At 72.6% G+C, this 57,671-nt stretch carries 47 protein-coding genes and 1 pseudogene (2 of these 48 cut by a window edge); 19 read left to right on the top strand and 29 right to left on the bottom strand.

What is annotated here, in order from left to right; translation table 11 throughout:
- Positions 1-131, bottom strand: the 5' portion of a protein-coding gene (locus AB1460_RS04530) for a helix-turn-helix transcriptional regulator (RefSeq protein WP_368959308.1). The gene continues 643 nt to the left of window position 1, outside the view; the window shows 131 of its 774 coding nt (coding positions 1-131); the start codon lies at positions 129-131; the stop codon falls past the left edge of the window.
- 276 nt (positions 132-407) lie between these two features.
- Here AB1460_RS04530 and AB1460_RS04535 point away from each other — a divergent pair, with 276 nt between their 5' ends.
- The 7 genes from AB1460_RS04535 (at position 408) to AB1460_RS04565 (ending at position 7,858) form a co-directional block, all read left to right on the top strand.
- On the top strand, positions 408-1,220 hold the full coding sequence (locus AB1460_RS04535) for a hypothetical protein (RefSeq protein WP_368959309.1): 813 nt from the start codon (positions 408-410) through the stop codon (positions 1,218-1,220).
- Between the two features lie 145 nt (positions 1,221-1,365).
- Entirely contained in the window at positions 1,366-2,859 is a 1,494-nt protein-coding gene (gene glpK, locus AB1460_RS04540; RefSeq protein ID WP_368959310.1) for a glycerol kinase GlpK, read from the top strand.
- 216 nt (positions 2,860-3,075) lie between these two features.
- Positions 3,076-3,621 (top strand): helix-turn-helix domain-containing protein, encoded by a 546-nt coding sequence (locus tag AB1460_RS04545; RefSeq protein ID WP_368959312.1) that lies wholly within the window; start codon positions 3,076-3,078, stop codon positions 3,619-3,621.
- A gap of 68 nt (positions 3,622-3,689) precedes the next feature.
- Positions 3,690-4,883 (top strand): ABC transporter ATP-binding protein, encoded by a 1,194-nt coding sequence (locus AB1460_RS04550; RefSeq protein WP_368959313.1) that lies wholly within the window; start codon positions 3,690-3,692, stop codon positions 4,881-4,883.
- Entirely contained in the window at positions 4,883-5,710 is an 828-nt protein-coding gene (locus tag AB1460_RS04555) for an ABC transporter permease (protein WP_368959314.1), read from the top strand. The genes AB1460_RS04550 and AB1460_RS04555 overlap by 1 nt, the downstream gene beginning before the upstream one ends.
- 209 nt (positions 5,711-5,919) lie before the next feature.
- Positions 5,920-6,885 (top strand): COX15/CtaA family protein, encoded by a 966-nt coding sequence (locus AB1460_RS04560; RefSeq protein ID WP_368959362.1) that lies wholly within the window; start codon positions 5,920-5,922, stop codon positions 6,883-6,885.
- A gap of 196 nt (positions 6,886-7,081) precedes the next feature.
- The gene (locus AB1460_RS04565; RefSeq protein WP_368959316.1) at positions 7,082-7,858 is read left to right on the top strand and encodes a Fic family protein; all 777 of its coding nucleotides are present in this window, start codon (positions 7,082-7,084) and stop codon (positions 7,856-7,858) included.
- A gap of 97 nt (positions 7,859-7,955) precedes the next feature.
- On the opposite strand, the gene AB1460_RS04570 is transcribed toward AB1460_RS04565, so the two are convergent.
- The 6 genes and pseudogenes from AB1460_RS04570 to AB1460_RS04595 form a co-directional block, all read right to left on the bottom strand.
- Positions 7,956-8,126: a hypothetical protein gene (locus AB1460_RS04570; protein WP_368959317.1), complete on the bottom strand. Its 171-nt coding sequence runs from the start codon at positions 8,124-8,126 to the stop codon at positions 7,956-7,958.
- 158 nt (positions 8,127-8,284) lie between these two features.
- A pseudogene (locus tag AB1460_RS04575) lies at positions 8,285-8,644 on the bottom strand (DUF4037 domain-containing protein); the annotation flags it as partial.
- Positions 8,590-8,886, bottom strand: coding sequence for a hypothetical protein (locus AB1460_RS04580; protein ID WP_368959318.1), 297 nt, complete (start codon positions 8,884-8,886; stop codon positions 8,590-8,592). The gene AB1460_RS04580 and the pseudogene AB1460_RS04575, both read right to left, overlap by 55 nt.
- 17 nt (positions 8,887-8,903) lie before the next feature.
- On the bottom strand, positions 8,904-9,236 hold the full coding sequence (locus tag AB1460_RS04585) for a helix-turn-helix domain-containing protein (RefSeq protein WP_368959319.1): 333 nt from the start codon (positions 9,234-9,236) through the stop codon (positions 8,904-8,906).
- Positions 9,233-9,604: a type II toxin-antitoxin system RelE/ParE family toxin gene (locus AB1460_RS04590; RefSeq protein ID WP_368959320.1), complete on the bottom strand. Its 372-nt coding sequence runs from the start codon at positions 9,602-9,604 to the stop codon at positions 9,233-9,235. Before AB1460_RS04590 ends, AB1460_RS04585 begins: the two co-directional genes overlap by 4 nt.
- Before the next feature lie 163 nt (positions 9,605-9,767).
- Positions 9,768-10,811 (bottom strand): heme o synthase, encoded by a 1,044-nt coding sequence (locus AB1460_RS04595; RefSeq protein ID WP_420497191.1) that lies wholly within the window; start codon positions 10,809-10,811, stop codon positions 9,768-9,770.
- A gap of 733 nt (positions 10,812-11,544) precedes the next feature.
- On the opposite strand from AB1460_RS04595, the gene tal reads away from it, so the two are divergent.
- The 4 genes from tal (at position 11,545) to pgl (ending at position 16,394) form a co-directional block, all read left to right on the top strand.
- The gene (gene tal / locus AB1460_RS04600; RefSeq protein ID WP_368959322.1) at positions 11,545-12,654 is read left to right on the top strand and encodes a transaldolase; all 1,110 of its coding nucleotides are present in this window, start codon (positions 11,545-11,547) and stop codon (positions 12,652-12,654) included.
- A gap of 128 nt (positions 12,655-12,782) precedes the next feature.
- Positions 12,783-14,315, top strand: coding sequence for a glucose-6-phosphate dehydrogenase (zwf, locus tag AB1460_RS04605; protein WP_368959324.1), 1,533 nt, complete (start codon positions 12,783-12,785; stop codon positions 14,313-14,315).
- A 31-nt stretch (positions 14,316-14,346) separates the two neighbouring features.
- A complete protein-coding gene (locus AB1460_RS04610) occupies positions 14,347-15,501 on the top strand; it encodes a glucose-6-phosphate dehydrogenase assembly protein OpcA (RefSeq protein ID WP_368959326.1) in 1,155 nt (384 codons plus the stop codon).
- A complete protein-coding gene (gene pgl / locus AB1460_RS04615; protein ID WP_368959327.1) occupies positions 15,498-16,394 on the top strand; it encodes a 6-phosphogluconolactonase in 897 nt (298 codons plus the stop codon). The genes AB1460_RS04610 and pgl overlap by 4 nt, the downstream gene beginning before the upstream one ends.
- Before the next feature lie 169 nt (positions 16,395-16,563).
- On the opposite strand, the gene AB1460_RS04620 is transcribed toward pgl, so the two are convergent.
- From AB1460_RS04620 to uvrC, 12 genes are all read right to left on the bottom strand, one after another.
- Positions 16,564-16,953: an SHOCT domain-containing protein gene (locus tag AB1460_RS04620; protein ID WP_368959329.1), complete on the bottom strand. Its 390-nt coding sequence runs from the start codon at positions 16,951-16,953 to the stop codon at positions 16,564-16,566.
- Between the two features lie 121 nt (positions 16,954-17,074).
- The gene (locus AB1460_RS04625) at positions 17,075-18,694 is read right to left on the bottom strand and encodes a serine/threonine-protein kinase (RefSeq protein ID WP_368959330.1); all 1,620 of its coding nucleotides are present in this window, start codon (positions 18,692-18,694) and stop codon (positions 17,075-17,077) included.
- Between the two features lie 24 nt (positions 18,695-18,718).
- Positions 18,719-19,060 carry an RNA polymerase-binding protein RbpA gene (locus tag AB1460_RS04630; RefSeq protein ID WP_006538993.1) on the bottom strand — a complete coding sequence of 114 codons (342 nt, stop codon included), beginning with the start codon at positions 19,058-19,060 and terminating at the stop codon, positions 18,719-18,721.
- Positions 19,061-19,353: 293 nt separating this feature from the next.
- Positions 19,354-21,099, bottom strand: a complete 1,746-nt coding sequence (locus AB1460_RS04635) for an ABC transporter substrate-binding protein (protein WP_368959331.1) — start codon at positions 21,097-21,099, stop codon at positions 19,354-19,356.
- A 38-nt stretch (positions 21,100-21,137) separates the two neighbouring features.
- A complete protein-coding gene (secG, locus tag AB1460_RS04640; protein WP_018640359.1) occupies positions 21,138-21,368 on the bottom strand; it encodes a preprotein translocase subunit SecG in 231 nt (76 codons plus the stop codon).
- A gap of 112 nt (positions 21,369-21,480) precedes the next feature.
- Positions 21,481-22,287, bottom strand: a complete 807-nt coding sequence (tpiA, locus tag AB1460_RS04645) for a triose-phosphate isomerase (protein WP_368959332.1) — start codon at positions 22,285-22,287, stop codon at positions 21,481-21,483.
- Between the two features lie 60 nt (positions 22,288-22,347).
- A complete protein-coding gene (locus AB1460_RS04650) occupies positions 22,348-23,550 on the bottom strand; it encodes a phosphoglycerate kinase (RefSeq protein WP_368959333.1) in 1,203 nt (400 codons plus the stop codon).
- A 64-nt stretch (positions 23,551-23,614) separates the two neighbouring features.
- Positions 23,615-24,622, bottom strand: a complete 1,008-nt coding sequence (gene gap / locus AB1460_RS04655; protein WP_071081864.1) for a type I glyceraldehyde-3-phosphate dehydrogenase — start codon at positions 24,620-24,622, stop codon at positions 23,615-23,617.
- Positions 24,623-24,857: 235 nt separating this feature from the next.
- A complete protein-coding gene (whiA, locus tag AB1460_RS04660) occupies positions 24,858-25,835 on the bottom strand; it encodes a DNA-binding protein WhiA (protein ID WP_195905378.1) in 978 nt (325 codons plus the stop codon).
- A 14-nt stretch (positions 25,836-25,849) separates the two neighbouring features.
- On the bottom strand, positions 25,850-26,956 hold the full coding sequence (locus AB1460_RS04665; RefSeq protein ID WP_368959334.1) for a gluconeogenesis factor YvcK family protein: 1,107 nt from the start codon (positions 26,954-26,956) through the stop codon (positions 25,850-25,852).
- Positions 26,953-27,822, bottom strand: coding sequence for an RNase adapter RapZ (gene rapZ, locus AB1460_RS04670; protein WP_368959335.1), 870 nt, complete (start codon positions 27,820-27,822; stop codon positions 26,953-26,955). The genes AB1460_RS04665 and rapZ overlap by 4 nt, the downstream gene beginning before the upstream one ends.
- Positions 27,819-30,119 (bottom strand): excinuclease ABC subunit UvrC, encoded by a 2,301-nt coding sequence (uvrC, locus tag AB1460_RS04675; protein ID WP_368959337.1) that lies wholly within the window; start codon positions 30,117-30,119, stop codon positions 27,819-27,821. The genes rapZ and uvrC overlap by 4 nt, the downstream gene beginning before the upstream one ends.
- 646 nt (positions 30,120-30,765) lie before the next feature.
- On the opposite strand from uvrC, the gene AB1460_RS04680 reads away from it, so the two are divergent.
- On the top strand, positions 30,766-31,185 hold the full coding sequence (locus tag AB1460_RS04680; protein WP_071081868.1) for an SsgA family sporulation/cell division regulator: 420 nt from the start codon (positions 30,766-30,768) through the stop codon (positions 31,183-31,185).
- Between the two features lie 19 nt (positions 31,186-31,204).
- Here AB1460_RS04680 and uvrA read toward each other — a convergent pair whose 3' ends face one another.
- On the bottom strand, positions 31,205-34,156 hold the full coding sequence (uvrA, locus tag AB1460_RS04685; RefSeq protein ID WP_368959338.1) for an excinuclease ABC subunit UvrA: 2,952 nt from the start codon (positions 34,154-34,156) through the stop codon (positions 31,205-31,207).
- A gap of 454 nt (positions 34,157-34,610) precedes the next feature.
- Here uvrA and AB1460_RS04690 point away from each other — a divergent pair, with 454 nt between their 5' ends.
- A complete protein-coding gene (locus tag AB1460_RS04690) occupies positions 34,611-35,279 on the top strand; it encodes an MBL fold metallo-hydrolase (RefSeq protein ID WP_368959339.1) in 669 nt (222 codons plus the stop codon).
- 105 nt (positions 35,280-35,384) lie between these two features.
- Here AB1460_RS04690 and AB1460_RS04695 read toward each other — a convergent pair whose 3' ends face one another.
- From AB1460_RS04695 to AB1460_RS04705, 3 genes are all read right to left on the bottom strand, one after another.
- The gene (locus AB1460_RS04695) at positions 35,385-36,467 is read right to left on the bottom strand and encodes a glycosyltransferase family 2 protein (RefSeq protein WP_368959340.1); all 1,083 of its coding nucleotides are present in this window, start codon (positions 36,465-36,467) and stop codon (positions 35,385-35,387) included.
- Between the two features lie 260 nt (positions 36,468-36,727).
- Positions 36,728-37,834 carry a TerC family protein gene (locus AB1460_RS04700; protein WP_368959341.1) on the bottom strand — a complete coding sequence of 369 codons (1,107 nt, stop codon included), beginning with the start codon at positions 37,832-37,834 and terminating at the stop codon, positions 36,728-36,730.
- 230 nt (positions 37,835-38,064) lie between these two features.
- Positions 38,065-39,321, bottom strand: coding sequence for a peptidase M50 (locus AB1460_RS04705; RefSeq protein ID WP_368959342.1), 1,257 nt, complete (start codon positions 39,319-39,321; stop codon positions 38,065-38,067).
- A 316-nt stretch (positions 39,322-39,637) separates the two neighbouring features.
- Here AB1460_RS04705 and AB1460_RS04710 point away from each other — a divergent pair, with 316 nt between their 5' ends.
- On the top strand, positions 39,638-41,389 hold the full coding sequence (locus AB1460_RS04710; RefSeq protein ID WP_368959343.1) for a PucR family transcriptional regulator: 1,752 nt from the start codon (positions 39,638-39,640) through the stop codon (positions 41,387-41,389).
- 46 nt (positions 41,390-41,435) lie between these two features.
- Positions 41,436-43,562 carry an excinuclease ABC subunit UvrB gene (gene uvrB / locus AB1460_RS04715; protein WP_368959344.1) on the top strand — a complete coding sequence of 709 codons (2,127 nt, stop codon included), beginning with the start codon at positions 41,436-41,438 and terminating at the stop codon, positions 43,560-43,562.
- A 52-nt stretch (positions 43,563-43,614) separates the two neighbouring features.
- Here uvrB and AB1460_RS04720 read toward each other — a convergent pair whose 3' ends face one another.
- Together AB1460_RS04720 and coaE are read right to left on the bottom strand one after the other, a co-directional pair.
- Positions 43,615-44,358: a class I SAM-dependent methyltransferase gene (locus tag AB1460_RS04720; protein ID WP_368959345.1), complete on the bottom strand. Its 744-nt coding sequence runs from the start codon at positions 44,356-44,358 to the stop codon at positions 43,615-43,617.
- A 41-nt stretch (positions 44,359-44,399) separates the two neighbouring features.
- On the bottom strand, positions 44,400-45,026 hold the full coding sequence (coaE, locus tag AB1460_RS04725) for a dephospho-CoA kinase (RefSeq protein ID WP_368959364.1): 627 nt from the start codon (positions 45,024-45,026) through the stop codon (positions 44,400-44,402).
- Between the two features lie 108 nt (positions 45,027-45,134).
- On the opposite strand from coaE, the gene AB1460_RS04730 reads away from it, so the two are divergent.
- From AB1460_RS04730 to AB1460_RS04740, 3 genes are all read left to right on the top strand, one after another.
- Entirely contained in the window at positions 45,135-45,869 is a 735-nt protein-coding gene (locus AB1460_RS04730) for a hypothetical protein (protein WP_368959346.1), read from the top strand.
- Between the two features lie 128 nt (positions 45,870-45,997).
- Positions 45,998-47,236: an ABC transporter substrate-binding protein gene (locus AB1460_RS04735; protein ID WP_368959347.1), complete on the top strand. Its 1,239-nt coding sequence runs from the start codon at positions 45,998-46,000 to the stop codon at positions 47,234-47,236.
- 124 nt (positions 47,237-47,360) lie between these two features.
- Positions 47,361-48,422 carry a M4 family metallopeptidase gene (locus AB1460_RS04740; RefSeq protein WP_368959349.1) on the top strand — a complete coding sequence of 354 codons (1,062 nt, stop codon included), beginning with the start codon at positions 47,361-47,363 and terminating at the stop codon, positions 48,420-48,422.
- A 6-nt stretch (positions 48,423-48,428) separates the two neighbouring features.
- Here AB1460_RS04740 and AB1460_RS04745 read toward each other — a convergent pair whose 3' ends face one another.
- On the bottom strand, positions 48,429-52,097 hold the full coding sequence (locus tag AB1460_RS04745) for an EAL domain-containing protein (protein WP_368959350.1): 3,669 nt from the start codon (positions 52,095-52,097) through the stop codon (positions 48,429-48,431).
- A gap of 308 nt (positions 52,098-52,405) precedes the next feature.
- Complete coding sequence (polA, locus tag AB1460_RS04750; protein WP_368959352.1) at positions 52,406-55,126, bottom strand: DNA polymerase I; 2,721 nt, start codon at positions 55,124-55,126, stop codon at positions 52,406-52,408.
- 219 nt (positions 55,127-55,345) lie between these two features.
- Here polA and AB1460_RS04755 point away from each other — a divergent pair, with 219 nt between their 5' ends.
- Positions 55,346-55,834 (top strand): PaaI family thioesterase, encoded by a 489-nt coding sequence (locus AB1460_RS04755; RefSeq protein WP_420497192.1) that lies wholly within the window; start codon positions 55,346-55,348, stop codon positions 55,832-55,834.
- A 236-nt stretch (positions 55,835-56,070) separates the two neighbouring features.
- Here AB1460_RS04755 and AB1460_RS04760 read toward each other — a convergent pair whose 3' ends face one another.
- Positions 56,071-57,102, bottom strand: coding sequence for an ABC transporter ATP-binding protein (locus AB1460_RS04760; RefSeq protein WP_368959355.1), 1,032 nt, complete (start codon positions 57,100-57,102; stop codon positions 56,071-56,073).
- On the bottom strand, positions 57,099-57,671 hold the 3' portion of the coding sequence (locus AB1460_RS04765) for an ABC transporter ATP-binding protein (RefSeq protein WP_368959356.1). Its footprint extends 264 nt past the window's final position; the window shows 573 of its 837 coding nt (coding positions 265-837); its start codon lies beyond the right edge, outside the window; it ends in the stop codon at positions 57,099-57,101. Before AB1460_RS04765 ends, AB1460_RS04760 begins: the two co-directional genes overlap by 4 nt.

Consider the following 57,671-nt stretch of genomic DNA (forward strand, 5'->3'; position numbering starts at 1 on the left):
GTCATCGCGTCGAGATGACGGCGGACGGCTGCGGGCGACAGCCCGAGCTCGTGGGAGAGATCGGCTGCCGTGGAGGGGCCGCGCTCGAGCAGGAGGCGGACGACGCGGTCCCGGGTGCGGCCGTCGGCCACGCCCGATGGAACCTCCTGCCCGCTTTTCACAACACCAGTGTGCCCTATTTCCGTGACGCGGTCGAACCGAGGAGCCGCAGATCACCCGACCGTCCGGAGATCTCTTTCACAGCGTCGGATCCGCGACACAGCACCGTGATCGACCCCGCTCGTGACCCGCGGTTTCGGTGCCGCAGCCTGCCTCGGAGCCGGCTGTGACCCACCCGCCACGCAGCACGCGCCGCCCGGGATGGGACACTTTCGGGCGGCATGCGACGTACGGGAAGGTGCTGCGAGATGCGGACGGTTCGCACGATCGGCCCCGGCGGCGCGGTCATGGCCGCCACCAGCCTGGCAGGCACGGAACAGGCCGGCACCCCGGCAGCCCGGCCGGGGGCAGCCCGGCCGGGGGCACGCCGTCGGCTGGCCTTCCCCTGGCGCGGCGCCGTCGCCGCGGTCGCCCTGGCCGTCGCGGCTGCGGGCGTCACCGCCTGCGGCGGCGGCACGGAGACCAACGGCCTGGAGAAGGCCTCCCCCGCCGAGGTCGGGACGCGGTCGGTGGAAGCGCTGCGCGACGCCGGCAGCGTGCGCGTCCTCGGCACCGTCCAGGACCCGTCCAGTGACGGCACGACCACCTACGACCTGGTGATGGCCGGCTCGTCGGCCCGCGGCACCGTGACCTCCGGGCAGATCGTCGCCGAGCTGGTGAAGGTGGACGACGACACCTTCACCAAGGGCAGTCGCGAGTACTACGAGTCGATCGGCGAGGGTGACGCCGCGGAGCTGCTGGCCGACCAGTGGGTGCGGCTGTCCACGGAGGCGGCGGCCCAGTACCGCTTCTTCAGCATCGAGGGGTTCGTCCAGGCGCTCGGCGAGTACGTGGCGGCGCTCGACGGTGAGGTGACCACCGAGGAGGTCGGCGGGCGCCGTGCCGTGGCCGCGGGCAGTCCGGGAGGAACCCGCCTCTGGGCGGCGAACACCGGCGAGCCCGTCCCGCTGCGGGTGGACATGCTGGACGGCGAGGAGGGCCGGATGGAGTTCTCCGACTACGACGCCGCGGTCTCGATCACCGCCCCGACGAGCTCCGTGGACCTCTCCTCCCTGTCCTGACCGGCGGGCCCCACTACCGTGGTCGGACCGTCCGGGACGCGCCGGGCCGGCGCGGCGCGGTGCGGGCCGGCGCGGCGCGGCGCGGTGACCAGGCGGCACGCAGGGCGACGATGACCGGACGGCCCGTGGGCGGAGGGACTCGGACATGCTTGTCGCGGCAGTGGACCAGGGCACCAGCGGCACCACGGTCTGTCTGCTCGACGCCGAGGCCACGGTCGTCGGTCGCGGATACCGCGCGGTCGAGACGTCCTTCCCCCGGCCCGGATGGGTCGAGCAGGACCCGGAGGACCTGCTGGCCAGCGTCGTCGGCGCCGTCGCCGACGCCCTCACGGACGCCGGCCGCCGCCCCGCCGACCTGGCGGCGCTGGGCATCACCAACCAGCGCGAGACCACGGTGCTGTGGGAGCGCCGGACCGGGCGCCCGCTGTACCCGGCCATCGTCTGGCAGGACCGGCGCACCGCCGCCGCGTGCGAGCGCCTCGCCGCGGCCGGCCATGCCGCCCTGGTCCAGGAACGCACCGGTCTGGTCCTCGACCCCTACTTCGCCGGCACGAAGGCGGCCTGGGTCCTCGAGAACGTGCCGGGTGCGCGGCAGGCGGCCGAGACCGGCCGGATCGCCTTCGGCACCGTCGACTCCTGGCTGGTGTGGCGGCTGACCGGTGGCCGGGTCCACCTGACCGATGTCACCAACGCCTCCCGCACGATGCTCTTCGACCTGGCGAGCGGCACCTGGTCGGAGGAGATGCTGGAGCTGCTGGGCCTGCCCGCGGAGCCGTTGCCGGAGATCGTGCCGAGCTCCCGGGTCTACGCCCACACCGATCCCGAGTCCTTCCTCGGTGTCGAGGTGCCGATCGCCGCGGTCGTCGGCGACCAGCAGGCCGCGCTGTTCGCCCAGGCCTGCTTCGCGCCCGGCCAGGCCAAGAACACCTACGGCACCGGCTCGTTCGTCCTGGTCAACACGGGCACGGCGCCGCCCGCGCCGCAGACGTCGCTGCTGCGGACGGTCGCGTTCGGGCTCGACGGCGAGCCCCTCACCTACGCGCTGGAGGGCGCGATCCTGTCCACCGGCTCCGCCGTCCAGTGGTTGCGGGACGGGCTCGGTGTCATCTCCGACAGCGCGCAGACCGCGGAGCTGGCCGGATCGCTCGCGGGCAACGACGGCGTCTACTTCGTCCCCGCGCTCGCCGGGCTCGGCGCACCGCACTGGGACCCCCGCGCCCGCGGGATGATCATCGGCCTGACCCACGCCACCAGCCCCGCGCACCTGGCTCGGGCGGTGCTGGAGGCCATCGCGTACCGGACCCGGGACGTCGTCGAGGAGATGGCGGCCGGCGCCGGCGTGACCGTCACCGAGCTGCGCGCGGACGGCGGCGCGGCCCGCAACCCGTGGCTGATGCAGTTCCAGGCCGACATCCTCGGAGTCGAGGTGGACGTCCCGGAGAACACCGAGACGACCGCGCTCGGCTCCGGCTACCTCGCCGGGCTCGCCACCGGCCTGTACGCGGGCCGCGCGGAGCTGGACGCCCTCCGGCGCACCGCGCGCCGGTACCGGCCGTCGCTGGGCGCGGACCAGCGCGAGGACCTGTACGGCCGGTGGCTGCGCGCCGTCGAGCGGTCCCGCGACTGGGACCGCGACTGAGCGGTTCGCCACTCCGGCTGGCCTGGTCGTTTGGCCGGGATCCATCCCGGCTGCGCGCGAGGCCTCACACCAGGGCAACGATCGAAGCCCACTGAAAGACAACACCAGCTGGCCGCCGATTGGGAAAAGTGGCTGTCCCGCGCCATGATTCCTGTCAACCTGTACCCCGGGGGCGGTTGGCGTCTCCCGCCGCGCACATCACCCCGGACGGAGACCGTGACCGACGCGGACTACGCCCTGGAACTGGGCCGCCGCCTCCGAGCTGCCCGCAACCGACGCGGACTGTCCCTCCTCGACGTCCAGGAACGCACCGAGGGGCGGTGGACTGCCGGCACGCTCGGCGCCTACGAGCGAGGCAGCCGGACCCTGCGGGTGCACCGCCTGGTCGAGCTCGCCGAACTGTACGACGTCCCGGCGACCCTGCTCGTCCCGCCGCCGGTCGAGCGCCGTGAGACCGACGACCTGCCGCCGCTGGTCATCGACCTGCGCCGGCTGCGGAAGCTGCCGCCGACACGGACCGGCCCGCTGCGCCGGTGGATCGCCATCGTGCAGGTGCTGCGCTCGGACAGCTCACGGGACGTGCTGCGGCTCCGGCGCTCCGACCTGCAGTCACTGTCGCGGCTGTACAGCACCACTCCCGCGGTCCTCTACGAGCGGCTCGTGGCCTGGGGCACGCTGGTCGATCCCGGTGAGGCGGCGCCCGCCGGCGGGCGCCGCCGGCCGCCGGCGCTCCGGCCCCCGCAGTCCCCCTCCCGCCGGTAGTCCACCCGCGCGCGGTCAGTGTGATCGGCCCGGTCGGGCACCGCTGCGCAGTCCGTAGGATCAGCGGCGTGACCGAGGTCCTGGCAGTCGAGGTGACCGATCTGGTCAAGACCTACCGGCGCGCGCCGGCCGGGGGGCAGACACGGCCGCGCTACCTGCGCGCGGGAGCGCCGGAGCCGCCCGCCGGCCCGCCGGCCCAGCGGCGCCGCGGTCGCCAGCGCACCCGGGGCCACGCCTCGAGCCCGACCGACCGGGCCGATCCGCCCGGCAGCACCCGCCGGCCGGGCTCCGCCGCCACCCTCGCCGACGCCAGCACCCTCGCCGACGCCAGCACCCTCGCCGACGTCGGCACCGAGGCCAAGCCGGACGAAGCCCCGGCACCCACCACCCACGTGCGTGCGGTGGACGGGCTCTCGCTGCAGGTCGCCGCCGGGTCCGTGACAGCGGTGCTCGGCCCGAACGGCGCCGGCAAGACCACCACCATCGAGATCTGCGAGGGCTTCCGGGCCGCCGACAGCGGCGAGGTCCGTGTGCTCGGGCTGCACCCGCTGCGCGACGCGGCGGCACTGCGCCCACGGGTCGGCGTGATGCTGCAGGCGGGCGGCATGTACCCCGGTGCCCGCGCCGGCGAGATGCTCCGGCTCATCGCCTCGCACCACGCCCACCCGCTGGACGCCGGCGTCCTGCTCGAACGGCTGGGGCTGGCAGAGGTCGCCGGCGTCCCCTTCCGCCGGCTGTCCGGCGGCCAGCAGCAGCGGCTCTCCCTGGCGATGGCCGTCATCGGCCGTCCCGAACTGGTCTTCCTCGACGAGCCCACCGCCGGGCTGGACGTCCAGGGCCGGCGTGACACCTGGGAGCTCATCGAGGAGCTGCGCCTGTCCGGCGTCACCGTGGTGCTCACCACGCACGCGATGGACGAGGCCGAGCGGCTCGCCGACCAGGTCGCCATCGTGAACCGGGGCCGGGTCGTCGCCGCCGGGACACCGGCCGAGCTGACCCGCGGCGGCGCCGAGGGCCAGCTCCGCTTCCGCGCCCCGGCCGGCCTCGACGTCAGCCGCCTGCTGCTCGCGCTGCCCGACGGCACCACCGGGTGGGAGGACCCGCCCGGGCACTATCTCGTGCAGGGCACCGTCGACCCGCAACTGCTCGCCGCTGTCACCGCGTGGTGCGCGGGCAACGGCGTGCTCGCCGAGGACCTCCGCGTCGAGCAGCGCACCCTCGAGGACGTGTTCCTCGATCTGACCGGGACGGAGCTGGAGTGATGAGCCCCCTGGCCGAGACCCGACCGGCGGAAGGCCGCCCGGCCGGCGCCGTCCTGGACCTGCGCCCTGCCCCCGGGGCAGCGTCCCGCGGGCAGATGCTGGCCGCGCAGACCCGCCTCGAGCTCACCCTGACCCTGCGGCGCGGCGAGTCCGTGCTGCTGACCCTGATCATCCCGATCGGGCTGCTGGTCTTCTTCGCCGCGGTGGATGTCCTGCCGACGTCGGCCACCGCACAGCGCTCGGTGGACTTCCTCGTCCCCGGCGTGCTGGCGCTGGCCATCATGTCGACAGCGTTCACCGGCCAGGCGATCGCCACCGCGTTCGAGCGCTCGTACGGCGTCCTCAAGCGGCTCGGTGCCTCTCCCCTGCCCCGGTCGATCCTGCTCGCGGGCAAGTCGCTGGCCGTCCTCGCGGTCGAGATCGTCCAGCTCGTGCTGCTCGTCGCGGTCGGCTTCGCGCTCGGCTGGGAACCGCACGGATCGGTCGCCTCGGTCGGCTGGGTGGTCCTACTCGTCCTGCTCGGCACCGCCGCGTTCTCCGGCCTGGGGCTGCTGATGGCCGGCACCCTGCGCGCCGAGGCCACGCTCGCCGCCGCGAACGGGGTCTACCTGCTGCTGCTCCTGATCGGCGGGGTCGTCTTCCCCCTCGAGGAGCTGCCCGGGTGGATGCGGGTGGTCGCCGAGGCGCTGCCTACCGCCGCGCTGTCCGACGGCCTGCGCGCCGTGCTCGCCGAGGGCGCCGCACCCGGCGCCGGGAACCTGATCGTGCTGGCCCTCTGGTCCGTCGGCGCGCTCGGCCTGGCGTCCCGGCTGTTCCGCTGGGAGTGATCCAGCTCGGAATGACCGAGCGGGGAATGGCCGAGCTGGGAATGGCCTACCGGCCGGCGGGCCGCACCCGGCGGCCGGGGCTCCGGCAGGTGGCACCCCGGTAGTGGCGGTGCACACCCGGACCGGTCGGGGCGGGCGGATTACCATGGGCCGCGATGCCATCTTCTACCACTCGTCGGAGCAAGGTCAGCGCTGACGGCGACGCCACCATGGCCGGCTCGGGCCGGCTTCCCGTCATCGGGCTGCGCGCGTTCCGGCGGCTCTCGCTTGCCAGCGTCGTCCTGCTCGCGGCGATCGTCGTGACCGGCGGTGCCGTGCGGCTGACCGGTTCCGGTCTCGGCTGTCCCACCTGGCCGCAGTGCGGTGACGGGTCCTTCACCCCGCACGCGGCCTACTCGCTCAACGGAGCGATCGAGTTCGGGAACCGGCTGATCAGCATCGTGGTCGGCCTGGTGGTACTGGCCCTGCCGATCGCGGCGCGCCTGCTCCGGGAGAAGCGCCGGGACCTGCTCCTGCTCTCCCTCGGGCTGTGGCTCGGCTTCCTCGGCCAGGCCGTGCTCGGCGGGATCACCGTGCTGGTGAAGCTGCACCCGGCGACGGTGGCCGCGCACTTCCTGCTGTCGATGGTCCTGCTGTTCAACGCCGTCGCCCTGCACCGGCGGGCCCGACAGGCGGCCGGGCCGACCCCGCTGGCGGTCCGCGCGGAGCTCGCCTGGCTCGCCCGGGTGCTCGTGGTGGTCGCCGCCGGCGTCCTCGCTCTGGGCACCGTGGTGACCGGTACCGGCCCGCACAGCGGAGACAGCGAGGAGACGAAGCGCTTCGGCTTCGACATCGTCAACGTTGCCCAGCTGCACGCCGACGGCGCGATGGTGCTCACCGGGCTGACCCTCGCGATGGTCTTCGCCGTCCGCCTCACCCCCGCCCCGGCCGAGGCCCGCCGCAGCGCGAACGTCCTCCTGCTCACGGTCCTGGCTCAGGCGGCGATCGGGTTCACCCAGTACTTCACCGGCGTCCCGGCGCTGCTGGTCGGTCTGCACATGGCCGGCGCGACCATCATGTGGATCGTCACGATCCAGCTCTGGCTGGCCATGGGCGAACGTGCCCCCGCCACCGAGGCCGCCTGGGCGGGGTCGCCGTCGCGCATCCAGGCACCCGCCACTCCGGTCACCGTCTGACCGGACCGGACCGGACCGGACCCGGTCAGCGGCCGGCGGTCAGCGGTCGTGACGGTGGCCAGGGGGCTGCGCGTACCTCAGCCGCAGCGGCGGCGGCGCGACGTCAGCGCCGCGGCGGCAGGCCGGCGGCCGAGTGCCGTGACGAAAATGTTCGGCTCGGAGCGATCCGTCGACGGATCTGCCGCGAACTCTGTGCGTGGCAGGGACTGAACGGCGCGTCAGCCGGGTGTGGAACGACGGTGCCGCGTACGACATGGTCGTGCCGGAGCCCGTCGCCGGGCTGGCGGGCGTGCCGGCGATGACCGCGGTCGCGGAGCGCATGCGGGCGCTGGACGCTCTTGCCGCCCGGCCGGGGACTGGCACGCAGGTACGGGCCCTGCTCGCCGTGGAGTGTCTGTCGTCGCGTCAGGTGACCAGGATGTCAGCCGCCGGGTCGGCAGGCTCCAGGCCGGTCGGCGACGGGCAGCTGCGGCGCTTCACCCGGGCCTGCGCGGCTGGGGTCGCGGCCGAGCAGCTGGGCCCGGCGGAGCTGCGCCGTGCTCACCGCGCCGTCGTGCCGGGCGGGGGGACCGTACGAAGCGGCACGGTGTGGGTCGGCGGAGTTCCGACTCCGCCGCGGGCAGAGTTCGTCCCGCCCCCGCCTGAGGATCTCGGTCGGCTCCTCGCCGACCTCGGCGCCTTCCTGATGCGGGATGACCTGTGCCCGGTGGCGCAGGTGGCCATCGGCTACGCACAGCTGGTGGTGATCCATCCCTTTCGCGACGGCAACGGCCGGGTCGGCCGCTGGCTGTTGCAGGTGATGCCCCGTCGGCGTGGCCTCGTCCACGAGCTGGTCGCTCCGATGGGTCTCTACTTCCTTGCCAACGCGCCGGCCTACATGGCCGCGCACGCAGCCTTCCGAGCGGGGGACCTCGAACGGTGGTGCTCCTTCTTCGGGGACGCGGTGATCCGCTGCTCCGCCGCGACGGAGTAGTTCGTGGGGAGATCCCCCGGCGGACAGTTCGGGAGGGAGACCGGGGCCGCCGCCCGAGGCGCCGCCCCAGAACCGACCAGGCGGCGTGGCGCCGGCGTCATTCGGCACCCGGTGGCCGCAGGCCGAGGAGGGGCGCGTAGTCGCGGCGGCGACCGGGCACGGTGAGGATCTCCACGCTGTCGGTTGCCTGGTCGATCGCTCCGGGCAGGTAGCCGACGGCGCGGCCGGGGCGCCGTCCGAGCCGGGTAGGGTGGCGGCCGCCGCGCACAGCTCGGCCTCGCGATCCTGCCATCGGGTGGCGCCGAGCGCCCGGTTCAGGTGGGGGCCGACCTTGTCGGCGACGCCGAGCCCGATGAAGACTGTGGTGAGCCACTTGTTGTACGGGGCCCAGCGGCGTTCCACGAGGAAGGCGATCCGGACGAGGTCACGGGCCACCCCGGCTGCGACGGTCCGCGATCCCAGGTCGTCGCCGCGGGCTCCGGCCCGGCCGGCGAACGCCTCCTGTTGGCTCACCCGGAGCCAGCTCGCAGCGAGCACGTAGCGCCAGACGTCGTCCGGATACCAGGCCAGAGCCTGACGACGGCCGGTGAGCAGGTCCAGCGGATCGTGGAAGACCGGGCCGCCGGTCAGGCTGGCCAGGATCTGGGTGGGAGCCAGCAGCCAGTCGGCCAGCTCGAGCCCGTCGGCGGGGTCGACGCCCAGGTGGGCAGTGAAGAAGGCCCGCGCGGTGGTCACCTCGACCTGGTGATGGGGCCGTCCGCCATGGCGGTCACCGACCGGATACACGACGGGATGGCCGTCGAAGTCGGCTGGCAGATGTTCCAGGGCGGCTTCGATCGCGCCGTCTCGCTACCTCGCTCGACGAACAACTGCACGCGTGGGCCGAAGTCATGGTCGGTGGAGATCTCGTCGTCGAGCCCGAGGACCTCGGAGCCCTTGCCAAGCAGCGCTGCCGCGTGGGGCACGCCCCAGACCAGCTGCCGGATGCTCTGTTCGTAGAACCGTCGGGAGAGCTCACGACCGGACACGCCCCGCTGCGGTGCTGTCAGGCGATGTTGAGCTGGATATTGCCGATGCGGGCGACGATGTCGAGCTGGCCGCCGAGACCGGTGATGTAGGAGCGCAGGACGTCAAGACCCGTCGCGGACCCGTTCTCGATCTGGCTGATCCTCGCCTGGCTCAGACCGGTGGCTTCGGCGAGCTGCGCCTGGGTCATCCCGAGCTGCCCGCGGATCTCAGCCAGCTGCGCACCGCTGACAGAAGCAAGCATCCGCCCTCGCAGTTCAGCGCGATGGGCCGTGCGTTCCGCGTTGTCCCACTCGGGATCGGCCGCCCGCGCGCGCGCCTTGACATCACGCCAGTTCGACGGACTGGTCATGAGTCCTCCCGTTCCTTCAGCGCCATCAGGTGCTCGCCGAAACGCGCGTCCGCGAGCGGGACTGCCGTGCTGTACCAGGCCTGCCAGGCACCTGACTTGTCCCCTGCCACGAGGAAGATTGCCTCCCTACGCGGATTGAAGGCGAAGAGCATTCTGATCTCGGTCGACCCCGCCGATCCTGGTCGCAGTTCCTTCATGTTGTGGTAGCTGCTACCCCTCAGCCTGTCGACGAGTGGGCGCCCCAGACCGGGCCCGTTCTCCCCGAGCACGTCGATGGCTTCTGCGACCAGGTCGGCACTGGCCGAGTCCGTGTCACACAGGTCGAGGAACCACCGCTCGACCTCGGTATGGAGCAGGACGACCCACATGAGCCGAGCATAAGAAAAATTTATACCGAGCCGCCAAGGGACGCAACATCGAGGCAACAGCGATCTTCTCGGTCGCGACGCCGACGGCACTCTGCGACGCCTGCCGCATGCGTCGGGGGTGGAAGTCCCTCCCCCGACGCATGCGCTGGGACCGGTCAGGCCGTCAGAGCAGGGATGCGGCGGCCAGCGCTGCGAACAGCAGCGTCAGGTACGTGATCGACATGTGGAACAGGCGCATCGGCTTCACGTCCTCGCCCCGGCGGGCGCGGCCGGACATCCGGTGCGCCTCGGCGATGAACCAGACGCCGAGGATCACCGCCGGCACCGTGTAGACCAGGCCGATGTCGGCCACCGGGCCGACGGCCAGCGAGACCGCGACCATCAGGTAGGAGTAGGTCACGATGCGGCGGGTGACGACCTCGGCGGTCGCCACCACGGGCAGCATGGGCACTCCGGCCGCGGCGTAGTCGTCCTTGAAGCGGATGGCCAGCGCCCAGAAGTGCGGCGGCGTCCAGAAGAAGACGACCGCGAAGAGCAGCACCGCGGACCAGCCGACGGTCCCGGTGACCGCGGACCAGCCGATGAGCACGGGGAAGCAGCCGGCGGCTCCGCCGATGACGATGTTCGACGGCGACCGCCGCTTGAGGCCCAGTGTGTAGACGAAGACGTAGAACGCGATCGCGCCGACGGACAGCGCGGCCGAGATCCAGTTGACCAGGAGCCCGAACATCAGCGTCGAGACGATGCCCAGCACGATGCCGAAACGCAGCGCCTGGGCCGGTGTGACGACCTCCTGGACGAGCGGCCGGCGGCGGGTGCGACCCATGAGCTGGTCGATGTCACGGTCGACATAGCAGTTGATGGTGTTGGCGCTGCCCGCGGACAGGGTGCCCGCGACCAGTGTCACCACGATCAGCCACCAGGACGGCATGCCGCGTTCGGCGAGGAGCATGACCGGGACCGTGGAGACCAGGAGCAGCTCCACGACCCGCAGTTTCATCAGGGCTATGTACGAGCGGGCCCGGCCGGCCACTCGTGCCCATCGGCCACGGGAACCGGCCAGGACAACGTCGGTGGGCTCCGCCGGTACGGCCGGTGCCGCGCCGGCTGGCAGCCCGGCGATGGCAGGCAGCCCGGCAGCGGTGGGCAGCCCGGCGATGGCAGGCAATCCGGCCACGGCGGGAGCCGGGACGGCGGCGGAGGTCACAGCGGCGCCTGACGGCTGGACCGCGCCCGGCGCGGGGACGCGCGGGGCGGATCCCGCCGTGGCCGGACGGCCACCGCTCGACGTCACCGGACGGCGGCGAAAGCCCTGCCGGTGGCGAACAACGGCCTCGGGAGACAGAACGACCTCGCGATCGGCGCGGTCATCCAGCGAACCGCGCGGGACGGCGCCCGAGAAAGGGCGTGGGTGGTGTTCTACGACGTGTCGGAGTCTAGCCGTCGGGAGGGGGCGAGTGCGCGTGGGCTGCGTCCCGACGGTGGTCCTGTCGAAGCCGCTCCCCCGCATGTGGGTGACGCCCGCCGGGGGCCCCGGGCTGGCTGTGCGTCCAGCGTGTGGATTCGGCCACGGGAGGCGGGCCCGCCGGGTGACGTGCCACCCGGCCCGGGCAGGCCGGACGTCCAGTGTTCTTCGGCACGTTTCCCGTGGGACACCTGGACCCAGACTCTGGGGTGAGGATCACGCGGCAGGGTAGGGCCGAGGACAGGGACATCTGGCACGGTCGCCGTAAGCAGTAAGGAAGGCGGCGCGAAGGCAGTGGCGCGACCGGCCGGGCGCCCCACGTCGGTGGCGCGTGGACACGCCGGGGCGACCCGGGCGGTGCGCGGGCGCGCGTCACAGCGGCGGGGAACCGTGCCTCCAGATGCGATCATTGGTAGCACCGGACAATGCAGACCACCGCGGCGCGACGACACGGCCGCGCAGAGGAGGACGTCCGATGAGCAAGCCACTGTCCGACCTGTCGGCTGCCGGTGTGGCGGTCTGGCTGGACGACATCAGCCGCGAGCGGCTCCGAACCGGCAATCTGGCCGACCTCGTCGGCGGCAGCGGCGTCGTCGGGGTGACCAGCAACCCGACGATCTTCCAGAAGGCCATCGGGGGCGGCGAGACCTACCAGGAGCAGCTCCGCGATCTCGCGGTGCGCGGGGTGGACGTCGGCGAGGCGGTCCGTGCGATCACCGCGGCGGACATCCGCGAGGCCTGCGACGTTCTGCGCCCCGTGTACGACGCGAGCGGCGGCGTCGACGGGCGGGTGTCCCTGGAGGTCGACCCGCGGCTCGCACACGAGACCGAGCGCACCGTCGCCGAGGCGCGCGCGCTGTGGTGGCTGGTCGACCGGCCCAACCTGTTCATCAAGATCCCGGCGACCCGGGCCGGCCTGTCCGCGATCACGGCGACCCTGACCGAGGGCATCAGTGTGAACGTCACGCTGATCTTCGCGCTGGACCGGTACGAGGCGGTCATGGACGCGTACATGACCGGCCTGGAGCAGGCGCTCGACGCCGGTCGTGACATCTCCGACGTGGCCTCTGTGGCGTCCTTCTTCGTCAGCCGGGTCGACGGCGAGGTCGACCGGCGGCTGGAGAAGATCGGCACGCCGAAGGCGGCGGAGCTGCGATCCAAGGCCGCGATCGCCAACGCGCGGCTTGCCTACGAGCTGCACCAGAAGGTGTTCGGCACCCCGCGCTGGGAGCGGCTCGCCGCGGCGGGCGCGAAGCCGCAGCGCCCGCTGTGGGCGTCGACGTCCACGAAGGACCCGTCGCTGCCGGACACGCTGTACGTGACGGAGCTGATCGCCCCGGGCACCGTCAACACGATGCCGGAGGCGACCCTCGAGGCCTTCGCGGACCACGGCGTCGTCCCCGGCGACACGATCACCCCCAACCTCGGGGCGGCCCACGCCATCTTCGACCAGCTCAGCGAGCTGGGGGTGGACATGGCCGACGTCGTCGAGGTCCTCGAGGTCGACGGTGTCCGCAAGTTCGAGGACTCCTGGAACCAGCTTCTCGGCACGATCCGCGACCAGCTCGGCGCCGTCGCGCCCTAGGCTCGGCGGACCTGAGCGCCCGCAGCGGCGGCCAGCCGGGCGGATCCGGCTGGCCGGCAGCAGTATCGGCAGGGCAGCAGTATCGGCAGGCCTGACTCGCGAGCACCACGAACTCTGAAGGGGGAACGGTGGCGTCCACCGCTAGTGGCAACCCACTGCGGGATCCACGGGATCGGAGGCTGCCACGGCTGCCGGACAACAGTGCTCTGGTGGTCTTCGGCGTAACCGGTGACCTGGCCCGCAAGAAGCTCATCCCGGCCGTGTACGACCTGGCCAACCGGGGGCTGCTGCCTCCGGGCTTCGTTCTGGTCGGGTTCGCCCGGCGGGAGTGGAGCGACGACGAGTTCGCCGCGTTCGCCCGGGAGGCGACCGAACGCGGTGCCCGGACCCCGTTCCGGGAGGACACCTGGGAGCGGCTGGCGGGCTCGCTGCGCTTCCGGTCCGGGTCGTTCTCCGACGATGCGGCCTTCGACGGCCTGGCCAGCCTGCTCGCCGAGCTCGAGCAGAGCCACGGCGTCCGCGGCAACGCGGCCTTCTACCTGTCGATCCCGCCGACGGCCTTCCCCGTCGTCCTCAAGCAGATGCAGCGGACGGGTCTGGCCTCCAACGATGCCGCGGGCGGCTGGCGGCGGGTCGTCATCGAGAAGCCGTTCGGCCACGACCTGGACTCGGCGCGCGAGCTCAACGCCCTCGTGGACGACGTGTTCACGCCGGGTGACGTGTTCCGCATCGACCACTATCTGGGCAAGGAGACCGTCCAGAACCTCTTCGCGCTGCGCTTCGCGAACACGCTGTTCGAACCGATCTGGAACTCGCACTTCGTCGACTCGGTGCAGATCACGATGGCCGAGGACGTCGGTATCGGCACCCGCGCCGGCTTCTACGACGAGACCGGCGCCGCGCGGGACGTCCTGCAGAACCACCTTCTGCAGCTGCTGGCGCTCACCGCGATGGAGGAGCCGGTCAGCTTCAGCGCCGAGACGATCCGCACCGAGAAGCTGAAGGTGCTGCGCGCGGTGTCGGTCCCCGACGACTTCGGGACCTTCGCCGTGCGCGGGCAGTACTCTCAGGGCTGGCTCGCCGGCGAGCGGGTCCGCGGGTATCTCGAGGAGGCGGACATCCCCGCCAGCTCGACCACCGAGACCTTCGTCGCGGTGAAGCTCGGTGTCGAGACCCGCCGGTGGGCCGGCGTGCCGTTCTACCTGCGGACGGGCAAGCGCCTGCCGCGGCGGGTCACCGAGATCGCGATCACCTTCACCAAGGCGCCGCACCTGCCGTTCGACGTCACCGACACCACTGAGCTGGGCAACAACCAGCTGGTGATCCGGGTCCAGCCCGACGAGGGTGTCACGCTCCGGTTCGGCTCCAAGGTTCCCGGGTCGGCCATGGAGGTCCGGGACGTCGCCATGGACTTCCTGTTCGGCGAGGCGTTCACCGAGGCGCTGCCCGAGGCCTACGAACGTCTCATCCTGGACGTCCTGCTCGGCGACGCGACGCTGTTCCCGAACAATGCCGAGGTCGAGGAGTCGTGGCGGATCATCGATCCGCTGGAGGACTTCTGGCGGAAGACCACGCCGCACACCTACCGGGCGGGCACCTGGGGGCCGGCGGCCGCCGACGACATGCTCGGCCGCGACGGCCGCCGGTGGCGCCGGCCATGACCCACCACCGCCACTCCGAGGGGAGCCAGGCATGACCACGCTGTGGGACACCACCGGATCGGCGGTGGTCAAAGCACTCGCGGCCGAGCGGCGGGCCGCCGGCGCACTGGCGTTCGGGCTCGCGCTGACGCTCGTGGTGGTCGTGGACGAGCAGCACGTCAGCCAGGCCGAGAGCGCCGCGACGGCGGCCGCCGCCGCGCATCCCTGCCGGCTGCTGATCGTCGTCCGCCGCCAGATCGACTCGCCGCACCCGCGACTGGACGCCGAGGTGTCGATCGGCGGCCGGCTGGGGCCCGGCGAGGCCGTCGTGATGCGGATGTCCGGGCGGCTCGCGCTGCACGCGGAGTCGGTGGTCCTGCCGCTGCTGGCTCCGGACGCACCGGTGGTCACCTGGTGGTACGACGCCCCGCCGGAGAAGATCGCCTACGATCCGCTCGGGGTCTTCGCCGACCGCCGGGTCACCGGCACGTACGCGGCCACCGACCCGGTCGCCGCGCTGCGGCAGCGGGCCGAGGACTTCGTCCCCGGCGACACCGACCTGGCCTGGACCCGCATCTCCGGCTGGCGCACCCTGCTGGCGGCGGCCTTCGACCAGGTCCAGGCCTCCGAGACCGCCGGCCCGGCGACGGTCGTCAGCGAGCCCGGCAATCCCAGCGCCTGCCTGTTCGCCGGTTGGCTGCAGGCGAGGCTGCAGGTCCCGGTGACGATCACCGACGCGCCCGGGCGCAAGGGCATCCAGGGTGTGCGGCTCGCCGTCGGCGACGGCGAGCTCGAGCTGGCCCGGACGGACAGCCGGTCGGCGGGCATCACCCGCACGGGCTTCCCCACCCGGGTCCTGCCACTGCCGGAACGCGGGCTCGGAGACCTGCTCGCCGAGGAGCTGCGCCGGCTCGACGACGATGTCGTGTACGCGGAGGCGCTCTCGGCCTGGAGCCAGATCCCCGACCTGAGCCGCCGACCGCTGCACCGCGAGCACATCTGGCGCGACCCCGCGCTGGAGCACACCGCGGCCACGTCTCCCGCCGGGGCGAGCGGGCGGCCCGGAGCCGCCCAGCGTTCCGGAGCCGCGGAACGCTCCGGAAAGGCGGGCAACGCCGGGGCGGCAGGCAAGGGGAAACCCACGGAGCCCGCCGAGGTGGCCGAGCACGCCGGGGCCACGCCGACAGCACCGCCCGCGGCGTCGTGACCGCGCGGGAGCCCGGGTCGGCGCCCGCGCCGCCACCGGCAACGGTCGTCGTGCACGCGGATGCCGGCGTGCTCGCACGCGCGGCGGCCGCCCGGCTGCTCACCGCCCTCGTGGACGCCCAGTCCGAGCGGGGCGAGGCCAGCCTCGTGCTCACCGGAGGCGGGATCGGCGTGGCGCTGCTGCGGGCGGTGCGTGACAACCCCGCACTCGATGCGGTCGACTGGTCCAGGGTGGACGTGTGGTGGGGCGACGAGCGCTTCGTCCCGGCGGACTCCCCCGACCGCAACGACCGGCAGGCCTGGGACGCGCTGCTGGAGCACATCCCGCTGGACCTGTCGCGGGTGTTCCCGGTCGCGGCCTTCACCCCGGCCCGGGCCGGGGGTGACGTCGAGTCCACGCCCGCCGCCGCGGGAGAGGGGCCCGGGTCCGGCCGCGCGGGCCTGGCCGCGATCCGGCCGATCGGGACGGCGGAGCCGGAGACCGCCGCCACGCAGTACGCCGTCGCACTCGCGGCGCGGGCAGCCCCCGGCTCGCTGGTCCCCGCCTTCGACGTGCTGCTCCTCGGGCTCGGGCCGGAGACCCACACCGCGTCGATCTTCCCCGGGTCGCCGGCCGCCGTGGCAACCGAACCGACGGCGGCCGTCCACGACTGCCCCAAGCCACCGCCCACGCGGGTGACGATGACGTTCCCGACCCTGCGCTCCGCCCGCCAGGTGTGGATGGTGGCGGCGGGTGAGGAGAAGGCGGAGGCCGTCGCGGCGGCACTCGCCCCAGGTGCGGACCCGGTGACCTGGCCAGCGGCAGGGGCGGTGGGGCGTGAGCGCACCCTGTGGCTCATCGACCAGGCCGCGGCGTCCAGGCTCGAGTCGACCCGAGGCGGATCCGCGGGCTGAAAGCTCCGGCGGAGCTGCCTCCGAAGGCTGATCCGGCTCGACTGGCTCGGCTTGCTCGACCGGCTCGACTGGCTCGACCGGCTCGACTGGCTCGGCCCGGAGCCGGAGTCCGGCCGCCGGAGCTGGCGGCCGGGTCCGGGCTCCGGGCTGATCGGGCCAGGATCGCTGATCAGGCCAGAATCTTCGTCTTCTCCCGTTCGAACTCGTTGGCGCTGATGACCCCGTGGTCACGGAGGTCTGCCAGTCGGGCCAGCTCGTCCGCGGGGCTGGGCCGGCCAGCGGCCTGGCGGACCTGGGCGCGCCAGAGATCCGCGGCGGCGGCGGCCTGGTGGGCCTGTCGCTCGTGCATGGAACTACCGCGGATGATCAGGTACGCCAGCACACCGACCAGCGGCAGGATGACGATGAGGGCCGTCCAGCCCGCCTTGCCCCAGCCGGAGAGGTCGTGGCTGCGAAAGACGTCCGCAACCACGGTGAACAGCAGGAACAGCCATAGAACGAAGCAGAAGAACCACAGCATGTAGAGGAACACGCTGAGCAGCGGGTAGTCGGAATCCACCTTGCCTCCTCTCACCGTCACCTACCGGTGAGCCTGACTCATACCCGTATCCGGGCACCCTGCGCTTCGACCCCATCACCTTCCGCGGGTGAGTGCGCATGCGGGCACGAATACGGTGCGGTCATTCCCTCGTGAGCACGCCGTTACCCACCGAGTTGATCCCGGTTGCGGGATAGGTGTAGGCGAGCCGGCCGTCGGGACGCAGCGCGAGCACCAGCCGGGCCGCGCCCCTGCAGAGGAAGCCCTCCTGGACCAGCCGTTCCTGCACCGTGATGCTGTCCGGGCCGACCTCCAACAGGCGCAGCTCCGTACCACAGCCCTCTGTCGGATAGTCACCCCGACCGACGATCTCGTTGATCCCACCGCCGCTGAGCACAAGCTCCACGGGGAACTCGACCGGCCCCTGGGTCACAGAACCGCCCCACGAACCGGTAATGCCGGCGGGCAGCAGGTCCCGAGGACCGGACGACGGAGCACCCGACGACGGACCACCACCGGATGACGGGCCGCCACCGGGCGTCGGGTCACCCTCGGGCCCCGGTTCACCGCCCCGCGCCATCCACAGCAGGCCGGTGGTGACCAGGACCAGCACCAGACCGGTGAGGGCGCCGACGGTCAGCGGCCGGGGCGGACGCGGGAGGGGATCGGGCCACGGCCATGGCCGTCCCGGCGGTGATCGGTCGGCACGGTCGACGGGCCGCCCCTGATCCTCTGCCGGCGCCGGCCCCAGCGACGCCACCGGATCCACCGGGCCGCCCGGATCTGCGGACGGCGCCGAACGTTCCGGCGACGCGGAGCCTCTCGTGGCGAGCCGACGACCGGCGAGAGCGGTCCCGCCGGTCCCGCCGGTCCCGCCGCTTCCGCTTCCGGTTCCGGCCTCGGCTCCGGTGAGGCGCAGGGCCCGGTCGAGCAGCGCCTTCGCGGCCTCCGCGCCCAGCCGGGTCTCGGGGTCCTTGATCAGGAGCCCGCCGATCACCGGCCACAGCACGTCCGCCCGCACCAGCGGCGGCGGATCCGCGTGCAGCACCGCGCCGAGAGTCAGTGGCACGGTGTCCCGGGCGAACGGCGGGTTCCCGTCGACGGCGAAGTACAGCGTCGCCCCGAGCGAGAAGAGGTCCGCGGCCAGCGAGGCGGGCCGCTGGGTGATGCGTTCCGGCGCCAGGTAGGCGGGTGTGCCGGCGCTGCCGTCGCTGCCCGGCGCCGTCGTGTCCGCCACGTGGGTCGCGATGCCGAAGTCGGTGAGCAGAACCCGCCCGTCGACGGCCAGCAGGATGTTCGACGGCTTGACGTCCCGGTGGAGCAGCCCGATCCGCTGACCGGCCATGAGGGCATCGAGCACGGCGAGCCCCACCTCCGCCGCCCGGACGACCGGGAGCGGCCCGGTCTCGCGCACGGCGGTGTCCAACGAGGTGGCGGCGACCAGCTCCATGACGATCCAGGGCAGGCCGCCGTCCTCGACGACATCGGTCACCGAGACGACGTGCGGGTTGGCGCGGAGCTGGGCGGCGCTGCGCGCCTCCCGCACCGCGGCGGCGACCCGCGCCCGATCCGCACCGGTCAGGCTCGCGCCGGCGAGCCCGGCCGCGGCCGGACGGCCGCCGAGCCAGATCGCCTTGACCGCCACCTCGACCCGCAGCAGCAGGTCAACGGCCCGCCACACGACACCCATCGAACCGGCGCCGATGCATTCCACCAGCCGGTACCGGCCGGCCACCACATGGCCGGCCTCGATGGTCCGCACAGCGGGCAGCCGAACGCGGGGTGGTCAGGTCACCGGCGCGCCCCGCAGCTTCGCCAGAGCCTCGGCGAGGATCGCCTCGCCGTCCTTCTCGTTACGCCGCTCCCGCACATAGGCGAGATGCGTCTTGTACGGCTCGGTCTTCGGCGGAGCGGGGGTGTTGTCACGGTCCCGCCCGGCCGGAAAGCCGCAACTCGGGCAGTCCCACGTGTCCGGTATGGACGCGTCGGCTGCGAAGGCCGGCTTCGTCTCGTGCTCGTTGGCGCACCAGAAGGAGATGCGCTGCCGGGGGGCGGTGTCGCCCCGCTCGGCCTCGCCCATCGGTCCCGCCCCGACCCGGCTCCCCCGGATGGCGTTGCCACCTGCCACGGCCCGCGTGCTCCTTTGTCTCGTCCCATGGGTGGTAGCTCGGCGGTCGGCCCCCCGCGGCCGGACCACCCACGTCCGAACCGCCACCGTTGACGTGCCGGTGCCGCTCACGGCCGTGCCCAGCATGTCTGTCCGGAGTGTAGGCCGGCAGCCCCACCACGGGTTGCACCGACCACCCCCACCGGGGCTTCCCTACGCGAATGAGGGCCCGTAATGGCCCTCTCACAGGTGTGGGCATCCTCGCCCGGCCGCCACCACCCGCCGGGCGCACCCCGCGGGTAGTGCGGATCCGGTCAGGACGACAGCGAAACCGCGGTGGGGTCGGCGGTTCCGAGTGAGGGGATGATCGTGAACGCCTGCACCGCCGCGCTGTGCAGGCGGGCGGGGTAGCTGACCGCGAGCGGCAGGACGGCGGCGTCGGCGAGGACGGTCCGTTCCAGCGCCGCCCAGGCCTCGCCGGCCGCGGTCGCCGGGCTGGCCTCGGACGCCGCCTCGAAGCGGGCCTGGAGGTCCGGGCGCCGGTAGCCGCCGTCGGCGGGCCGCGGCCCCATCCACGTCCCGTCGAGCAGGGGCTGGTAGACGGTGCGTGCGGCGTCCCCGAACCAGCCGGGGGCGATCCTGGTCAGCGCCAGGTCCCAGAACTGTTGCTGCGGGTCGCCCACCACCTGCCGGTACTGCTCCCTGCTGCGCACGCGGACGTCCAGCCGGATGTCGGCGCGGGCGAACGCGACGCGCAGCGCCTCGGCCACCTGGGCGTCGGCGGCGCTGTCCGTGGTGAGCAGCGACAGCGCCGTCACCCGCCCACCGGGGTTGTTCGCCAGGCCTTCGGCGCACCGCTGCGGGTCGCCGGTGCCCTCCGCGGCCGGGTAGGGGTCGTACTCCTGGTAGCCGGTCATCGGCTCCTGCAGCAGCTGAGCCGTCGGGGCGGCGAGCGGCGGGCCGCCGAGCGCCCCGGTGACCGCCACCCGGTCGACGCAGTACGCCAGCGCCGTGCGGACCTGCTGCTCGCGCAGCGCCGCCGCGGACGGTCCGTTGAGCCCGACGACGAGCATGACCACCGTGCCGGTCGGGCCGGTCACGAGGCGGTCGTCCGCGTCGCCGGTGAGCGTGTCCAGCTGGTCGCGGGGGACCTCTCCGTCCAGGGCCATGTCGCCCTCGCCGGCCTCGATCCGCTCGGCGATCGTCTCGGCGTCGAGGCCGTCCGTCACCGTGATGTGGTCCGGAAGCGCCCGCCTGATGCCGTCCGAGGAACCGCTCCAGGACGGGTTGCGGGACAGCCGGTAGTCACCGTCCGGCTCGGACACGAACCGGTAGGGGCCGGCGGAGATCAGGTTGTCCAGGTACTCCGGGGAGTCCGGAGGGTACGCCAGGGCCTCCAACGGCACCGGGGAGCTGGCCGGCAGCGCGAGGACGTCGACGAAGTCGTTGACCGGGCGGACCAGGTGGAACTCGATCGTGTCGTCCCCGACGACCTCGATGCCGGAGATCGAGCCGCTCTCGATCAGGGCCGACACGTCCGCGACCGGCGACACGGCGAGCTGCGCGCAGTACTCGGCGAACCCGCGGATGGTCGCGGCGTAGTACCCGCGCAGCGGCGACGGCACCGGCGGTGCGCACATACGCTTGAAGCCGCGGGCGACATCGGTCGCGGTGATCCGGCGCTGACTCGGGGTGTTCCAGCGGGCCGCCGAGCGCAGCCGCACGGTGTAGACGGTGCCGCCCATCGTGACCACCGGCTCGCCGACGGCCAGGTCCGGCCGCGGGATCGTCGCCCGCGTCACGTCCGTGTCGGTGGGGTAGCTGTAGAGCTGCCGGGTGACCAGACGGGCGAAGGCCTGCTCCCCCGGTTCGTCGGCCCAGCCCGGGTCGCCGCTGGGCATCTGCCCGGTGAGCAGGCGCAGGGTGCCCCCGGGCTTGCCGTCAGGCGGTGCGGTGGTCGGCGCGGTGGACGGGGTCGCCGCCATCGGCCCGGGTGCCGGATCGGAGTCCGGACTGCACCCCGCCGCCGCGAGCAGGATGGCGGCGAGGGCGCAGATCATCCGGGAGACACGCGGACGCCGCCCGGAAGCGGTGGCTTTCAATTCTTCAGAAGCAGACCGAGACCGATGATGCAGGTGATCCACAGGAGGGCCACCGCGACAGTGAGGCGGTCGAGGTTCTTCTCGACGACCGAGGACCCGCCCAGGGAGGAGGAGACCCCGCCGCCGAACAGGGTCGACAGGCCGCCGCCCTTGGCCCGGTGCAACAGCACCAGCAACACGAGCAGCACGCTCGTGGCGATCAGTGCGATCGACAGACCGACCGTCATCCAGACCAGCTCCCGCCGTCGTGTAGGCCTGAAACGCCGTACCCGATCAGGCCCGACGATCGTGTCAACGTACATGACACCGCCCCGGTGCCCGAGCAGGAGCTTCCCAGGCTCACGGCGCAGCGCGGACGATCCCGACGAACTCCTCCGCGACGAGGCTCGCACCGCCGACGAGGCCACCATCGACGTCGGGCCGGGTGAACAGCTCCGCGGCGTTCGCGGCCTTGACCGAGCCCCCGTAGAGCACGCGGATCCCGGCCGCGACCGGCTCGCCGAACAGCTTCGCGAGCTGGCCACGGATCGCGGCGCACATGTCCTGGGCGTCCTGGGCGGAGGCGGTCTTCCCGGTGCCGATGGCCCAGACCGGCTCGTAGGCGACGACGAGCGTCGCGGCCTGCTCCGCCGTGACTCCGGCGAGCGAGCCCTCCAGCTGCTCGAGTACGTGCTCGATGTGAGTGCCGGCGGTCCGGATCGCCTCGTGCTCGCCCACGCAGACGATGGGCGTGATGCCGTGGGTGTAGGCCGCGCGGGCCTTCGAGGCGACCAGCGCGTCGTCCTCGTGGTGGTAGGTGCGCCGCTCGGAGTGCCCGACCACCGCGTACGAGCAGCCGAGCCGGGCCAGCATGGGCCCGCTGATGTCACCCGTGTACGCCCCGGAGCCATGCGGCGAGAGGTCCTGGCCGCCGTAGCCGACGGCGAGCCTGTCCCCGTCGATCAGGGTCTGGACGCTGCGCAGATCGGTGAACGGCGGCAGGAAGACGACCTCGGCCCTCTCCAGCTCGGCCGGCTTCAGGTCGAAGGCGACCTTCTGCACCAGCGCGATGGCCTCGAGGTGGTTGAGGTTCATCTTCCAGTTGCCGGCGACCAGTGTCCGCCGGCCGGACCCGCCCGATGTACGGGCGGGTGCCCCCTTCGCCACGTTCCCGTATCCCTTCGTCCGGTGCCTGATGGTGTTCTGGATGTTTGTCTCTGGCGTCGTTCAGGCGTCGAGTGCGGCGAGCCCGGGCAGGGTCTTGCCCTCCAGGAACTCGAGGCTGGCCCCGCCGCCGGTGGAGATGTGGGTGAAGCTCGCCTCGGGAATGCCCAGGGTGCGCACGGCGGCCGCGGAGTCCCCGCCGCCCACGACCGAGAAACCCGAGCCGGCGGCGACGGCCTCGGCGACACCGCGGGTGCCGGCGGCGAACGCCGGGAACTCGAACACGCCCATCGGGCCGTTCCAGAAGATCGTCGCGGCACCGCCGGCCACGCCCGCGAACGCCGCGGTCGCCTCCGGGCCGATGTCCAGGCCGAGCCAGCCGTCCGGGATCGCGTCGGCGGCGACCACCCGGTGCGCGGCGTCGGCGGCGAACCTGTCGGCGACCACCACATCGGTGGGCAGCACGAGCCGGTCGCCGGCCTCCGCCAGCAGGCTCTTACAGGTGTCGATCATCTCGCTCTCCAGGAGCGAGGCGCCGACCGGGTGGCCCAGCGCGGCCAGGAAGGTGAAGCACATGCCGCCACCGACCAGGAGCGAGTCGACCCTGGGCAGCAGCGCGCGAATAACTCCCAGCTTGTCCGACACCTTCGACCCACCGAGCACCACCGCGTACGGTCGGGCCGGCTCGGAGGTGAGCGCGCGCAGCACCTCCAGCTCCGCCAGCACCAGCTGCCCGACGGCGTGCGGCAGGCGCTTGGGCACCTCGGCCACGCTCGCGTGCGCACGGTGCACGGCACCGAACGCGTCACCGACGTAGAACTCGGCCAGCGCCGAGAGCTCGTCGGCGAAGGCGGCGCGGTCGGCGGCGTCCTTGCTGGTCTCCCCCGGGTGGAAACGGAGGTTCTCCAGCAGGGCCACCTGGCCCTCCCCGAGCCCGCCGACGACGTGGCGGGCCCGGTCGCCGGCGATGTCGCCGCTGCCGTCACCGGCGAAGGCGACCGGGACGCCGAGCAGCTCGGACAGCCGCTCGGCGACCGGAGCCAGCGAGTACTTCGCCTCCGGAGCTCCCTTCGGGCGCCCCAGGTGCGAGCAGACGACCACCTTCGCGTTCCGCTCGAGAAGCGCCTGGATGGTCGGCAGGCTGGCCCGTACCCGCCCGTCGTCGGTGATGCGCGGCGCGGACCCGGAATGGTCCAACGGCACGTTGAGGTCACTGCGGACGAGTACGCGGTGGCCGGTGACCTGCAGGTCGTCGATCGTCCTCACGCTGGGCTGCTCCGAGGTCGGCGAAGGTCAGGTGGACGGGGCGTCTCGCGGGGCCGGACCAGGCTCAGAGCCGGCCCGCCACCAGGCCGGTCAGGTCGACCAGGCGGTTGGAGTAGCCCCACTCGTTGTCGTACCAGCCGACGACCTTGACCTGGGAGCCGAAGGACATGGTCAGCTGTGAGTCGAAGGTGCAGGACGCCGGGGTGCCCACGATGTCGGAGGAGACAATCGGGTCTTCCGTGTAGACGAGGTAGCCCTTCAGGGGGCCTTCCGCCGCGGCCTTGTAGGCGGCGTTGATCTCGTCCTTCGACGCCTCACGGGCGAGGTTCACGACGAGGTCGGTGACAGAACCGTCCAGGACCGGAACGCGCATCGCAAGACCGTCCAGCTTGCCCTTCAGGTGGGGCAGAACAAGAGCGGTCGCCTTCGCCGCGCCGGTGGTCGTCGGAATGATGTTCTGCGCGGCGGCCCGGGCCCGGCGCAGGTCGGAATGCGGGAAGTCCAGGATGACCTGGTCATTGGTGTAGGCGTGGATCGTCGTCATCAGACCGCGCTCGATACCGAACGCCTCGTCGAGAACCTTGGCCAATGGCGCGACACAGTTCGTCGTGCAGGAGGCGTTCGAGAGGATGTGGTGCTTCGCCGGGTCGTAGACGTCGTCGTTCACGCCCATGACGACCGTCAGGTCCTCACCCTTGGCCGGCGCCGAGATGATCACCTTCTTCGCGCCCGCGGTCAGGTGCTTGCCGGCGGTCTCCGCCGTGGTGAAGCGACCGGTCGACTCGATGACGACGTCGACGCCCAGGTCAGACCAGGGCAGTGCCGCCGGGTCACGCTCGGCCAGCACCTTGATCGTGGTGTCGCCGACCCGGATCCCGTCCTCTGCGACCGAGACCGGGGCGGCCAGCGTGCCCAGGGTCGTGTCGTACTTCAGCAGGTGCGCGAGGGTCTTGTTGTCCGTCAGGTCGTTGACGGCGACGATCTCCAGATCGCTGCGGCGACTCGCCGCAAGCGCCCGCCAGAAGTTACGGCCGATTCGCCCGAAGCCGTTGACACCCACCCGCGTAGCCACGTCCAGGACTCCCTATGCTCGTGTGCCGTCGTGTGTCAGGAGCCTAGCGAGTCGGGACATCATCGGCGGGAATCCGAACCGATTCATGTCGGTCTCCTCACATCGGGGGACCCGGCACCGTCAGCAATTGGTTGAATGCATCGCCTTTCGACAAACACCCTATCCTACGGACCTGCCCCGGCACGGTGCGTGGCCGTGCTCCCGCGGCACGCCCACGGGGCACCTGATTCCGTGCTCAGGCGTTCTCAAAGAGCTCCGGCGAGACACTGGCCTCGGTGTTCGGGATGCCGAGCGCGTTGGCACGTTTGTCCGCCAGCGCGAGCAGGCGCCGGATTCGACCGGCGACGGCGTCCTTGGTGAGCGGCGGATCGGCCAGCGCGCCGAGCTCCTCCAGCGACGCCTGGGCGTGCTCGAGTCGCAGCCGGCCCGCGGCGAGCAGGTGCTCGGGGGCGTCGTCGCCGAGGATGCGCATCGCCGCCTGCACCCGCGCCCCGGCAGCGACCGCCGCGCGGGCCGAACGGCGCAGGTTCGCGTCGTCGAAGTTCGCGAGCCGGTTCGCCGTGGCCCGGACCTCGCGGCGCATCCGCCGCTCCTCCCAGGCCATCAGGCTGTCGTGCGCCCCGATCCGGGTGAGCAGCGCGCCGATCGCGTCGCCGTCGCGGACCACCACCCGGTCGACCCCACGGACATCCCGGCTCTTGGCCTGGACCCCCATCCGCCGCGCGGCACCGACGAGCGCGAGCGCCGCCTCCGGCCCGGGCGAGGTCACCTCCATCGAGCACGACCGGCCCGGCTCGGTGAGCGAACCGTGCGCGAGGAACGCGCCGCGCCACGCCGCCGCCGCATCGCAGGCCGACCCCGTGACCACCTGCGGGGGGAGGCCCCGCACCGGGCGGCCGCGCTGGTCGAGCAGGCCCGTCGACCGGGCCAGCTGCTCGCCGTCACGCTCCACCCGCACGATGTACCGCACCGATCGGCGCAGCCCGCCGGCGGCCAGCACGGCGACCGACGAGGGAAATCCGAAGACCTCGGCGATCTCACGCCGCAGCCGGCGCGCGGTGGCGCCGGTGTCGAGCTCGGCCTCCACCACGATCCGCCCGCCGACGATGTGCAGGCCCCCCGCGAACCGCAGAAGCGCCGCCATCTCAGCCCGCCGGCAGCAGGGCTTGGCCACTCGCAGCCTGCTCAGTTCGTCCTTGACGGTGGCCGTCATCGCCGCCACACAGATCACTCCTTGCCTTCACCGGAAGGGATCCGGTGGCCGGGGCCACCGGTGGATGTGCAACCGACGCCCGAGGGGTCGGCACAGCCCGCGCCTGGCTGCCGGTCCGACCAGGTCCGTCCGTCGACCGGACGGGGCGGTGTCGGTACCGCCGGCCGCGGGTCATCGGCCGCGAACACCGCCCGGAAGGCCGCGGCGAGCAGCGCGGGATCGTGCAGGGCCGGATCGCTGACGTCCCGCACGGGTGCAAGGTGCAGGCGGGCGCCGAGGTCCATCGCCGCGCGGGCGAGCGGGCCGGGATCGCCGACCGCCGCGGGATCCGCGATCACGACGTCCAGCCGCAGCCCGGGAACATGGGTGGCCAGCGCGTGCAGGTGCGCCTCGGGCGTGTACCCGGCCGTCTCACCGGGCTGGGCGACGAGGTTGAGCACCATCACGCGGCGGGCCCGGGCACCGGTGATCGCCGCGTGCATGTCGGGCACCAGCAGGTGCGGCAGCACGCTCGTGTAGAGCGATCCGGGACCGAGGACGATCCAGTCCGCGGCCTGGGCTGCGGTCAGGGCGGCGCCGCACGCGGCCGGCGCGGCCGGCACCAGCCGCACACCGGCCACCCGGCCGGGTGTGGTGGCGACCGCGGCCTGCCCGCGGACCTCCACCGGTTCCGCCGCCCGGGCCGGGTCGAGGCCGGTGACGTCCGCGACGATGTCGATGCCGTCGCAGGACAGCGGCAGTACCCGACCCTGCGCCCCGAGCAGCGACGCGACGAGGTCGAGGGCTGCGACCGGCGACCCGGCGCGCTCGGCCAGCGCGGTCAGGACGAGGTTGCCGACCGCGTGCCCGGCGAGCGGCCCACTGCCGCCGAACCGGTGCTGGAACAGCCCGGCCCAGGTCCGCGACCAGTCGTCCGCGCCGGAGAGGGCGGCGAGGGCCATCCGCAGGTCGCCCATCGGCAGCGCACCGAGTTCGGTACGCAGCCGGCCGGACGATCCGCCGTCGTCCCCCACGGTGACCACCGCGGTCAGCCGGCGGCTGATCCGCCGCAGCGCCGACAGCGACGCTGCGAGACCGTGCCCGCCACCGAACGCGGTGATCGCGGGAGCGTCGCCGGTCACTCGCGGCCCAGATCCCGGTGCACCACACGGACGCCGACGCCGTCGGCGGCCAGCCGTGCCCCCAGCTGCTCCGCGACCGCGACGCTGCGATGCTTGCCGCCCGTACAGCCGACCGCCAGCGTCAGGTACCGCTTGCCCTCCCGCACATAGCCCTCACCGACCAGGCGCAGCAGGGTCGTGTACTGGTCGACGAACTCGGCCGCGCCCGGCTGGGCGAGCACATAGTCGCGCACCTGCGGGTCCCGGCCGGTGTAGGGCCGCAGCGATTCCACCCAGTGCGGGTTGGGCAGGAAGCGGCAGTCGGCGACGAAGTCCGCATCCAGCGGGAGCCCGTACTTGTAGCCGAACGAGACCACGGTCGCGTTCAGGCGGTTCGCCCGCGGCTGGCCGAACGCCACATCGATCTTCGCCCGCAGCTCGTGCACGTTGAGGTCGGTGGTGTCGAGCACGAGGTCGGCCTCGCCGCGCAGCTCCGCGAGCAGCGCCCGCTCGCGGTTGATCCCGTCCACCACCCGCTCATCACCCTGCAGCGGGTGCGGGCGCCGCACATGGTCGAACCGGCGCACCAGCGCGTCGTCGGACGCCTCGAGGAACAGCATTCGCGGATGCATACCGCGCGAGTCCAGTGCCTCGACGGCCGCCCGCAGATCGGAGAAGAAGGCCCGGCCACGGACGTCGACGACGACCGCGATCCGGCTCACCGCCCCAGCCGAGCGATGGCCGAGCTCCGCCATCGTCGACAACAGCGCCGGCGGCAGATTATCGACGACGAACCAGCCCAGGTCCTCCAGACACTTCGCGGCCGTGCTGCGGCCGGCACCGGAAAGCCCGGTGATGATTGCCAGATCAAGCGTCGCGGTGGTCAACCCGCCACCCCCCGGATCATGCCCGGCTCGCCGGGCCCGGTGCTCTCGCTCGCCGGGCCCACCCCCACCGGATCGGACATCGTCGCAATGATCTCGCCGGTCAGTGGGTCGACGGCCGGCGGGGGCGCCTCGGCCCCACCGGGAGCCGACCGGGCCAGCGCGGCCACGATCGCCTCCGCCGTACGCGGGCCGATCCCCGGCACCTCGGCGATCTCCGCCGCGCTCGCCGCGCGCACCTTCGCCACGGACCCGAACTGCCGCAGCAGCGCCTTGCGTCGAGTCTCCCCAAGACCGGGCACCCCGTCGAGCGCCGAGGCGACCATCGACGCCGACCGCTTCTGCCGGTGATAGGTGATCGCGAAGCGGTGCGCCTCATCCCGGACGCGCTGCAGCAGGTAGAGCGCCTCGCTCGTCCGGGGCAGGATCACGGGCTCGTCCTGGCCAGGCAGCCAGACCTCCTCCAGGCGCTTCGCCAGACCGCACAGCGCGACGCCCCCCGGCCCGGCATCGATCCCGAGCTCGTCGAGCGCCCGTGCGGCGGCGGCCACCTGCGGCGGCCCGCCGTCGACGACGACCAGGTTCGGCGGGTAGGCGAACTTCCGCGGCTGCCCGGTCTCGGGATCACGCCCGGGCACCACGGGGCCGGCTCCCGGTCCCCCGGCTCCCAGCCCCCCGGCTGCCGGGGCGTCGGTCTCGGTGCCCTCGTCGACGCCGGGGAAGCCGGCCAGCTCGCCGGTTCGGGCACGCTCGGCCAGGTAACGGGAGAACCTGCGGTGGACGGCCTCGTGCATGCTCGCCGTGTCGTCCTGACCGTCGACACCGCGGATCGCGAAGCGGCGGTACTCCGGCTTGCGCGCCAGCCCGTCCTCGAAGACGACCATGCTGGCCACGACGTTGGTGCCCTGGATGTTCGACACGTCGAAGCACTCGATGCGCAGCGGGGCGTCCGGCAGTTCCAGCGCCTCCTGCAGGTCGGCGAGCGCCCGACTGCGGGCCGTGAGGTCTCCGGCACGCTTCGTGCGGTGGAGCGTGAACGCCTGGCTGGCGTTGCGCTCGACAGTCTCCATCAGCGTGCGCTTGTCCCCCCGGCGGGGCACCCGCAGATCGACCCGCGCACCGCGGGCCCGGCTGAGCAGTTCCACGACGGCGTCGGCATCCGGCGGCAGCTCCGGCACGAGGATCTCGCGGGGGACCTCGCCCGTGTACCCGGGCTCGGCGGCCGGCCCGCGGCGGCCGGCGGACGCGGTGCGCGCCCCGGCAGGTGCCGCCGGCTGCCCCACACCGGCCACGGGCTGGTCGGCACCGGCCTCGGTCTGGTCCACCGGCGACGCCGGCAGGCCTGCGGCCGTCTCCGCCTGTACACCCTCGAGGTACTCCTGGGTCAGGAACTGCTCGACGAGATCCCCGGTGGTGACGTCCTCGAGCTTGTCCACGACCCAGCCGCGCTGGCCGCGGACCCGACCGCCCCGCACGTAGAAGATCTGGACCGCCGCCTCCAGCTCGTCCTGGGCGAAGGCGATCACATCCGCGTCGGTGCCGTCCGGCAGGACGACGGCCTGCTTCTCCACCGCACGGCGCAGCGCTCCGATGTCATCGCGCAGCCGGGCCGCCCGCTCGTACTCCTGGGCGTCGGCCGCCGCGCGCATCTCACGTTCCAGCCGGCGCAGGTAGCGGCCGGTCTGGCCGGACATGAAGTCGCAGAAGTCGTCGACGATCTCCCGGTGGGCCTGCGCGTCGACCCGGCCGACGCAGGGCGCCGAGCAGCGGTCGATGTAGCCGAGCAGGCACGGGCGGCCGACCTGGCCGGCCCGCCTGAAGACGCCGGTACTACAGGTGCGCGCAGGAAAGACGCGCAGCAGCAGATCAAGCGTCTCCCGGATGGCCCAGGCATGCGCGTAGGGGCCGAAGTAACGCACCCCACGCCGCTTCGGCCCGCGCATCACCTGCAGCCGCGGAAACTCCTCGTAGAGCGTCACGGCGAGACTCGGGTAGCTCTTGTCGTCGCGGTAGCGGACGTTGAACCGCGGGTCGAACTCCTTGATCCAGGTGTACTCGAGCTGAAGCGCCTCGACCTCGGTGGAGACCACCGTCCATTCCACCGAGCTGGCCGTGGTGACCATGTGCTGTGTCCGGGGGTGCAGGGTGTGCACATCGGCGAAGTAGTTGGCCAACCGGGACCGCAGGCTCTTGGCCTTGCCCACGTAGATGACACGGCCATGCTCGTCGCGGAAGCGGTAGACACCCGGGGTCTCGGGGATCGAGCCCGGCGGGGGCCGGTAGGTCGCCGGATCAGCCATGAACCGAGCCTACGGCGGCCATCCTCCGACCTGAACGGTGCCTGCACGTATCCATTCCATCACGCTCAGCTTCCACGACGTCGAGCACCCCCGAAACTGACCGTGTCGGACCCCCTCGGATCCCCCGGAAGCAGCCAGGCGATCCCGCAAGCAGGACGGCCCGGCCTCCGAAGTACCTCCGAGGGTTGCCAGCGAGCTTTCCGTCCCCCCGCACGCCGATCGGAGGCCGCCGGCGGAGGCCGCTCGACAGCCGGGACGGGCGGGACGGGCGGGACGGGCGGGACGGGCCGCTGATGACAAGGTGGCCTCCCGACCGGCACGCCGCCTGCCGGAGAGCCTGGTGTGGCTGACCTGTCGCCCGGACGATCCGTCGTCCGCCCTCGGTCATCGCCAGGTCGCCGTATGCTGTATCGGGCCAGGTCTGTGGCGCCCGGGCTGAACTGCTGCGACGGTGGAGTCCAGCACCACCGGCTCCGCAACGGTGGTGGCCGCAACGGTGGTGGCCGGCCCGGCAGCGACCGGCACGGTGGCCATCGGCCACGCAGGAGGGCCGGCGGCCACAGCGACAACTGTGTGGTGGTTTGTCACGGCAGGGGCGCCCGGCGCAGCGGCAGGGCCGGCGCATTCGGACCAAGGGGGCCGACGCGTGCAGGTGGAGGACGTCACGACGGAGTTTGTCGTTGACGACGCACCCGGGCGCGGGCGGATCACTGTTCTCCAGGTGACCTGGCGCAGCTGCGACCCGCTCGCCGTCGCGCTGGTCCTGGTATCACGACCGGACCATCCGGCGCTGCCGCAGGGCCACTGGGTGGCTCCGCGCGACGCCCTGCGGGCCGGGCTCGAGGGCCCGGTGCCGGTTGGCGACGGCGATGTCCGCATCACGCCCGAGCCGGCGCATGGCGGTATCCGCCTGGAGCTGTCTGACGGCGAGCGGCGCTCCGTGGTCGTCCTCGACGCCGCCCCGGTCCGCAGCTTCCTGGACCGCACCGAGCGGGTGGTCCCCGCCGGCGAGGAACACACCGAGGTCGCGCTGGACGCCGTCCTCGACGATCTTCTGCAGCCCTGAGCCGGCGGCGCCAGCGCCGTCATCCTGCCGAGGAGGCGGCGCCCGCCAGCCTGCCGCGGGGCTTCTTCACCCTGGTCGTGCTTCCACCGGTGTCGGCGCCGGAGGCCTGTTCCACGGCTGCCGCGCCCCGTCCACCGAGGATCTCCCGGAGGAACGACCCGGTGTGGCTCGCGGGCACTGCGGCCAGCGATTCCGGCGTGCCCTCGGCGACCACCGTGCCACCGCCGGTGCCGCCCTCCGGGCCCATGTCGATGATCCAGTCCGCGGTCTTGATGACATCGAGGTTGTGCTCGATCACGATCACCGTGTTGCCGGCGTCGACCAGCCGGCCGAGCACGCCCAGCAGCTTGCGGATGTCCTCGAAGTGCAGGCCGGTGGTCGGCTCGTCCAGGACGTAGACGGTGCGGCCGGTGGAGCGCCGCTGCAGCTCCGAGGCGAGCTTCACCCGCTGCGCCTCGCCGCCGGACAGCGTCGGCGCCGACTGGCCGAGGCGCACGTACCCCAGCCCGACGTCGTTCAGCGTCCGCAGGTGGCGCGCGATCGCCGGGACCGCCGCGAAGAACTCGGCTCCCTCCTCGATCGGCATGTCGAGCACCTCGGCGATGCTCCGGCCCTTGTAGTGCACTTCCAGGGTCTCGCGGTTGTACCGGGCGCCCGCGCAGACCTCGCACGGCACGTAGACGTCCGGGAGGAAGTTCATCTCGATCTTGATCGTGCCGTCGCCGGAGCAGGCCTCACAACGCCCGCCCTTGACGTTGAAGGAGAACCGGCCCGGCAGGTACCCGCGCACCTTCGCCTCGGGCGTCTCCGCGAACAGCCGACGGACATGGTCGAACACGCCGGTGTAGGTCGCCGGGTTGGATCGCGGTGTCCGGCCGATCGGGGACTGGTCGACGCGGACCGCCTTGTCGAGGTGGTCGAGCCCGCTCACCGTGCGGTGCCGGCCGGGTACCTCGCGGGCGCCGTTGAGGTGGTTGGCGAGCACGCTGGCCAGGATGTCGTTGACCAGGGTCGACTTTCCGGACCCGGAGACCCCGGTGACCGCCACCAGGCAGCCGAGCGGGAAGGAAACCGTCACGTCCCGCAGGTTGTGCTCGCGGGCGCCGTGCACGGTCAGCGCGCGCCCGCGGACCGGCGGCCGGCGGGCCGCGGGGACCGGGATCTCGCGCCGGCCTGAGAGGTAGGCCCCCGTCATCGACTCCTCGCTGGTCAGCAGGTCGTCGACGGAGCCGGAGACGACCACCCGGCCGCCGTGCTCGCCGGCGCCGGGACCGATGTCCACCACCCAGTCGGCGGCGCGGATCGTGTCCTCGTCGTGCTCCACCACGATCAGCGTGTTGCCGAGGTCCCGCAGCCGCAGAAGCGTCTGGATGAGGCGCCGGTTGTCGCGCTGGTGCAGGCCGATCGACGGCTCGTCCAGCACGTAGAGCACCCCGACCAGCCCCGAACCGATCTGGGTGGCGAGTCGGATCCGCTGCGCCTCCCCGCCGGCGAGGGTGCCGGCGGCCCGGTCCAGGGACAGGTAGTCCAGGCCGACGTCCAGCAGGAACGCCAGCCGGGCGTCGATCTCCTTGAGGACCCGGCCCGCGATGGTCTGCTCCCGCTCGCTGAGCTCGACGGTGCGCAGGAAGTCGGCACAGTCGCGGATGGACATGCCTGCGACCTCGGCGATCGAGCGGCCGGCCAGGGTGACCGCCAGCGACTCCGGCTTCAGCCGGGCCCCCCGGCAGGCCGCGCAGGGCACGTCACGCATGTAGCCCTCGTAGCGCTCCCGGCTGCTGTCCGACTCGGCCTCGGCGTGCCGGCGCCGCAGGAACGGCAGGACGCCCTCGAAGGAGGTGTAGTAGGAGCGCTTGCGGCCGTACCGGTTGGTGTAGCCGACGTGGATCTCGGTCTCCCCGCTGCCGTGCAGGATGGCCTTGCGGGCGCGCTCCGGCAGGCCCTCCCACGGGGTGTCCATCCGGAAGGTGAGGTCCTCCGACAGCGCCGTCAGCAGCCGCTGGAAGTACTCCTTGTTGTGCCCACCGGACCAGGGCTGGACGGCTCCGTCAGCGAGCGACAGGGTCGGGTCGGGCACGACGAGGTCGGGGTCGACCTCCTTGCGGGTGCCCAGCCCGGTGCACTCCTGGCAGGCGCCGAACGGCGAGTTGAACGAGAACGACCTGGGCTCCATCTCCTCGAAGGACAGGTCGTCGTACATGCAGGCCAGGTGCTCGGAGTACATCCGCTCCCGGTCGGGGTCAGCGGCGTCGCGGTCCACGAAGTCGAGCAGCACCAGGCCCTTGCCGAGCCGCAGCGCCGTCTCGATCGAGTCGGTGAGACGCCGCTTGGCCGACGCCTTCGCCGCGAGCCGGTCGACGACGACCTCGATCGTGTGCTTGCGCTGCTTCTCCAGCTTCGGGCGGTCGGTGAGAGCGACGACGGTGCCGTCCACCCGGACCCGCGCGAAACCGGATGTCTGCAGCTCGGCGAACAGGTCGACGTACTCGCCCTTGCGGCCGCGGACGACCGGAGCCAGGACCTGGAAGCGGGTGCCCTCGGGCAGCTCGAGGAGCCGGTCGACGATCTGCTGCGGAGTCTGCCGTGAGATCGGCCGGCCGCACTTCGGGCAGTGCGGGTGGCCGACCCGTGCGTACAGCAGGCGGAGGTAGTCGTAGACCTCGGTGATCGTGCCGACGGTCGACCGCGGGTTGCGCGACGTCGACTTCTGGTCGATCGACACCGCCGGCGACAGGCCCTCGATGAAGTCGACGTCGGGCTTGTCCATCTGGCCGAGGAACTGGCGCGCGTAGGCAGACAGTGACTCGACGTATCGACGCTGACCCTCGGCGAAGATCGTGTCGAAGGCCAGGCTGGACTTGCCCGAGCCCGACAGGCCCGTGAAGACCACGAGGCCGTCCCTGGGCAGGTCGAGATCGACATCACGCAGGTTGTGCTCGCGTGCTCCGCGCACGACAAGACGGTCGGCCATCGTCAGGTCCCTCGTCGTTCTCGGTCGGCTGCTGTCGTCGGCCGGTGCCGGTACCGGTGGGGTTCCGTCACCGCGGCCTGCGCGGCGACCCCGGCCGTCAGCCGGCCGCGAGCCAAACGCGCGTTCGAACACGGCCGACGCTACACGCCTCGGACGAACGGCTCGTAACAGCCGGGCCCCCGCTCCTGGACGGCAACAACGCAGCCCACATCCCTGCTGGGGGCCAGCCCTGGCGAGCGCAGCCCGCCTCGAATGCCCGGGACGCAGACACGCGCGGACACACGGTCGAGAATGGAGCAGCCGGGCGGGGCCCGCATACGCCCGGCCGCCCGAGGCGCCGGGGCGGCGGCCGTGACAGCCGTGACAGCCCGGGCGGCCCGCGCCCCCGACCGACCCTGCAGATCACGGCCCCGATCCGCCGGAACAGGCGACGCACAGACCGAGGAGAAGCGGAATGAACATCGGCGCCGGCTACACGGGCGACGTCACCGTCGGCGGGCCCGCGGACGTCCGCGAGCTACCGGACCTCACGATCACCAAGGTGGCGGTGGGCCCGTTCGACAACAACTGCTATCTCCTGCGCTGTGCGGCCACCGGCGAGCAGCTCCTCGTCGACGCGGCGAACGAGACGGGCACGCTGCTGCGCCTCGTCGGCGACGCCGGTCTGAGCACCGTGGTGACGACGCACCGGCACGGAGACCACATCCAGGCGCTGGAGGAGGTCGTGGCCGCGACCGGTGCGCGGACCGTCGCCCATCCGCTCGACGTTCCCGCCATCCCCGTTCCGACCACCGATCCGGTCGTGGACGGTGACGAGGTGCGGGTCGGCGAGGTCACACTGCGGGTCGTGCACATGGTCGGGCACACACCCGGATCGGTCGCCCTGCTGTATGGCCAGGACAGCAGCGCTCCGCACCTGTTCACCGGCGACTGCCTCTTCCCCGGTGGCCCCGGCAACACCTTCGGCGACGCGGCCGCCTTCACCACCCTCATGGACGACCTGGAGGCCAAGGTCTTCGGGCCGCTCCCGGACGGGACCTGGATCTACCCGGGCCACGGAAAGGACACGACTCTCGGCGCCGAGCGACCGCACCTGGCCGAATGGCGCGCCCGCGGCTGGTAGACCTCGGCAGACCGGGAACGACGGCAGCCTCGCGGGCCTCGCGGGCCTCGCGGGCCTCTCGGGCCTCGCCCGGCCCCGCCGGCCAGGTCCCCGGGGCCAGCGGGGTCAGCGGTCCGCGGTCGCCCACGACGACGCCGGAGGCGCCGAAGGGTCCGACCGGACTGCCGCCGGCGGCGTCGACCGCGGCAGTGGAACCTGGGAGCGGACGTCCGCTCCCAGCACGGCCGCGTCGATCCGGCCCAGGTCCCGACGCGCCTGGGACGGGACCGCGCACCACCGTGACCGCGTGGCCGGCTCCCGGTGCGGTTGGACCAGGCCGGCGACGAGACCGGCCAGGATGCGCCCGGCGCGCAGGGCGTCATGTCGCCGGCCGGCGACCAGCTTGCGCAGGGTGAGGACGATCAGCTGGCCGGCGTGGACGGCGAGCCAGCCCCGCCCCAGCGCGGCCCGATGGCGCCGTGCGTAGATCGCCGCGGAACGGCCGAGCTCGGCGTACATCAGGCCGGCCCGGCCGACCGTCCCCCCGCCCACATGGGAGACCTGGCACCGGTCGTCGGCCCAGTACACCCGACCACCGGCAGCGTGCAGCCGCGCGAACAGGTCGGTCTCCTCGTAGTACATCCAGTAGGACGGGTCGAATCCGCCCAGGCGGAGGAAGCTGGCCGTCCGGATGGCGAAGAAGGCGCCCACCGGGTAGCGGAGGTCCGGCCAGCGGGCGACGGCGGCCGCTTCGCCACGCACCGCCGTGAACGTGTTCGTGCGGACGTTCGGCAGGACCGCCGTTCCCCGTCCGGGCAGACCACGCTCGCCGCGCAGCGGGAATCCGACCGCGTCGGCGCCCTCCGGCACGGACGCCAGCAGGTCAGGCAGAGTCGCACAGGCCTCGGCCGACACCGTGATGTCGCTGTTGACGATGAGGATCCACTCGGGAACCGGTTCGCCCAGCGCCGGCTGCGCCTCACCGCTCGCCAGCGAGCCGCGCACGGCGATGTTCACCGCCGTGCCGTAGCCGACGTTCCCGTGCCCTTCGAACAGTCGGACCCCGGCGGGCAGGTCGTCGTGCACCGTGCCGGTCAGGTTCTCGACCAGCGACACCCGGGATTCGGAAATACCGGACAATGCCGCGAGAAGACAGGCCAACTGGGGCGACCCACCATAGGAGACAACCACTGCCAAAAAGGTGTGCATAGTCCGCCTTGGACGAAGAGGGAGGGATTCCGGGTGCTCGGACGATCCCGGCGGTGCCAAAACACTAACGTGCCCGTCGCGCTGTCACCCCCAGGACAATCGGCGCGTCGCCCAGTGATTAGTTCGTATAAATCATTGGACCGCTCACCGCCGGTACATGCCCGTCCCCGCACGTTACCTGTTCCCCCGGCGCCCGTTTCCGACCGGAATACAGAAGGGGCGGGCGGCCCCCCGGCCCGCCCGCCCCGTCATCCGGATGCTCAGTGGCGCTGGTCGCCGACGGGCGTCACATCGCTCTCCCGGCGCTCGCCGTCAGTCGGGCCGGGCTCGCCCTGCGGGGAACCCGTTCCGACGGCGGCCGTTCCAGCCACCGGGCCGGCTCCAGCCACGGCGGCCGTTCCGGTGGCGGTCGCCGATCCGGCTGCCGGTCCGCCGGGGCCGCTGTCACCGTCGCCCTCCGCGGGCGGCGCCGTCACCAGCGACCACACGATCGAACCGGTCAGGACCACCGCGATAACGATCAGGGACAGCCAGATCGGCATGTGCCAGACATCGGTGAGCAGCATCTTGACGCCGATGAACGCGAGGATGACGGCCAGACCGGTGGCAAGGTGGTGGAACTTCTCCATCAGGCCGGAAAGCAGGAAGAACAACGACCGAAGGCCCAGGATCGCCAGCGCGTTCGCGGTGTAGACGAGGAAGGTCTCGTTCGTCACGCCCAGCGCCGCCGGCACCGAGTCGAAGGCGAACAGGACGTCCGCGGTCTCGACCGCGACCAGGACCGCGAGCAGCGGGGTGGCCACCCACTTGCCCGCACGCCGCAGGACGAAGTGCTGCCCCTGGTACTCGTCCGTCACCGGGATCACCTTGCGCAGCAGCTTGACCGCCCTGCTGTCCCCCGGGTCCATGTCGACACCGTCATCCCGGACCATCTTGAACGCGGTGTAAAGAAGGAAGGCACCGAACAGGTAGATGACGAAGTGGAAGTTGTCCAGCAGCGCGATGCCGGCGGCAATGAACAGGAAACGCAGGACGAGGGCACCCAGAACGCCGTAGAAAAGCACCCGGTGCTGGTATTCGCGCGGAACCTTGAAGTACGAGAAGATCAGCGCGAAGACGAACAGGTTGTCAACGGAGAGGCTCTTCTCAAGCAGATACGCCGCCGCGTACTCACCGGCCGCGCCCGGCCCCTGCCAGGCCCAGATCACGAAAGCGAATCCGACGCCGAGCGACACCCATCCCACGCTCCACCAGGCAGCTTCCCGGAAGCCGATGACGTGGGCCTTGCGATGGGCCAGCAGGTCGATGGTCAGAAGCAGGAGCAGGCCGCCCAGGAAGGCGACCCAGGCCCAGGCTGGTACATCCACGGAATATCCTCCGAACGGGGCTTTTCGTGACGATCACGGCAACGGTCACGCATGGGTGCCGTGGGTGAAGCGGGAGACAGCGCCCAGCGGCGCCCGGGAAGAAGGTGTGGCCCTGGCCGGCCGGGCGCCGTTGCCGGCAGCCGGCCAGAGCAGGAGCGAGTGGGCCTTCCGGCCCGGATGGCGTCTTGAGGCAGGGACTGTGGTCTCAGCGGAACGTGGGAGAAGTCGGGTCAGCGGCGCCGACCAAAGCCCACGGAAGAGACCACACGCCCGCGTAGTGGGGCAGTGCCGAGCGCCCTGGCGATCTCACCCGGGCCCACCGTGCCGACCATCTCGGGCGTGCCGTCCGCCCCAGGCGCCACGACCACGATCGCCCCGGCGGCCGGTCGGGTGGCGAGGCGGGATGTCACGCTTGCCAACGGCTCATCCGGCCGGGCGGTGGCGACATGGTCCATCGGGATGGTGACCCGGGTGACCCGAGCCAGGTTCCGGTCGTCGGCAGGGACCGCGGCCAGATCATGCAGTCGCGCCACGCCGAGCAGCGGGCCAGCGAAGTCACGGACCGCGAAGAGCGAGCGGCCCGACGGCAACGCGATCTCGTCAAGCGCGGCGGCGACGGTCTTCCAGGCCGGAAGGACCGGCGGGGCGGCGACCATCACGTCCCGTACGAACACCCCGTCGAGCGCGGTGGCGGCCTTCTGCTGGGCCTGCGCCAGCCGGGAGCTTCCCAGCGCCAGCCAGCCGAGGAGCACCGCCCACAGGCCCACCAGCCCGATCAGGAAGGAGGCCACGACCCCGACCACGATCAGAGTCCAGCCGGTGACGACCCCTGCCCGGGCCACCGCAGAGGCCGCGGCGGCCGCGTCACCGGTACGCCGCATGACCCGTGCCGCGAGCATCCGGCCACCTGCGCTGCGCGGCGCGGGCAACAGGTCGACGACGGTGATGAGCAGGGCGAACGTGCCGACCCACAGCGCGACCTCGCCCAGCAGCTCCAGCGTGCCGCCGGGAGCGAGCGCACCGGCGGCGACCAGGATCATCCCGGCGAGAGCTGTCACGGCCAGCCCCGCACGCGCGATGGCGCCGTCCGCGACCGCGTCTCCCGTCGCGGGAGTCAACGGGTCGCGCGCCGCGGCGCCGTCAACCACGCCGACACCCTCGGCCCGCAGGCCCCCGCCGGCGTCACGCCCGGCAGAAGCCAGGCCCAGCCGGCTCCCGAACGCGCCGACCGTGATCCCGGTGACCCTTATCCCCGCCCGGCGCGCGGCCGCGGCCCGGGCGAGGTCCGCGCCCAGGAGGATCCCGACGAGAACGCCGGCACCGATCACGCCGCCGCTGAAGTAGGCGAAACCCGGCCGGTCGGGAACCGTGGCCGGCAGGGTGAGCATGGCCAGTACGAGGGTCACGACCGCTATGGACACGAAAAGACCCGGGCGCACCATGATCGGCAGACGCCGGGCGCCGCGCGGGTCGGTCTTCGTGGACATGTCGCGGGTAGATCCTTTCCCTCTCACGTCTTCACTTCCGTCCGGGCTGGTTCGCCTGCTAGGGATCCGGGGGCGGGCAGCGGGCGAGCCTGGCCACAGGGCCGGCCCGCGGGTGTCCCGGAGGGCGGATCGACGGCGATGAGGCGGGCCGATCCACTCCCGCGGAACACCTGACCCGGGCACGACCACTGCCCTCACCAGGCTCAACGCTCAGCCTGCCCTTCGCCGTCCCGGCAGACACCGTCCGGACTCCGCGACTTTGTCTACGATTTCCTTGCCGATACTCGGCAGCCGAACGGGGGAGGCGCGACGATCAATGACCAACGCGGACCGACGGCCCGGGTGGCCGATCCAGCACGAGGAACAATCCGCGGGACTGCCCGGTACGAGCCTGACCCGGCTCCCCCGGGCGGCGGTGCTGGCCGCGGCCGATGCCCGGCTCCATGCCGGTCTGCTCGGCGACTATCTGGACGTGCTCGCCTCCGCCGCGGACAGTGGCCGGCGCCTGTCGCGGGCCGAACTCGACCGGTTCCGCGCCCTCGGTCAGGCCGCGGCCGAGTCCGGCGCCTCGCTGCCCGCGCTCGTCGATCTGTATCTGTCCGCGACCTGGCGGGTCTGGCCGTCACTGCCCACGGTTCGGCAGGCCGACCGGGCGGCACGCGACCTGGGCCGGGCCCTGCCGGCGGCAGACGCCGGTACCGGCCCCGATGACGACGCCGACGCCGACGCCGGTGCCGACGCCGGCTCCGGCACCGGCGGTTCGGCGGCCGGGCGGCACACGGCGGGCGTCGACGAGCCCCCACCCGCCAGCGCACATCTGCGGGAGGCGATCGGCGGTATCACGGTCGGGGCTGTCTCCCGGACCCGCGCGGCGGCGTCCGCGGTGCTGCGAGCCAGCGACGACGCGGTCGCAGCGGTCTGCGAGGGCTACGAGCGGGCCCGGACGGCCCGCGCCCGCTCCGAGGAGGCGATGCGACGTGAGCTGGTCGACGACCTGCTGACCGGAACGTCGGAGCTGGGACCGTTGCTGGAGCGGGCCGTCGCGTTCGGCCTGCGGCTGGAGGCGCCCCACGTCGTGCTCGTCGCGTCGGGGAGCAGGCGGTTCCTGGATGGTCGCGCCGTCGTCCGGGCGGTGGAGGAGTCACTGCGCGAGCACTGCGCCACCGAGCCGCTGGTCGCGACCAAGGACGGGCTGCTCGTCTGCGTCGTGCCGCAGGAGACCGACCTGACGCTGCCCCTCGCCCCGGACGGCCAGGGAGCCGGCCCCGGCGCGGTGGCGGAGGGTGGCCCTCCGTCCCAGGACGCAGCCCCGGGGCCGGGCCCGGATCCTGGGAGGTTGCCGGATCCTGGGACGGAGCCGGGCCCTGGGGCAGCGCCGGACCCTGGGGCAGCGCCGGACCGGACCCGGGCGGACGGGGGCTCCGGGCACCCCGGCACCGAGCGGGCGGCACCGGACCGGCCTGCGCCGCGAGCCCCGGCTCCGCGTGGGCGGCGCCGGATGAACCCGCCCGGGCCCGGCGACGTCGGGTTCGCCCCACTACCCGCCTTCGCGCCGACCGGCGCCATGCCGACGACCGCGGTCAGAGCCATCACCCGGCGGCTCGGGGCCGAGCCGGAGCTCGTGTGGCGGCTCGGAGTCAGCCGGGCCCGCAGCGGCGTGGCCGGCGTCCGGATCGGGTACGAAGAGGCCCGCAACGCTGTCGAGCTCGCCGGGCGCATGCGCATGGACGGCCAGGTGGTCCACGCCGACGACCTGCTGATCTACAAGGTGCTGCTGCGTGACCGGGAGCCGCTGGAGGAGCTGGTCGAGACCGTCCTCAGCCCCCTGCGCTCGGCGCGGGGCGGCGCGGGCCCGCTGATCGAGACCCTCGACGCCTACTTCGCGACCGGCGGGGTGGCCCTCGCCGCCGCCCGGCGGCTGCACCTGTCGGTGCGGGCGCTGACCTACCGGCTGGACCGGATCCATGCGTTGACACGACACGACCCGACCTCCCCCACGGACCGCTACGTGCTCCAGACCGCCGTCCTCGGCGCGCGGCTGCTCGGCTGGGAGCGAGGACCGCGCTGACGGGCGCCGCGGGAAACTGTCGGAGGTCTGTGGTGTTCTGGATTTCGTGAGCACAACGTTCGAACGCCCCACGACGAACATCCAACGTTCGACGGCGCCGTTCCAGGTCGTCTCGGATTTCGAGCCGTCCGGTGACCAGCCGGCGGCGATCGACGAGCTGGCCCGTCGGGTGCGGGCCGGCGAGAAGGACGTCGTGCTCCTCGGCGCGACGGGTACCGGTAAGTCGGCGACGACCGCGTGGCTGGTGGAGCGCCTGCAACGCCCGACGCTCGTGATGGCGCCGAACAAGACGCTGGCGGCCCAGCTCGCGAACGAGTTCCGGGAGCTGCTGCCGAACAACGCCGTCGAGTACTTCGTGTCGTACTACGACTACTACCAGCCCGAGGCGTACATCGCGCAGACCGACACCTACATCGAGAAGGACTCCTCGATCAACGAGGAGGTCGAGCGGCTGCGCCACTCGGCGACGATGAGCCTGCTCACCCGGCGCGATGTGGTCGTCGTGGCGAGCGTGAGCTGCATCTACGGCCTGGGCACGCCGCAGGAGTACGTCGACCGGATGGTCCGCCTGCGGGTGGGCGACGAGTTCGAGCACGAGCAGCTGCTGCGCCGTCTCGTCGACGTCCAGTACGCCCGGAACGACCTCGCCTTCACCCGGGGTACGTTCCGGGTGCGGGGCGACACGGTCGAGGTGTTCCCGGTCTACGAGGAGCTCGCGATCCGCATCGAGATGTTCGGTGACGAGGTCGAGCGCCTCACCTATCTGCACCCGCTCACCGGCGACGTGGTGCGGGAGGTGGAGGAGGTCTTCGTCTTCCCCGCCACCCACTACGTCGCCGGGCCCGAGCGCATGGAGCGGGCGATCACCGGCATCGAGGCGGAGCTCACCGGGCGGCTCGCCGAGCTGGAGGGTCAGAGCAAGCTGCTGGAGGCCCAGCGGCTGCGGATGCGGACCACCTACGACATCGAGATGATGCGCCAGGTCGGCTTCTGCTCCGGCATCGAGAACTACTCCCGGCATATCGACGGCCGAGCGGCCGGAACGGCGCCGCACACGCTGCTGGACTACTTTCCCGACGACTTCCTCCTCGTCATCGACGAGTCGCATGTCACCGTCCCGCAGATCGGCGGGATGTACGAGGGCGACATGTCACGCAAGCGGAACCTGGTCGACCACGGCTTCCGGCTGCCGAGCGCGGTCGACAACCGCCCGCTGCGCTGGGAGGAGTTCCTGCAGCGGATCGGGCAGACGGTGTACCTGTCAGCCACCCCGGGTCCCTACGAGCTGGGGCGTGCCGACGGCACCGTGGAGCAGATCATCCGTCCGACGGGCCTGCTCGACCCGGAGGTCATCCTCAAGCCGACCAAGGGGCAGATCGACGATCTCGTGCACGAGATCCGGATCCGGGCCGAGCGGGACGAGCGGATCCTCGTGACGACGCTGACCAAGAAGATGTCCGAGGATCTCACCGACTACCTGCTGGAGCTCGGCATCCGGGTGCGCTACCTGCACAGTGAGGTCGACACGCTGCGCCGGGTCGAGCTGCTGACCGATCTGCGCCGCGGCGAGTTCGACGTCCTGATCGGGATCAACCTGCTCCGCGAGGGTCTCGACCTGCCCGAGGTCTCACTGGTCGCGATCCTCGACGCGGACAAGGAGGGCTTCCTGCGGTCGGACAAGTCCCTGATCCAGACCATCGGGCGGGCCGCCCGCAACGTCTCCGGCCAGGTCCACATGTACGCGGACAAGGTGACCCCGTCGATGCGGCACGCGATCGAGGAGACGAACCGGCGGCGCGAGAAGCAGATCGCCTACAACACCGAGCGTGGGATCGACCCCCAGCCGCTGCGCAAGAAGGTCGTCGACATCCTCGACGACATGGTGCGCGAGACCGCGGGCGCGGAGATGATCGGCGGTGGTGGCCGGGCCCAGTCCCGTGGGAAGGCACCTGTCCCCGGCATGAAGTCGAAGGCGGGCGACGCGGTCGGCCGGTACGCCGCCGAACTCGCCGGCATGCCCCGCCAGGAGCTCGCCCAGCTCATCCGCCAGCTCGACGACCAGATGCACGAGGCGGCCAAGGAGCTGCAGTTCGAGCTCGCGGCCCGCCTCCGCGACGAGATCAACGAGCTGAAGAAGGAGCTGCGCGGGATGGACGCTGCGGGCATCGCCTGATGGCCCCGGCCCCGCGCTGCCCCGGCAACGACACGCCGGCCCGGCGTCCGGGTCAGCCGGCGCGGCGGGCACTCACCTCGAGGCGGACGTAGTCGACGGCGGGCTCGGGCAGGCGCCGCGCCACCTCGTGGACGAGTGCCGCCCGCTCGTCCGGCCCCAGGCGGGCCAGGTGTGCTCCGAGCACGACGGTCTCCAGGTAGTCGTGCAGTGCCGCGGGTTCGGCGAAGTACGCCCTGTCCGGGCGCAGGCGCGCGTCGACGTCGACGAAGCCAGCGGCTTCGAGGTGTTCGCGGGTCGCGGTCGGGCCGGCGAACGTCCAGACGTCCGGAAGGTCACCCAGGATCTGGCGCAGCACCGCCTCGACGGCGGCGATGTTGCCCTGACCCCCGCAGTCGATCGACAGCCGCCCCCCGGGCCGCAGCACCGCCGCGAGGTTGCCGAACACCCGCCGGTGGTCGTCGATCCAGTGCAGCGCCGCCACGCTCATCACGGCGTCCACCGGTTCGGTGATGGGCAGCGGGTCGCGCAGGTCGGCGGCGACCACGGTCAGGCGCTCCCCCTCGTCGGGCAGCCGAGCGCGGAGCCGCTCCAGCATGGAGGCCGAGGCGTCCACGGCGAACACCCGTCCCCGGGGAAGCGCGTCCAGCAGCGCGCTGGTGTCCCGGCCGGTGCCGCAGCCGGCGTCCACGACCGTCTCCCCACCGGTAAGCGCGAGCCGGGCGACGGTGCGCCGGCCCCACAGCTCGTGCGGCAGCGCAAGGCTGTCGTAGGTCTCCGCGTCCCATTCCCAGGCCATGGTCTGACAGTAGGCGGACCGACCGGACCCGCGGAAAGGGCTCAGGCCCCGGGCTGTGAGCCCGTGGCCGTGCCGCCGGCGGCGTCGCGGCGGCGGAGCAGCTCCTGCCAGACCTCCGCCACCCGGGCCTGCAGGTCGTCGAGCGTGCCGCTGTTGTCGACGAGGATGTCGGCGACCGCCCGGCGCTGCTCGTCGGTGGCCTGGGCTGCCATCCGGGCCTCGGCCTGGTCCGCGGGGAGGCCGCGTCGGGCCAGCCGCTCGAAGCGGAGCTCCCGCGACGTCTCGACGACCACGATCAGGTCGTAGCCGGGGCGCCGGCTCGACTCGACCAGCAGGGGCACGTCATGGATGACGACGGCGTCGGCGGGCGCGGCGGCGATCCGCCGGGCCATCTCCGCCCGGATCAACGGATGTGTGATCGATTCCAGGCGGCGGCGGCTCTCCTCGTCGGCGAAGACCACCTTGCCCAGCGCCTCCCGGTCGAGCGATCCGTCCGGGGTAAGCACGTCCGGCCCGAACGCTTCCGCCACGGCGGCCAGCCCGCTGCTGCCAGGCTCGACAACCTCGCGGGCGATGCGGTCCGCGTCCACGAGATAGGCACCGTGCCGCACCAGGCATTCCGACACCGCGCTCTTGCCCGACCCGATTCCGCCCGTAAGTCCCACCATCAGCACGAGCCAGAGTGTGCCAGGACGCCGCCGCAGGAGCGCCCCGGGTCCACGCACCCGGGCCGCCGGCACGTTCGGCGGGGCTGATCGGGCGGGCAGACTGGACGGGTGGAGGCCACCCGTTCCGGCGCGCGCCGGTCGGTACTGGCCCGGCTGTGGCCGACGATGCTCACCGGGGGCCTGCTGGGCGCCGGAGTCACGGGGCTGGTGTTCCTGCCCTCGCTCGCGGCGTCCGCGCCGCTGCTGCTCATCGCGCTGCGGCCGACCATCTCCGTGCTGGTGCTGGTCGGCGGCCAGGTCGCCTTCGTTCCGGCGCTGCTGGTCGCCACGGTGTTCCGGGCGCTGCTGGATGTCGGCTACTTCGGCCTCGCGCGCTACAACGTCCGGTCGCTGCTGCTGCGGCGGGTCGGTACCAGCCGGCTGGTCGCAGCGCTCGCGCGACGGTCGGCGCAGCGGGGGCTGCTCTGGTTCTGCCTCGTGAACACCAATCTGGCGGTGGACGCGGCACTGGGCGCCGGTGCGGTGCCGATGCGACGGTTCCTGCGGTTCCTGATCCCCGGCTCGGCGCTGTCGTCCGCGCTCTACCTGGCGGCCGGGAGCAGCCTGGCGCCCTGGACGCGCGAGGTGGTCCGCTGGCTCGACGAGCATGCCAGCATGCTGATGCTCGCCGCGATCGGCCTCGCCGTGCTGCAGGCCGCCACGCTGCTCGCCACCCGCCGGGTGCGGGCTGCCCGCCGGGTGCGCGCCGCCCGCCAGGCCAGCCGGGCCCGCGATCCGCGGCAGTGTTCTCAGTATTCACAAACGGCTGACAATCGCCTCACACAAGGAGATGAAACACCATAGGACGTATTGCAGCCAGGTAAATCCGAATCTTTCGTGCGGGTCAACCCACCGGACTGGGCGTAAACGGTTGTGAACGCCCAGGAACTCCGCCGCCACCGTGCGCCGGACTCGGAGAGGTGGCTCGCCTGGTGTTTCGGACGCGGTTTGTCGGTGCGGCCCTGATGACGGTCACCGGAGTGCTCGTGGCGCTGGTGGGCGCCTGCGCCGCCGGCGGTTCCGCCCGCGACGGCACCGCGCAGGCCGCGCGCGGCTGCGCCCCGGGTGTCACCGACGACCGCGTGACGGTCGGCGTCCTCTTCCCGGACAGTGGGCCGATGGCGGCCCAGTACACCGGATTCCGGTCCGGCGTGGAGGCGCGGCTCGCGCAGGAGAACGCGGCCGGCGGCGTCGGCGGCCGCCTGATCGGAACGGCCTGGCGCGACGACGAGTCCAGTCCCGGCGTGAACCTGCGGGCGGCGAAGGATCTCGTCGCCGACGGAGTGTTCGCGGTGCTCGAGGGCACGATGGTCTCCGAGCGGTCGGCGCCGTGGCTCGACGAGCAGGGCGTTCCCGTGCTGGGGGTGGCCGACCAGCCGCTGTGGGGCGAGCACCCGAACATGTTCGCCGCCGGCTCGGTCGCCGCGGGCGCCGGCACGTCGAGCGCGCTGGGCCGGTTCGTCGGTTCCCAGGGCGGCACCCGGGCAGCGCTGCTGGTGACCGGATCGGACCAGGCCTCCCGGTTCTTCGCCGCCAGTGCCCGGTCGAGCCTGGAGGCCGCGGGAGTCCCCGTGGTCTTCGAGTCCGCCGTCGACAGCCTGTCCGCGGAGCGGGTCGGCTCGCGGATCCTGGCGGCCGGCGCGGACACGCTGATCGCGGCCACCCCGCTGGACGTCTACACCGGGGTCCTGATCACCGCCGCCGAGCTGGGCCGGCCGTTCACCGTCGCGCTGTCCCCGTTCGGCTACGACATGAGCCGGCTGCCGCCGGGGCTCCGGCAGGCGTTGGCCGGCACCTACGCCGGCGTGCCCTTCACCGCCTTCGAGCGCGGTCTGCCCGCACACCAGGCGTACCTGTCGGCGATGTCCCGGTACGCCCCCCAGCTCGCCGAGCCGCGTCTGCAGAGCGCCATGAACGGCTGGATCAGCGCCGACCTGTTCGTCCGCGGACTGCGGACCCAGCAGGGCTGCCCGAGCCGAGCCGGCTTCGTCCGCGGGCTGGGCGCGGTCACCGACTACGACGCGGGCGGCCTGCTGGCCCGGAAGGTCGACTTCACCGCCGGGCGGGGGCAGGCGGACCTGTGCGTCGACTTCGTCCGGGCGTCCTGGACCGGAGTGGGCTTTGACGTGTTCTCACCGGGCCCGACCTGCGAGGCCACCGCGGCGATGTAGTACGAGGAGGACACAAAGAACAGTCTGGACATCAGATCACGCGGCGGCGAAGGTCGGTGGCGGGGGGTCACACCCACCCGGGAGTACCCGAATGTGACGAACAGTCACCGATGAGGAGCCACCGATGAGCGGTCACCGTCGCTGCGCGCCCTGTGCCGTGCCGCCGCACGTGCTGGAGCGCATCGCACGGAACGGGAACGACGACCAGCGCGCGCGGGCCCTGGCCACCCTGTCCCAGGACACGTCCCACCGCACGGTCCGGGTGCACAACGCGTTTCTGCGCTCGGCGCAGCGCTCGGCGACACCGCCTCGGCTGACGCCGACCAGCGGGCCGCGCCGCACGATCGGCGACGCCAAGAGCACGGAGGACCTGCCGGGCACGACGGTCCGCGCCGAGGGCGACGGGCCCATCGAGGACGTCACCGTCAACGAGGCGTACGACGGGCTCGGCGCCACGTTCGAGTTCTTCCGCTCCGCCTACGGCCGGGACTCCATCGACGACGACGGCATGGCGCTGCTCGCCACCGTCCACTACGGGGAGCATTACGAGAACGCCTTCTGGAACGGGCGGCAGATGGTCTTCGGGGACGGTGACGGCGAGCTGTTCAACCGGTTCACCGTCTCGCTGGACGTCATCGGTCACGAACTCGCCCACGGTGTCACCGAGGACGAGGCGCAGCTGATGTACCTGAACCAGTCCGGGGCCCTCAACGAGTCGATCAGTGATGTCTTCGGCTCGCTGGTGAAGCAGCACCTGCGCGGCGAGACGGCGGCCGAGGCGGACTGGCTCATCGGTGCGGGCCTGCTCACCGACGCGGTGCAGGGGGTGGCGCTGCGCTCCCTGAAGGAGCCCGGAACGGCCTACGACGACCCGGTGCTCGGCGACGACATCCAGCCGGCACACATGGACGACTACGTCCGCACCACCACGGACAACGGCGGTGTGCACATCAATTCGGGCATCCCGAACAAGGCGTTCTACAACGCGGCGATCGCGCTCGGCGGTCACGCCTGGGAGCGCACGGGGCGGATCTGGTACGAGGCGCTGCGTGCCCCCCAGCTGCGACCGAACGCCACGTTCCGCTCGTTCGCCGCCGCCACGGCCCGCCAGGCACAGGTGCTGTTCGGGGCGGAGGAGACCCGGGCCGTGCGGGAGGCGTGGGCCGCGGTCGGCGTGACCGCCTGAGAGCGCTCAGACGCCGGCCGACGTGGCCGTCATCGGGGCGCCCGCGCCGTTGCGGGCGTCCCGGTCGGCCGCCATGGCCAGCGCCTGGTTCTCCGCCTCGATGAGGGCGGTACTCAACGGCTCGTTGCTCCCGGTGATGGAGATGCCGACGGCAAGGGGGGCGGTCGACTCCTGCCCCCAGGCCCGGCGCACCGCGGCGACGGCGGTCTCGGCGCCTTCACGCCCGCCGGTCGGAATCGCCATCACGAACTGCCGGTCCGCCCAGCGGGCCAGGTGCTCCGGGTCGTCGGCGACGGCCCGCAGATCGGTCGCGAACCGGGTGAGTCCCTGATCCGGTGCCGTGCCGGCGGCCGCGGTGCCCGGCCCCGGCCGGCCCGACCGGGGCAGGTCGAACAGGCAGACGGCGGTGCCGGAGGGCAGGTGCCCGAGCGTGGGCAGGAACGCGGAGCGGGTGGCGAGGCCGGTCGCGCTGTCGGTCTCGAACGCCCGGCCGGGGCAGTCGACCGCCAGCATGCGCCCGAGGGCGTGGCCGGCCTGGCCGCCGAGCAGGGTCAGCACCTTGTCGAGCGCGGGGTCGATCACCGGAATCGGCCGGGACCAGCGCATGCACAACGCGCCGGCCACCCCGCCGGCGCCCGGGAGCGGCACGATGAGGACCGAGGCGACGTGGCTGCGCCGGGCCAGGTCGGTGTTGAAGCCGGTGTAGGAGTAGGCGTCCGGCACGAACAGGGGGCGCAGTGTCCGCAGCACCTGCCCGACGACGGTTCGTTCGTCCTGCAGGAACTTCTGCCCCGGCCGGATGATGGCCTCGGCGCCGGGCGCGACGGACGACTCGACCGCGGTGAACTCGGCCGATCCCGCCCTGTCCGCAACCAGGACGTTGGCGACGTCCGCTCCGGACATGTGCCGCGCCGTGTCCGTGATCAGAGATGCCGCCGCGTGGACCTCGCCCCGGTGGTCGAGCTGGTCCAGCGCATGGGTGGTGTCCGTGACCAGCTCCAGCAGGACACACTCCCGGCGGGTGTCCATCATGACCATGGCGTGTCGGGCGAGGCTTTCCAGCGCCTCCCGCTGCCCCGGGGTGAGTCGCCTCGGGATGCGGTCGCTGATCGTGATCGCGCCGATCGCATGCCCGTCGGACGTCCGCACCGGCACGCCCGCGACGAAGCGCACGATCCGGTGCCGGTAGGCCTTGGCGCCGTGCGCGAACCGGGGGTCGAGCGTGGCGTCCGGGACCTCGACCAGCTCACCGGCCGCGACCGAGTGTGAACCCACGCCGACCCGGGCCGGAACGTCCTGCGTCTGGTGGCCGAACCGGCCGAGGTAGATCTCGGAGTCGGCGCTGACCAGGATGATCGACCCGACGTCGCAGCCGGTCATCGCGGCCGCGAGCGCCGCGACGTCGTCCAGGCGGTAGCTGTGCGGGCGGAAGGCGATCTCGTAGCGGCGCACCGCGGCGACCCGCGCGGCCTCCTGCTGAGCGAGCGGCGCCAGGATACCGAACCGCTGCGTCTGCGCCAGCGTGAAGCGGGTCCTGTCGGGCTGGGGCTCCGCTGCTCCGCCGGCCATGGCTCCCGACGCTGTTCCGCCCGCCGCCTCACCGGGCCCGGCGGCGGTGGTGCCGGGCAGGCCGGCGGTGACCGCCGTCGATCCGTCTGGCACCGGCCCGTCTGATCCCGCTCCGTTCGGCACCGCGGCGTTCGGCACCACGCCGACGGGAAGCGGCCCGCCCGGAGGCGGGTGCGTCGCCGTGGTCTCCGATCCCGCCCGGCGTGCCCCGGCGGAACCGGGCCCGCCCCGTCCGGCGGGACCCGGGCCGGTCGCCGGGCGGTCCGTCCTCGCCGCGCGGACGGCGAGGAGGTCCTCCAGCCGGGACGGCGGCCGTGGCCGCGAGATCACATCGCCCTGCAGGATGTCGCAGCCGAGGTCGCTCATCATCCGCAGCGTCCGCTCGTCCTCGACGCCCTCGCCGACGACCCGCAGCCCGAGCCGGTGCCCGAGGTCGAGGACGGACCGGACGATGGCGGCGTCCTGCAGGCTCCCGCGGACGTCCGCGACGAACCCACGGTCGATCTTGACCTCGTCGAAGGGGAGCGCCTTGAGGATCTCCATCGAGCTGTAGCCGGTGCCGAAGTCGTCCAGCGCGAGCTTGACGCCCTTGCTGCGCAGTTCCCGCAGCATCGCCGCCGCCCGGCCGGGCTGGGTCACCAGAGCGCTCTCGGTGATCTCCAGCGTGAGCATGTCGGGCGGGAGGTGGTGCCGCGCCAGGCTCGTGGTGACCAGGTCGGGCAGGTCGTCCAGGATGAGCATGCGCGCTGACAGGTTGACCGAGACCGGTACGTGCAGGCCCCGCTCGGCCCAGTCGGCGCACTGGCGCAGCGCCTCGTCCAGCACCCACCGGGTCATGTCGCCGATGAGTGCCGACCGTTCGGCGATCGGCAGGAACGCGCCGGGCGGGAGCAGACCGCGGGTGGGGTGCCGCCACCGCACCAGCGCCTCCACTCCGACGATCTGACCGGTCGCGGCGGACTGCAGCGGCTGGTAGTAGACGAGGAGCTCGTTGCGGGCGATGGCCGCCCGCAGCTCCGCGTAGAGGGAGATCTCCCAGGAGCGCACGCCGGCGATGCCGACGTCCCAGAGCCCGACCCGTTCGCCCTGTCGTTTCGCCCGCGACAGCGCGACATCGGCGCACGGGAGCAGCGCGGCGGCCGTCTCGCCGTCCCGCGGTGCGAGGGCCAGCCCGGCGCTGGCCTCGACACCGACATTGATGCCGCGCACCTCGAAGGGGCCTTCCACCTGGCTCAGCACCGAGCTGCCGAGGTCGCGCAGAAGGCGGTCCCGGCCCGGCGGCTGGCGCGCGCCGTCGTCCGGGGCGCCGATGGGATCGCCGGTGCCGGCAGGGCAGGAGATGACCAGCGCGAACTCGTCGCTGCCGAGCCGGCCGACGAAGGCCGGGCGCGGTCGGACCCTCGTCAGCGCGCGCGCGAACTGGCGCAGCAGCTCGTCACCACCCTCGTGCCCGAGCGCGTCGTTGACCTCCCGGAAACGGTTGATGTCGAGCAGGAGGAAGACAACCTCCTCGCCGCGCTCGCGGGCCCGGGCGATCGCCGGATCGGCGACGCTGGCCAGCCCACTACGGGCGACCAGCGAGGTCAGCGGGTCGGAGAAGGCCTGCTGATGGCCCCACCGGAACAGACCGGACATGACCAGGCAACCGCAGACGGAGCTGACCACGGCCGCGACCAGCAGCGGCGCGGGATCGGCGAGATCCGGGTTCGCCCACGCGGCGAGGATCATGACGAGTGCTATCCACGCGGCCAGCACCAACGTCGAGCCGAGCCGGAGCATGCCGCAGAAGGCCGCGAGCCACGGGAACCAGAGCAGGAACAGCTCGCAGCCCTGGCCCGGCCCGGCGCTCGCCGCGGCCAGGCCGAGGCCGGCCGTCATCGATGCTCCGGACAGCAGCGGAAGCCACTCCCATTCGTCCTGGTGCTCGGTGAGCGGTCGCAGCAGGCCGACATTGACAAGGCCGATGGCCAGCGCGGCCCACGATCCGGGCCGCAGGAAGCCCGGCGAGGCCGGGACCAGGACAGTGATCAGGAAGAAGCCCGCCAGGCCGAGAACCAGGACCGTGAGCAGGCGGCGGCGGTCGACGATGATCGGGCCGCTGATCACGGGCTGGTTTCCCCTTTCCCTGCCGCGACGGATCACGGTGGTGCTCCCCCCGACGAGCGCCTCCGGCGCTGGGCGGGGCACCGGCCCACGCAGACGACGCAGACCGCAACGGCCGCGCCACGGGCGCCGACAGCCTGAGAATTCCCGCCGGCACCATGCCTGACACGTGGGATGGCGGCGGGAATCCCGGTGGCGCGCGCACGGCTCGCACCGCCCTTTCCGGAAATGGCGGACGAACGCACCGTGACAGACGCCCACGAACGGCGCGGGGCAGGATTATCCGGATCGCGGACGGATCCGGCGGGGCCTCAGTGGCCGGCCTCGTCCCAGGTGCGCCCGGCGCCCACGCCCACCTCCAGCGGAACGGACATCTCGTACGCGGCACCCATCTCGGACCGCACCAGCGCCTCGACCTCGTCGCGCTCGCCGGGAGCGATCTCCAGGACGAGCTCGTCGTGCACCTGGAGCAGCAGCCGGGAGCGGAGATCCCGGGACCGCAGGGCGCGGTCCACCCCCAGCATCGCGATCTTGATGATGTCGGCAGCGGAACCCTGGATGGGCGCGTTCAACGCCATCCGCTCCGCCATCTGCCGGCGCTGGGTGTTGTCGCTGGTCAGGTCGGGCAGGTAGCGGCGGCGCCCCATGATCGTCTCGGTGTAGCCGTCCCGCCGGGCCTGGTCGACGACACCGCGCAGGAAGTCCCGGACGCCGCCGAACCGGGCGAAGTAGGCGTCCATGTGCTCGCGGGCCTCGTCGGGGGCGATACCGAGCTGGCCGGCGAGGCCGAACGCGGACAGCCCGTACGCCAGCCCGTAGGACATCGCCTTGATCCGGCGCCGCAGCTCCGGGTCGACCTCGGAGACCGGGAGCCCGAACGCCTGCGCGGCGACGAACGTGTGCAGGTCCTCCCCGGAGGCGAAGGCCTCGATCAGCCCGGCGTCGCCGGACAGGTGGGCCATCAGCCGCATCTCGATCTGCGAGTAGTCGGCCGTCAGCAGTGTCTCGTAGCCGTGCCCGACGATGAACGCCTGCCGGATCTGCCGGCCCTGCACCGTGCGGATCGGGATGTTCTGCAGGTTCGGGTCCGTGGACGACAGCCGGCCGGTGGCCGCGATCATCTGGTTGAAGGTGGTGTGGATCCGCCCGGCGTCGTCGATCATCGGGATGAGCGAGTCGACCACGGTCTTGAGCCGGGCCACGTCGCGGTGGTGCAGCAGCACCGGGATCAGCGGGTGGTCGGACTGGGTCGCCAGCCAGGCCAGCGCGTCCGCGTCGGTGGTGTAGCCGGTCTTGATCCGCTTCGTCTTGGGCAGCGCCAGCTCCTCGAAGAGGATCTGCTGGAGCTGCTTGGGCGAGCCCAGGTTGAACGGCCGCCCGACGATGCCGTGTGCCTGCGCGGCGACGTCCGTGACCTCGGCGCCGTAGTGCTTCTGCAGCTCGGCGAGATGATCGGAGTCGGCCGCGATCCCGGCCCGCTCCATCCGGGCCAGCACGGTCACCAGGGGCAGCTCCATCTCCCGCAGCAGCCGGGCCGCGGACCTGCGCTCCAGATCGCCGTCGAGCACGCCGGCCAGCTCGAGGGCGGCGCGGGCGCGGATCGCGTCGGCCTCGGCCTCGTCGGCCTCGCCGGAACCGTCGAGGGTGAGCTGGCCGCTCGTCTCCCCCTCCGACCGCAGCTCGCGCTGCAGGTAGCGCAGTGTCAGGTCAGCCAGGTCGAACGAACGCTGGCCGGGCAGCGCCAGGTAGGCGGCGAGCGCGGTGTCACTGGTCACGCCGGCGAGGTCGAAGCCCACCTCGGCCAGCGCCAGCATCGGGCCCTTGAGATCGTGGCCGGCCTTCGACCGGTCCGGATCCGCCAGCCAGGCGCCGAGGGCGGCCGAGTCACCGGCGGTGAGCTGGGTCGGGTCGACCCACGCCGCCGCGCCGTCGGTCGACGCCAGCGACAGCGACACGATCACCCCGGTGCCGCGGCCCCAGGTGCCGCGCAGGTGCAGGCCGGTGCGGCCGGCACCGGAGGCGTGCTCGGCCAGCCAGGAGGCGACCTCGTCCGGACCGAGCATGGTCAGGTCGATCTCGAAGCCCTCGTCGGCCGCCGGCGGCGCCACCGCCAGGGCCGCGTACAGCCGCTCCCGCAGCACCCGGAACTGCAGCGTGTCGAACAGCTGGTGGACGGCCTCACGATCCCACGGGTGCAGCCGCAGGTCGACCGGCGTCAGCTCCAGCGGCACCTCCCGCGCCAGCTCGGTCAGCGACCGGTTACGGATGACGTTGGCCAGGTGCGCCCGCAGCGAGGCCCCGGTCTTGCCGCCGATCTCGTCGGCCCGGTCGACCAGGTCGGCCAGCGAGCCGAACTGCTGGATCCACTTGGTGGCGGTCTTCTCCCCCACCCCCGGCACCGACGGCAGGTTGTCGGACGGGTCGCCGCGCAGCGCCGCGAAGTCGGGGTACTGCACCGGCGACAGGCCGTACTTCGCCTGCACCTCGTCCGGAGTGAAGCGGGTCATGTCGCTGATGCCCTTGCGGGTCATCAGCACGGTGACGCGGTCGTCGACGAGCTGCAGCGCGTCGCGGTCACCGGTGACGATCAGGACGTCCATGCCGTCGGCCGCGGCCTGGGTGGCGAGGGTGGCGATCACGTCGTCGGCCTCGAAGCCGGCGGCGCTGACGCCGGGCACCGCGAGCGCCTCGCAGACCTGGTGGATCAGCGCGACCTGGCCGACGAAGTCCGCCGGGGTCTCGGACCGGCCGGCCTTGTACTCCGCGTACTGGGTGTGCCGGAACGTCGGCGTCGGCAGATCCCATGCGACGGCGACGTGGGTGGGCTTCTCATCGCGCAGCGCGTTGATCAGCATGGAGGTGAAGCCGTAGACGGCGTTCGTCGGCTGGCCGGTGGTCGTCGAGAAGTTCTCCACCGGCAGGGCGAAGAAGGCGCGGTAGGCCAGCGAATGCCCGTCCAGCAGCAGCAGGCGGGGGCGGTCCGCCGCGGGAGCCGAGGTACTGCCGGACGGGGACGAAGTAGTCGCAGGCACGCGGCGAGTCTAGGCGGTGGGTACGACAGCTCCGCGCGCGTGCGGGGGAAGGACGGCAGGACCACGCGTTCCTCCCGGTGGGGAAGATCCACGGAGGCCCCCCGAGCCCGTCGGCCGTCCCGGGAACTCCGTGTCGCACCGGGCGCGCTCAGGGCGCGACGTCGTAGTCCTCCTCCGGCCGCAGGGCCCGGACGGCGTGGGCCCCGCCGCGGCGCTAATGTGCTGGTTGTGCCCTCTACGGCGTCGGATCCGACCGAACTGCTCAACGAGCTGAACGAACACCGCGGCGAGCTCAGCGAACGCCTCGGGATCGTGCTGACGGAGGCCAGCGCGCAGCGCGTCGTCGCGACGATGCCCGTCGCCGGCAACCGGCAGCCCTACGGCCTGCTGCACGGCGGCGCCTCGGTCGCGCTCGCGGAGACCGTCGGCTCGGTCGCCTCGATGCTCGCCGCCGGCCCGTCCCGCTCCGCGGTCGGCATCGAGATCAACGCCACCCACCACCGCGCGGCCCTCGACGGAATCGTGACCGCCGTCGCGACCCAGATCCGCGCCGGCGCCACGCTGGCCACCTACGACATCCGCATCACGGACGAGGCGGGCCGTCCGGTGTGCACCTGCCGACTGAGTTGTCTACTGCGCGACAATCCACCCGCTGGTGGGCAGGTTCCCCCGCGAAACACCCAGGCCACTTCGGCCAACGCGGAGTGACCTGCACGCTCGTCCGTACTGCTACCGTCATCCCAGGTGGGCGCCCGGGACGGGCGAGTAGAAAACGCCGGGCACGGGGAAGGTTCGGGCGGTACCAAAGTCCGTCCCGGGCACCCATCAGAAGATGGTCAGGGCGCTGACTGAACCCAGACAAGGTGTGATTGCACTTTCTGGAACCTCGTCGCCCGAGTTCGCGCGGGCCGATGTCGACGAGGGGCGTCGCCTGGCGGGGCCGGTCAGCCTGCGACCTGTCTGTCGAGGGTGTCGCGAAGTTCGTCCGAGCTGCCTAGATAGGCGTCGCGGACTCGGGCGTCGCGCGCGAGAGCGTCGGCGCTGCCCGCCAGCACCACCTCGCCGGTGTCGAGGACGTAGCCCCGATGGGCGATCCGCAGGGCGGCCACGGCGTTCTGCTCCACCAGCAGGACGGTCGTCCCACTCGCGTTGATCTCCCGGATCACCTCGAAGATCGTCGCCACCAGGAGAGGGGCGAGGCCGAGCGAGGGCTCGTCCAGCAGAATCAGACGGGGCCGCGCCATCAGCGCCCGCCCGATCGCCAGCATCTGCTGCTCCCCACCGGAGAGTGTCCCCGCCGGCTGCCGCGAGCGCTCCGCGAGCCGGGGGAACAGCGTGTTGACCCGGTCCAGGCCCCGGCGGGTCTCGGCGCGGTCGCGGCGGCGGTCCAGGTAGGCGCCCATCGCCAGGTTCTCCGCGACCGTCATCGCCGGGAAGATCCGCCTGCCCTCCGGGACGTGGCTGATGCCGAGCGCGGTGACCCGGTGCACGGGCAGGCCGGGGACGTCCCGGTGCACGGCGGCGTCCCGGTGCCGACCACGGGAGACGCGGCCCGCCCGCTTCGACGGTGCGGACCGCACTGTCGGCGCCGATGACGCGGCCTGCACCGCCGACGCAGCCGGAGCCGGCCCCGGCAGGGGTGCTCCCGCGATGCGCGTGCCGTCGAACCAGACGGCACCGCGGGCGGGTGGCAGCAACCCGGAGATCATGCGCAGCATCGTGGTCTTCCCCGCGCCGTTCGCCCCGAGCAGGGCGACCACCTCGCCGGCCTCGACCCGCAGCGAGATCCCGCGGACGGCCGTCACCGCCCCGTAGGCGACCTCGGCGTCGCGCACCTCCAGCAGCGGGCCACCGGACGCGCTCCCCTCTCCGGCCGGGTCCTTTCCGGCGGGCCTGCTGCTGGCCGGGTCGCTGCTGGCCGGGTCGTGTCTGGCCGGGTCGCTGCTGGCCGGGTCGTGTCTGGCCGGGTCGGTCATGGCCGGCTCCGCTCGTCGTCGGTGTCCCCCAGGTACGCCTCGATGACGGCGGGGTCGGAGCGGATCTGGTCCGGGTGGCCTGCGGCGATCACCCGGCCGAAGTTGAGCACGGAGATCGAGCCGGCGACCGCGGCCACCAACCGGATGTCGTGCTCGATGAGCAACACCGAGACACCCTGTTCCGCGATGGCCCGGATCAGTGTGACCAGGTCACGCCGCTCAGCCGCGGTGGCTCCGGCGGCCGGCTCGTCGAGCAGCAGCAGGGACGGCGTGGTGCCCAGCGCCCGCGCGATCTCCAGCCGCCGCTGCTCCCCGTAGGGCAGGCTGCCGGCCGGCAGTGCGGCCCGACGTCCGAGCCCGACGAAGTCCAGCAGGTGGTGGGAGCGTTCCAGCACCTCCCGTTCCTCCCGCCGCACGGCCGGGGTGGGCAGCAGGCCGCGCAGTGCGCCCGCCCGGGCCCGCACCTCGACGCCGACCTGGACGTTCTCCACCGCCGACATCTCGGGGAAGAGGCGGATGTTCTGGAACGTCCGGGCGATTCCGAGGCGGGCGACCCGGTGCGGGGACCG

This window comes from Parafrankia sp. FMc2 (assembly GCF_041008525.1).
In the GTDB taxonomy this organism is placed as follows: Bacteria; Actinomycetota; Actinomycetes; order Frankiales; family Frankiaceae; genus Parafrankia.

What these genes read in the sequence shown, in the direction of transcription:
- AB1460_RS04535 (WP_368959309.1), top strand. Translation starts at nt 408, where the DNA reads ATGCGGACGGTTCGCACGATCGGCCCCGGCGGCGCGGTCATGGCCGCC.
- glpK (WP_368959310.1), top strand. Translation starts at nt 1,366, where the DNA reads ATGCTTGTCGCGGCAGTGGACCAGGGCACCAGCGGCACCACGGTCTGT.
- AB1460_RS04555 (WP_368959314.1), top strand. Translation starts at nt 4,883, where the DNA reads ATGAGCCCCCTGGCCGAGACCCGACCGGCGGAAGGCCGCCCGGCCGGC.
- AB1460_RS04560 (WP_368959362.1), top strand. Translation starts at nt 5,920, where the DNA reads ATGGCCGGCTCGGGCCGGCTTCCCGTCATCGGGCTGCGCGCGTTCCGG.
- AB1460_RS04585 (WP_368959319.1), bottom strand. Translation starts at nt 9,236, where the DNA reads ATGACCAGTCCGTCGAACTGGCGTGATGTCAAGGCGCGCGCGCGGGCG.
- AB1460_RS04590 (WP_368959320.1), bottom strand. Translation starts at nt 9,604, where the DNA reads ATGTGGGTCGTCCTGCTCCATACCGAGGTCGAGCGGTGGTTCCTCGAC.
- tal (WP_368959322.1), top strand. Translation starts at nt 11,545, where the DNA reads ATGAGCAAGCCACTGTCCGACCTGTCGGCTGCCGGTGTGGCGGTCTGG.
- AB1460_RS04610 (WP_368959326.1), top strand. Translation starts at nt 14,347, where the DNA reads ATGACCACGCTGTGGGACACCACCGGATCGGCGGTGGTCAAAGCACTC.
- AB1460_RS04635 (WP_368959331.1), bottom strand. Translation starts at nt 21,099, where the DNA reads ATGATCTGCGCCCTCGCCGCCATCCTGCTCGCGGCGGCGGGGTGCAGT.
- secG (WP_018640359.1), bottom strand. Translation starts at nt 21,368, where the DNA reads ATGACGGTCGGTCTGTCGATCGCACTGATCGCCACGAGCGTGCTGCTC.
- whiA (WP_195905378.1), bottom strand. Translation starts at nt 25,835, where the DNA reads ATGACGGCCACCGTCAAGGACGAACTGAGCAGGCTGCGAGTGGCCAAG.
- uvrC (WP_368959337.1), bottom strand. Translation starts at nt 30,119, where the DNA reads ATGGCTGATCCGGCGACCTACCGGCCCCCGCCGGGCTCGATCCCCGAG.
- uvrA (WP_368959338.1), bottom strand. Translation starts at nt 34,156, where the DNA reads ATGGCCGACCGTCTTGTCGTGCGCGGAGCACGCGAGCACAACCTGCGT.
- AB1460_RS04690 (WP_368959339.1), top strand. Translation starts at nt 34,611, where the DNA reads ATGAACATCGGCGCCGGCTACACGGGCGACGTCACCGTCGGCGGGCCC.
- AB1460_RS04695 (WP_368959340.1), bottom strand. Translation starts at nt 36,467, where the DNA reads ATGCACACCTTTTTGGCAGTGGTTGTCTCCTATGGTGGGTCGCCCCAG.
- AB1460_RS04705 (WP_368959342.1), bottom strand. Translation starts at nt 39,321, where the DNA reads ATGTCCACGAAGACCGACCCGCGCGGCGCCCGGCGTCTGCCGATCATG.
- AB1460_RS04710 (WP_368959343.1), top strand. Translation starts at nt 39,638, where the DNA reads ATGACCAACGCGGACCGACGGCCCGGGTGGCCGATCCAGCACGAGGAA.
- AB1460_RS04720 (WP_368959345.1), bottom strand. Translation starts at nt 44,358, where the DNA reads ATGGCCTGGGAATGGGACGCGGAGACCTACGACAGCCTTGCGCTGCCG.
- coaE (WP_368959364.1), bottom strand. Translation starts at nt 45,026, where the DNA reads ATGGTGGGACTTACGGGCGGAATCGGGTCGGGCAAGAGCGCGGTGTCG.
- AB1460_RS04740 (WP_368959349.1), top strand. Translation starts at nt 47,361, where the DNA reads ATGAGCGGTCACCGTCGCTGCGCGCCCTGTGCCGTGCCGCCGCACGTG.
- AB1460_RS04760 (WP_368959355.1), bottom strand. Translation starts at nt 57,102, where the DNA reads ATGACCGACCCGGCCAGACACGACCCGGCCAGCAGCGACCCGGCCAGA.